We start from the raw sequence: 50701 nt of genomic DNA, 5'->3' as shown, positions 1-50701 counted from the left end.
CCAGCCCTGTGCGGCCAGCCCCGCGCGGCCAGCCCTGTGCGGCCAGCCCCGCGCGGCCAGCCCTGTGCGGCCAGCCCCGCGCGGCCAGCCCTGTGCGGCCAGCCCTGTGCGGCCAGCCTTCTGCCGCCGGCCTTGCGTAGCCGGCCCTGCGCAGCCGGCCTTCCGCTCTCAGCCCTCCGCTCTCAGCCCTCCGCTCAGCCCTCCGGCCCCAAGCCCTTTCGCCCGATCACCAGTCCGGCCGCAGGGGCATGTGCGCGTCCGTGCCGTCGAGCTTCACCCCCAGCACCTGGTGCAGCTGGATGTTGTTGCGGTCGAACCCCAGCCGGGACGCGGCCAGGTACAGCCGCCACACCCGGGCGCGGGCCAGGCCCACCTCGGCCACCGCCTCGTCCCAGTGCTCGTCCAGGTTCCGCGACCACGCCGCCAGGGTCAGGGCGTAGTGCTCGCGCAGGTTCTCCTCGTGCCGCACCTCCAGGCCGGTGTCGTGCATGAGCGACACGAGGTGGCCGGGACCGACCAGCTCGCCGTCCGGGAACACGTACCGGTTGATGAAGCCGCCGGTCCGGGCGGGCTGCCGGTTGTCCGGCCGGGTGATGCAGTGGTTCAGCAGCCGGCCGCCGGGGCGCAGCTTCCGGTTCAGGGACCGGAAGTACGCGGGCAGCTTGGCCTTGCCGATGTGCTCGGTGAGGCCGATGGAGCTGACCGCGTCGAACCCGTCCTCGCGCACGTCCCGGTAGTCCAGGTGCCGCACCTCGGCCAGGTCGGACAGGCCCGCCTCGGCGATGGCCTTGCGCGCCCACTCCGCCTGGTTGCGCGACAGCGTCACGCCCAGCGCCCGCACGCCGTACTCGCGGGCCGCGTGCAGGACCATCCCGCCCCAGCCGCAGCCCACGTCCAGCAGCCGCATCCCGGGCTCCAGGCCCAGCTTGCGCGCCACCAGGTCGTGCTTGGCGAACTGCGCCTGCTCCAAAGTGGACCCCGGGGTCGGGTACACCGCGCACGTGTAGGCCATGGAGGGCCCGAGCAGCCACTCGTAGAACTTGTTCGACACGTCGTAGTGGTGGGCGATCGCCTCGCGGTCCCGCGACCTGGAGTGCCGCAGCCCGTGCAGCCGCCGCTCCTGCGGCGGCGGCTCGACCCGCGTGCCCAGCCGGGCCCGCCCCAGGGTGGCCAGCAGCTCCACCCGCTGCCCCCACGGCACCTCCCGCAGCGACAGCTCCGACAGGCGCGTCAGCGCCCCGTACACGTCACCGATGATCTCCAGGTGCCCGGTCACGTACGCGCGGGCCAGGCCCAGCTCCCCGGGTGCCGATGCCAGGTAGGACAGCGCCTGCGGGGTGCGCACCTCGATGCGCACGCCCGCGTCCGCAGGTCCCGCCCGGCTGCCGTCGTACGCGCTGAAGCCGACGTCCCTCCCGCCGACCGCACGCTGGAACACCTCAGCCAACCGCACGACCACGCTCCTCTCATCCACGCAGAACGCACTTGGCGTACAGGTCCGGCAGCCGCCCGTCCGGGTCGTAGCGCTCCTTGAGCCGCCGGTACGCCGGCCCGTCGTAGAGGTCCCAGAACTCCCGCTCCCCGTAGTAGGAGTCGGAGTACAGCGACTTGTGCCCGCCCAACCGGGTGACCTCGGCCTCGATGAGCCGGTTGCGGCTGCCCAGCTCCTCGTCCGGGCGCAGCGGCACCGTCGACCAGAAGCCGACGTTGACGTAGAGCACGTCCGGGTCCATCGGGTACAGCGGCCAGCCGGTCCGGTCGCGGAGCCGGATCGGGCACAGCCACACGGGGCTGATGCCGATCTCGCGGTGGAAGAAGTCCAGGAACTCCGCCAGCCGGTCTACCGGGATCTCCACGTCCTGGATCACCGGCTCCTCCACCGCCTTGCCCAGCCGGGCGGAGAAGCTATGCCGCCGGTCCCACGCCACCACCCGGCGGTAGACGTCCGAGCGCAGGTAGCGCTTGGGCACCAACCGCCGGACCAGCGGGTGCTGCACGCCGAACGCCCGCGAGCACCAGAACCAGTCGGTGTCCCACCGCCACAGGTAGTCGCGCGCGGTCAGGTAGTCGGTGCGCCGGGCCTGGATCGACCGGTAGTAGATCCGGTTGCCGGTGTAGTCCGAGGTCCACGGCGCGGTGCCGGTCCAGTTGCCCAGGGTCAGGTACTGCTCCCCCGCCGAGAACACCGTGCCGTCCACGAAGTCGACCGGTTCGCCCAGGTAGGCGCCCTCCGCGCAGATCGCGGAGATCACCCGGGCGCACTCGGCGGCGTCCCCGAACGGCACGTGCCGCAGCCGCACGTACGGCGAGACCGGTTCCAGCTCGATGTCCAGCCGCAGCGCGTAGCCGAGGGTGCCGTAGGAGTTCGGGAACCCCCGGAACAGGTCGTCACCCGGTTTGACCACCTCGACGGCGCCCTCGCCGGTCATGACCTCCAGTTCGCGCACCGACTCGTGCGGCAGGCCGTTGCGGAACGAGCTCGACTCGATGCCGAGGCCCGCCACCGCCCCGCCCAGCGTGATGGTCTTGAGCTGCGGCACGACCAGCGGCATCAGGCCGTGCGGCAGGGTCGCGTCGACCAGGTCCTCGTAGGTCGTCATGCCCTGGACCCGCGCGGTGCGGGCCTCGCGGTCGACGGACAGCACCCGGTTGAACCGGTGCACGTCGAGCCCGCCGGGTTGGTCGGCGCGGAACCGGAACAGGTTCGACGTCGACTTGGCGAGGCGCACGGGTGCGCCCGCCGGGATCGCCGCGTACTGACCGCGCAGCGCGGCCACCGCCCCTTCGTGATCGCTCACCGGATCGACGGTAGGCCGGAACCGCAAGATCAGCACCCCCGACTTTCCAGGGTCCACGAAGTTACCCATCAGTAGTACCCTGACGGGCATGACGCGCGTCACGCACGAGGTGACCAACCAGGTCCCGCCGCTGGAGGGCCACGACGTCTCGGCCGACCCGGCGCTGCTGGACGGCCTGCACCGGGGCGGCGCGGGTTGGGCCGAGCCCGAGCTGCGCGAGCTGGGCCTGCTGGCGGGCACCGCAGAGGTCCAGGAGCTGGGCCGGCTGGCCAACACCCACTCGCCCGTGCTGCACACCCACGACCGGTACGGGCACCGGGTGGACGAGGTCGAGTTCCACCCGGCCTGGCACCGGTTGATGACCACCGCCGTGCGCCACGGCCTGCACGCCACGCCGTGGCGCGACGACCGACCCGGCGCGCACGTGGCGCGGGCCGCGAAGTTCTACGCGTGGAGCCAGGCCGAGGCCGGGCACGGGTGCCCCATCTCGATGACCTACGCCGCCGTGCCCGCGCTGCGCGCCGCCCCGGGGCTGGCGGCCCGGTTCGAGCCCCTGCTGGCCTCGCGCGAGTACGACTTCGGCCTGCGCGCCCCCGAGGGTAAGCGCGGCCTCATCGCGGGCATGTCGATGACCGAGAAGCAGGGCGGCTCGGACGTGCGCGCGAACACCACCCGCGCCGTGCCGAACGGCGACGGGTACCTGCTGACCGGGCACAAGTGGTTCACCTCGGCCCCGATGTCCGACGTGTTCCTGACGCTGGCGCAGGCGCCGGGCGGCCTGTCCTGCTTCCTGGTGCCGCGCGTGCTGCCGGACGGGACGCGCAACGCCGTGTTCCTCCAGCGCCTGAAGGACAAGCTGGGCAACAGGTCCAACGCCTCGGCCGAGATCGAGTACGACGAGGCGGTCGGTTGGCTGGTCGGTGAGGAGGGCAGGGGCGTGCGGACCATCATCGAGATGGTCAACAGCACCCGCCTGGACTGCGTCATCGGCACGGCCGCCGGGATGCGGGCGGGGCTGACCCGGGCCGCGCACCACGCGGCGCACCGCACCGCGTTCGGCGCCCCGCTGGTCGACCAGCCCGCGATGCGCAACGTGCTGGCCGACCTCGCCGTGGAGTCGGAGGCGGCGACCACGGCGGCGCTGTGGTTGGCGGGCAGCCGCAGCCGGCTCGGCCTGGCGGTGACCAAGTACTGGGTCTGCAAGCGCGGCCCGGCGCACGCGGCCGAGGCGCTGGAGTGCCTGGGCGGCAACGGGTACGTCGAGGACTCCGGGATGCCCCGGCTGTTCCGCGAGTCGCCGCTGATGTCCATCTGGGAGGGATCGGGCAACGTGGCGGCGCTGGACGTGCTGCGGGTGCTCGAGCGCTCCCCCGACGCGGTGGCCGAGTTCCTCGCCGAACTGGACGCCGCCCACGGCGCCGACCCCCGGCTGGACGGGGCTGTGGCGGAGCTCAAGGACGAGCTGGCCGACACCGGGGACCTGGAGGTCCGGGCGCGCAGGCTGGTGGAGCGGATGGCGTTGGCGTTGCAGGGTTCGCTGCTGGTGCGGTTCGGCCACCCGGCGGTGGCGGACGCGTTCTGCGCCTCCCGCCTGGCCGGGGATCGGGGCGCGGCGTTCGGCACGCTGCCGCGCGGGGTCGACTTCGGGGCGATCGTGGAGCGGGGGCTGCCCAAGCTGTGAGCGCCGTGCGCGTGGAGCGCTCGGGACCGGTGTTCACGGTCCTGCTGAACCGCCCGGCCGCCCGGAACGCGGTCGACGGGCCGACCGCGCACACCCTGACCGAGGTGTTCCGCGAGTTCGACGAGGACCCGTCCGCGTCGGTGGCCGTGCTGCACGGCGAAGGCGGCACGTTCTGCTCGGGGGCCGACCTCAAGGCGGTGGGCACCGATCGCGGCAACGACCCGATGTCGGACTCCGGACCGATGGGTCCCACCAGGTTGCGGTTGTCGAAGCCGGTGATCGCCGCCGTGGCGGGCCACGCCGTGGCGGGTGGCCTAGAACTGGCCCTGTGGTGCGACCTGCGGGTCGCGGACGAGGACGCGGTGTTCGGCGTGTTCTGCCGGCGCTGGGGCGTGCCCCTGATCGACGGCGGGACGGTGCGGCTGCCGAGGCTCATCGGGACCTCGCGGGCGCTGGACCTGGTCCTGACCGGCCGGCCGGTGCACTCCGGCGAGGCGTTGCGGATCGGGTTGGCGAACCGGGTCGTGCCCAACGGCACTTGCCGGGCGGCGGCCGAGGAGCTGGCCGCGCAGATCGCCGGGTTCCCCCAGGCGTGCCTGCGGCAGGACCGGTTGTCGGTGCTGGAGCAGGAGGGCCTGTCGGAGGAGGCCGCGCTGGCCAACGAACGGGACCACGGGGTGGTGTCGTTGCGGGAGGTCGAGGGTGGTCTGCGGCGGTTCCTGGCGGGCGAGGGCAGGCACGGGCGGTTCTAGGCGGTGCCCCGGGCGGCACCGCCTTCCTCCGCCCGTGTGACGGGATCTTCGGTCGTGGTGGGGGCTGCGGGTCGTGGCCGGGCGGCCGTTGGTCTTGCGGGGGCTTCGGGTCTTGCGGTGTGGGGTCATGTTTCAAAGTTATGGTCATAGTTATCATCACGCCAGGTATCTATCGGGTGACTTTTCGCTACGCTATGTCCCGTCGACCGACCAGCGCGGAACTCAGGGTGGGACATGGCCAGCGGACCGACCTCCAGCACGGTCCAGGCGTGGGAACTGGGCCTGCGCCTCCGCGAGCACCGCGAGCGGCTCGGCCTGACCGCCGCGTCCGTCGCCAGGACGACCGGGATCGGCAGCACGAACCTGTCGGTGATGGAGTCGGGCAAGCGCAGGCTGACCGCCGCCAAGCTGCGCGACCTGGTGGAGGTCTACCGCCTGGACGACGCGGAGCGCCGGGAGCTGGAGGAGCTGCGCGAGCAGGCCGACCAGCGGGAGTGGTGGTACGACTACGCGTACCTGTTCCCGGAGGACTTCGTCCGGCTGCTCGGCCTGGAGGCGGGGGCCGACCGGATCTCCGAGTTCGCCCCGGACATCGTCCCGGGCCTGTTGCAGACGGCCGACTACGCGCGGGCGGTCATGCGTGCCGGGACCCCCTACACGAGGCCGGTCGACATCGGCCCGCGCCTGGAGACGCGCCTCGCCCGGCAGGCCCGGCTGGTGGGCACCTACGCGCTGAAGCTCGACGTCCTGCTGGGTGAGGCCGCGCTGCGGCAGGTGGTCGGCGGGCCCGAGGTCATGCGCGGGCAGCTCGCGCACCTGCTGCACGTCATCGCCAAGCGACCGGACCACGTCCGCGTCCGCGTCATGCCCTTCAGCGCGGGCGCCCACCCGCTGCTGGGCGCGGCGCTGCGGATCATGTCGTTCCCGTCCGAACGCCTGCGCGACCTCGTGTACCAGGAGACGGCGATCAGCGGTGCCGTCATCGACAAGCGGCAGGTGATACTCGAATCGACCGCGAGCTTCGCCGAGGCGTTCGACCGGGCGCTGGACGAGGACGGGTCGCGCCGGTTCATCGGGGACGTCCGCGAGGAGGTGGAGCGGCTTTGACGCGGGAGTGGGTCAGGAGCAGCTACAGCACCGCGTCCGGCGAGTGCGTCGAGGTGTGGTTCGGGGGCGGGGTCGTGCGGGTCCGGGACAGCAAGGACGGGGAGCGCGGGCCGGTGATCAGCCTGGGTCCGGGGTGGGGTGCGTTCGTGCGCGGTGTGCGTGACGGGCGGTTCCGGGGGTAGCGGTCCAACCGCGGTCTTCCTGCCGGGTCACGCAACCGGGTCGCCGGCCGCCCGTGGTCAGCAGCTCCCACATGGCCTCGCGCACGGTGTCCAACGGCACCTCGGCGTCCGCCGGGAAGTCGTGCCTGACCCCGAGGTACGTGAAGACCACCTCTTCGGGGCCGGTCCGCTCACCTCGGCTGGACCAATCACCGTCACCGGCGCAGCGCAGCGCCCCCATGCCGGTCCGGGGGTCGGCACCGATGATCAGCTCGTGGTCCGGATCGGCCTCGCGAGCCCCTCCCCCGCCAACCGGTTCGCCACCGCCGTGGCGAGGTGCTGTATCCCGGTCAACACCCCCTGGAGGTCGGAGATGCCCTCGGCCGCCTCCCCGAACCGCCCCGCCACCTGCCGGAACCCGTCCCGGCCACTGCCGTCGCCCGCCCGCTCGACCAGCGACCGCGCTTCCTCGGCGGCCTCCAGGGCATCGGCCGACCGCGCGAACGGCAGCAGGTCGGGCACCTGTCTCAGCGCGGCCACCACCCGGCCGATGCCCGCCACCCGGACCCCCTGACCACGGCCACCCGAGCGTGGCACCGGCCGTGGCAGGTGGGTGGGGATCACCCGGTGGAACAACCCGGTGGAGTGACAACTCCACCGGGTGCGGACCGGTGGTACCGGGCCAACCCCAACCCGGGCCGACCCCAACCCGGGCTACCCCAGCCCCAGCTCCCGGGCGATCAGCATCTTCTGGACCTCGCTGGTCCCCTCACCGATCTCCAGGATCTTCGCGTCCCGGTAGAACCGCCCCACCGGGTACTCGTTCATGAACCCGTACCCGCCGAAGACCTGCGTCGCCTCGCGCGCGTTGTCCATCGCCGCCTCCGAGGACACCAGCTTCGCGATCGCCGCCTCCCGCTTGAACGGCTCGCCGCGCAGCATCTTCGACGCCGCGTGGTAGTACGCCAGCCTCGCGGTGTGGGTGCGCACCTCCATCTCCGCGATCTTGAACTGGATGGCCTGGTACTCCCCGATCTTGCGGCCGAACGCCTCCCGCTCCCCCACGTACCGCAGGCACTCGTCCACGCAGCCCTGCGCCAGCCCCACCCCGATCGCGGCGATGGCGATCCGGCCCTCGTCCAGGGTCTGGAGGAACTGCGCGTACCCGCGCCCGCGCTCGCCGACCAGGTTCGCCGCCGGCACGCGGCAGTCCTGGAACGCCAGCTCGCGCGTGTCCGAGGCGTTCCACCCGACCTTGGAGTACTTGCGCGACACGGTGAACCCGGGCGTGCCGGACGGCACCAGGATCGCCGAGATCTCCGGCTTGCCGTTCTCCCGCCGCCCGGTCACCGCCGCGACCGTGACCAGGCCGGTGATGTCCGTGCCCGAGTTGGTGATGAACGCCTTGGTGCCGTTGACCACCCACTCGTCGCCGTCGAGGCGGGCCGTGGTGCGCAGCGCGCCCGCGTCCGACCCGCCGCCCGGCTCGGTCAGCCCGAACGCGCCCAGCACCTCGCCGGCCGCCAGCCGGGGCAGCCAGGTGGCCTTCTGCTCGTCGGAGCCGAACCGGTGGATCGGCATCGCGCCCAGCGACACCCCGGCCTCCAGCGTGATCGCCACCGACGAGTCGACCCGCGCCAGCTCCTCCAGCGCCAGGCACAGCGCGAAGTAGTCCCCGCCCATGCCGCCGTGCTCCTCGGGGAGCGGCAGGCCGAACAGGCCCATCCGCCCCATCTTGGCGACGATCTCGTACGGGAACTCCTCGCGCTCGTAGAACCCGCCGATCACGGGCGCGACCTCGGCGCGCGCGAACTCCTCGACGGTCTTGCGCAGCGCCTCGTGGTCCTCGTCAAGACGGAAGTCCAACATCGTTCTCACTCCTGGTGGGGCACGACGACGGCAAGGGGTTGGTCCAGCGCGACCCGGTCGCCCGCCTGGACCCGAACTTCGGCGAGCACGCCGGCCACGGGTGCCGTGACGGTGTGCTCCATCTTCATCGCTTCGACCACGAACAGCGGTTGACCCGCGGCGACCTCGTCACCGGCGGACGCGCGCACCACCAGCACCGTGCCCGGCATGGGGCTGGTCACCGGCCCGCCGGCGCCTCCGGCGGCGGTCGCGGCGACCTCGGACGGCCGGGTCTCGGTCAGCGCCCACGAGCACCCGTCCGCGCCGAGCCACAGCACGTCCCCTGACCTGGCCACCGCGTACCGCCGACCGCCGACGACCAGGGCGCCGTCCTCGACGAAAGCCTTGAGCCGCACCGGTTCCGCGCCGTCCACCGACACCTCGTCGCCGCGCACGCGCACCGGCACGCCGTCGATCAGCCACGTGGTCCACGCGTGCTCACCGACCCGCCAGCCGTCGCCCCGCGCCCAGGGGTCGTCCCCGCCGCGCAGCGACAGCTGCCGCTCCAGCGCCGCCGCGGCCAGCACCTCGTCCGGCCGCCGGACCTCGACCAGCCGTTCCAGCTCGCGCTCGACCAGCCCGGTGTCCAGCGCGCCGGACCGCACGTCCGGGTGCCGCAGCAGGGCCCGCAGGAACGGGATGTTCGTCGTCACGCCCAGCAGCACCACCCGCCCGAGCGCGGCGTCCAGCCGGCGCAGCGCCTCCTCGCGGGTGTCGCCGGCCGCGATCACCTTGGCCAGCATGGGGTCGTAGTCGCTGCCGACGGTCAGCCCGACCCGCAGCGCCGAGTCGACCCGCACGTCCGCGGGCTCCTCCAGCGCCAGCACGGTGCCGCCGGTCGGCAGGAACCCGCGCGCCGGGTCCTCCGCGTAGACCCGCGCCTCCACCGCGTGCCGGGTGAAGGTCACCTCGCCGAGCCGGAGGTGCTCGCCCGCCGCGACGCGCAGCTGCTGCTCGACCAGGTCCACGCCGGTCGCCAGCTCGGTGACCGGGTGCTCGACCTGGAGCCGGGTGTTCATCTCCATGAAGAAGTAGTCGCCGGAGGCGCCGTCGACGATGAACTCCACGGTGCCCGCGCCGACGTACCCGACGGACCGGGCCGCCTCCACCGCCGCCCGGCCCATCGCCTCCCGCACGGGGGGCGTGAGCAGCGGTGACGGCGCCTCCTCGATGATCTTCTGGTGCCGCCGCTGGAGGCTGCACTCCCGCTCGCCGAGGTGGACGACCGCGCCGTGCGCGTCGGCCAGGACCTGGATCTCGATGTGCCGGGGGTTGCCGACGAACCGCTCGATGAGCAGCGCGTCGTCCCCGAACGACCCGCGCGCCTCGCGCCGCGCCGACTCGATCGCGTCCCGCAGCGCGCCCGGCTCGCGGACCAGCCGCATCCCCTTGCCGCCGCCGCCCGCGGAGGGCTTGAGCAGCACCGGGAACCCGATCTCGCCGGCCGCGTCGACCAGGTCGTCGTCGGTCATGCCGACCTCGGTGCGGCCGGGCACCACGGGCACGCCGGCCGCCGCGACGGTCAGCTTGGCGCGGATCTTGTCGCCCATCGCCTCGATCGCCTCGGCGGGCGGGCCGATGAACACCAGCCCGGCCTTGTCGCAGGCGCGCGCGAACTCGGCGTTCTCGGCCAGGAAGCCGTAGCCGGGGTGCACGGCCCGCGCGCCGGTCGACAGCGCGGCCTCCACGACCCGCTCGATCGACAGGTAGCTCTCCCGGGCCGACGCCGGGCCGAGCCGCACCGACTCGTCGGCCAGCCGCACGTGCAGGGCGTCGGCGTCGGCGTCGCTGTGGACCGCGACCGACCGGATGCCGAACCGGCGCAGCGCGCGGATCACCCGCACCGCGATCTCGCCTCGGTTGGCCACCAGAACGGACTCGAACATCGCCATCACATCCGGAAGACGCCGTAGGACACCGGCTCGATCGGGGCGTTGGCCGCCGTGGACAGGGCCAGCCCGAGCACGGTGCGCGTGTCGAGCGGGTCGATCACGCCGTCGTCCCACAGGCGCGCGGTGGAGTAGTACGGGTTGCCCTGGTCCTCGTACTGCCGCCGGATCGGGGCCTTGAAAGCCTCCTCGTCCTCCGCCGACCACGCGTCGCCGAGCTGGTCGCGCCGCACGGTGGCGAGCACGGACGCGGCCTGCTCGCCGCCCATGACGGAGATCCGGGCGTTCGGCCACATCCAGAGGAACCGGGGCGAGTAGGCCCGGCCGCACATCGAGTAGTTGCCCGCGCCGAACGAGCCGCCGATGACCACGGTGAACTTCGGCACCCGCGCGCACGCCACCGCGGTGACCATCTTCGCGCCGTGCTTGGCGATGCCGGCGGCCTCGTACTCGCGGCCGACCATGAACCCGCTGATGTTCTGGAGGAACACCAGCGGCACGGACCGCTGGTCGCACAGCTGGATGAAGTGCGCGCCCTTCTGGGCGGACTCGCCGAACAGCACGCCGTTGTTGGCGACGATGCCGACCGGGTGGCCGTGGATGCGGGCGAAGCCGGTGACGAGCGTCGTGCCGTACTGCTCCTTGAACTCCCGGAACCGGCTGCCGTCGACGATGCGGGCGATGACCTCGCGCACGTCGTAGGGGGTGCGGCTGTCGGTGGGCACGACGCCGTACAGCTCGCCCGGGTCGACCACCGGTTCCACGCTCGGCTCCACCCGCCACGGGCGCGGGGCGCGCGGTCCGAGGGTGGAGACGATGGAGCGGACGATGCGCAGCGCGTGCCCGTCGTCCTCGGCGAGGTGGTCGGTGACGCCGGAGGTGCGCGAGTGCAGCTCGCCGCCGCCCAGCTCCTCGGCGGTGACGACCTCGCCGGTCGCGGCCTTCACCAGGGGCGGGCCGCCGAGGAAGATCGTGCCCTGGCCGCGCACGATGACCGCCTCGTCGGACATCGCGGGCACGTACGCGCCGCCCGCCGTGCAGGAGCCGAGGACGGCCGCGACCTGCGGGATGCCGCGGGCGGACATGGTGGCCTGGTTGAAGAAGATGCGGCCGAAGTGCTCGCGGTCGGGGAACACCTCGTCCTGGCGCGGGAGGAACGCGCCGCCGGAGTCCACCAGGTACACGCAGGGCAGGTTGTTGTGCAGCGCCACCTCCTGGGCGCGGAGGTGCTTCTTGACCGTCATCGGGTAGTAGGTGCCGCCCTTGACGGTGGCGTCGTTGGCGACCACCACGACCTCCCGGCCCGAGACGCGCCCCACGCCGGTGATGACGCCCGCGGCGGGGGCCTCGTCGTCGTACATGCCGTCCGCGGCGAGCGGCGAGAGCTCCAGGAACGGCGAGCCGGGGTCGAGCAGGGCGTCCACGCGGTCGCGGGGCAGCAGCTTGCCGCGCTCCACGTGCCGCCTGCGGGCCTTCTCCGGGCCGCCGCTCGCGGCCGCGCGGAGCTTGGCGCGCAGCTCGCGCACCAGGCGCGCGTGCTCGTCGTGGTAGCGCCGGAAGGCGTCGGCCGACTTGTCGGCGACGCTGCGCAGCACCGGGGCGTCCATCGGGCTCCTCGCGGTTAGCCATCGTTAACCTACGAGGATGTTAGCGCCTGTTAACGGAACCGGACAAGCGGGAGGGGGCCGCCGGCTACGGCCCCCTCTTCGGTGCCCGGCGGTCAGGCCGCGATCAGGCCGCGGCGGTCAGGCCGCCGCGGTGAACTGCGGCAGGTAGCCGAGGCGCTGGCCGTTGCGGTTCGGGTGGTAGGACTCGTCGACCGGCCAGGACAGGCTGTTCAGCCACCAGTCCGACGAGCAGATCTCGTGCCCGGTGAACGCCCCGCGCAGGTCGCGGTAGGTGAACGACCGGGCACCCGCGCGGGCCGAGATGACCTGGTGGAGGGTGTCGGCGGCGGAGTTGATCGCGGCCCGCTTGGTGTCGCTCAGGCCGACCGAGCAGGTGCCGGGCACCTTGTAGAGGCGCGGGTAACCCAGCACGACGACCTTCGCGGACGGCGCGCGGTTGCGGATCTGGGTGTAGACGTTGTCCAGCTGGCCGGGCAGGGTCCCGGTGGCGTAAGCCTTGGCCTGGTTCACCCGGTTGGTGCAGGACGCGTCCGTGCCCAGGGTGCAGCTGGTGATCACGTCGGAGAAGCCGGCGTCGTTCCCGCCGATCGAGATGCTGACCAGCGAGGTGGTCGAGGCGAGCGCGCCGATCTGGTTGTTCAGCACGTCGCCGGTCCGGGCGCCGGAGCAGGCGACGAATTTGAAGGACGCGGGCGCGTTGGCCGCCGCCCAGAGCGCGGGATAGGCGTACTGGCTGCGCTTGCAGCTGCCGGAGTCGCTGTAGTACGAGCCGGTGCCGGTCCCGGAGGAGTAGGAGTCGCCGAGCGCGACGTAATTGGCTCCCGCGGCGTGGGCCGGGGTCACGAGCGCCAGCGACGCGGCGAACGCGACCGCGGCGCTGAGCAGGGTTTTGACAGGACGCATCGGAGCCTCCCGAAGGGAAACAGCGCAGGGTGTGATGCAGTGCACAACAACAGGTACCAGCAGGTAGACCCGCCCAAGAAGAGTGGGTCAAGAGTTAACGAAGTGCTACAGAAAGTAGTTAACGATCTCCGGGTGGCCCCGAAGTTAACGGCCGTTTACCCAGGGTGGGCGAGCCGCTTAAGATGGGCGCCGTGCCGGACGTACCCGTGAAGCAGAGCCGCCGCGACCAGATCCTGGCCGCCGCCGCCGAACTGTTCGCCCGGCACGGCTTCCACGGGGTCGGGATCGACGACATCGGCGCGGCCGTGGGTATTTCCGGACCCGCGCTCTACCGGCATTTCCGCAGCAAGGACGCGATGCTGGGAGAAATGCTGACGCAGATCAGCGAACGCCTGCTGGACGGCGGGCTCGCCCGCGTCGCGGTGTCCCGGGACCCGGGGCACGCGCTGCGGGAGCTGATCCGCTGGCACGTCGACTTCGCGCTGGACGACCCGGCGCTGATCACCGTGCAGATCCGGAACCTGGCCAACCTGACCGACCCCGACCGGCGGCGGGTGAGAGCGCTCCAGCGGCGCTACGTCGAGGTGTGGGTCGAGACGATCCGCAAGACCTCGCCGGAGGTGGACGAGCCGACCGCGCGGGCCGCCGCGCACGCGGTGTTCGGCCTGATCAACTCCACCCCGCACAGCGCCCACCTGGACCGGGAGCAGATGGCGAAGCTGCTCTCGCGGATGGCGCTGGCCTCGCTCTCGGGCGCGGTCGGCTGAGCGCCGACCCTCGGGAAAAGCGGCCCCGGGCCGTAAGACTGGGGGGCATGAGCATCAAGACGCTGTCGTCCAGGGTCGTGTACGAGAACCCGTGGCTGTCGCTGCGCGAGGACCGGATCGAGCTCGCCAACGGGTCGCGCGGCGTCTACTCGGTGATCGACAAACCCGACTTCGCGCTGGTGATCCCCCTGGAGGACGACGGGTACCACCTGGTGGAGCAGTACCGGTACCCGGTCGGGCACCGGTCCTGGGAGTTCCCGTCCGGCTCGTTCCCGCAGGGCGTGACCGGCACGCCGGAGGAGCTGGCCGCCGCCGAGCTGGCCGAGGAGACCGGGTTCACCGCGCGCCGGTTCGACCGGCTGGGCTACATCCACAGCTCGAACAGCATGACCGGCGCGGGCGGCCACGTGTTCCTCGCCTCCGGGCTCGTGCCCGGCGAGCCGAACCGGGAGGAGACCGAGCAGGACATGCGCCAGCGCTGGTTCCCGCGCCGGGAGGTGGAGCAGATGCTGCGCGACGGCGTGATCTCCGAGAGCACCTGCGTCGCCGCCTACCTGCTGCTGACCCTCTGGCGGCAGGACCACCCCGGGCTGCGCTGACCGGCGGTGGGGCAGGCCCCACCCCCTACCGGGGGGTCAAAGGGTTGGCGGGCCGTGACGCCGGTCCGTAGCCTGGGTGGCCGATGGGTGACGACAGGGTGAGGACCGCCGGGGGGTGGCCGGGCTTCCGGTTGCTCGCCCGCTTACCGGCCTGGTGCCGCTTCACCCTGATCACCCTGGCCGTGTTCGCGTGCGGCGTGATCGCCTCCCGCCCCGCGGGCGCCACCGACCCGCCCCCGCTCACCGGGGACGTCGCCGTCGCCGCCCGCGCCGTGGCGGCGATGGCCAACCCCACCTCCGCCGACCCCCTGCCCGGGTTCCCCGACGACTTCACCGAGGTCGTCCACCGCACGCCGCAGGTCGTCACCGCCCCGGACGGCACCACCCGCGCCATCGACCCCGACGGGGGCTGCTCCGGCCCCGCCGGCGACACCGAGTGGGACTTCGGCACCGGCTGCCGGGCCCACGACCTCGGCTACGACCTGCTCCGCTACGCCGAGAGCAAGGGCCGCCCCCTCGACCGGCAGGCGCGCGAGTCGCTGGACACCCGCCTCGTCGTGGACATGAACGCCCAGTGCGACCGCAACCCGCGCGGCAGCGCCGACCGGTGCCGCGCCACCGCCCAGCTCTACACCGCGGGCCTGGAGTTCAACTCGTGGCGGCAGCGCTGGGGGCCGCCGGGCCACGAGCCGGTGCTGGCCTGGGGCTTCGGCAGCGCCGTCGTCGTCTTCCTGCTCGTCGCCCGCCTGCCGCACCGCCGCGAGCCGCCCGGACCGCCGCCGCCGACGCGGCACCCCGACCGCTACGCCACCTTCCTCCGACTGGCCGCCCTGGGCCTGGTCGTCATCGGACAGTCGGTGCTGACCGTGCTGCACTGGGCGGGCACCGGCGCCACCTGGCTGTGGCTGCTCACCTGGCTCCTCCAGGCCACCCCGGTCTTCTACTTCGCGGGCGGCCACGCCAACCTGGTCAGCTGGCACGCCGTCCAGGCCGAGCACGGCGGCTACGGGCGCTACCTGGCCGCCCGCACCTCGTGGCTGCTGCGCCCGGTGCTGGCCTTCGTGCTGGCCTGGCTGGTCCTGCCGCTGCCGCTGGAGCTGCTCGACGTGGACAAGTCGCGGGTCGAGCTGTTCGGCCGGCTCATCGCCCACCCGCTGTGGTTCCTCGGCCTCTACCTGGTCGCGGTGGCCGCCACCCCGGTGATGGCCCGGCTGCACCGCGACGCCCGCCTGGTCACCCCGGTCGCGCTGGTCGCCCTGATGATCCTGGTCGACGCGCTGCGCATCGGCTTCGACTGGCGCACCGGCGGCCACGTCAACCTGCTCCTGGGCGCGCTGCTGCTCCAGCAGCTCGGGTTCCACTACGCCGACGGCAGCCTGCTCCGGCTCTCCCGACGCGTGCTCGCCCTGCTCGCGGTGGCCGCCGTGCCCGTGCTGCTGGCGCTGATCACCCTCGGCGGCTACCCGCGCACCATGATGGCGCTGCCCGGCGAGCGGACCTCCAACCTCAGCCCGCCCACCGTCTGCCTGCTGGTGCTCGGCCTGGCCCAGATCTGCGTGGTGCTGCTGCTGCGACCCCGCGCGTCGGCGTGGCTGGAGGGGCACCGCCAGTGGCGGGTGGTCGAGTTCGCCCGCACCGCCCCGATGACGGTCTACCTCGGCTACCTCACCGCGCTCGCCGCCGTGGTCGGGCTGCTCGGGGTGCTCGACGGGCCCACCGCGTTCGGCTGGGTCGTGCACCGGCCCCGCTGGCTGGCCGTGCTCGTGCTGCTGCTCCTGCCGGTGCTGCTGCTGTTCCACCGCTTCGAGCGCGGCGCCACCCAGCTGCCGTGCCGGACCCGGGAGACCCACCGCACCCGGCTGGCGGTCACCCTCGGCGTCGGCTACGGCGTGCTGGGCGTGCTCGGGTTCTTCGTCACCGGGTTCGCGGGCGCGGCGGGCACGCTGGTGGTGTTCCGGGTCGACCCGCTCCAGAACCTGATCCACCTGCTGCTCGGCTGGTACCTGCTGCACACCGCGCACGCGGGCAACTGCCACTCCCGCCGGCCCTGGCTGCTGACCGCGCTGGCCTGCGTGCCCGCCCTGCTGGTGCTCCGGCCGACCGCCGCGGAGATCACCCTGCACGGCGCGACGATCCTGGTCGCGCTGCTGGCGGCGGTGCCGAAGCAGGACCCGGCGCAGCACGAGGAGCACGAGCAGCCGCGCGAGGCGCTCCGACAGCCGTAGGCCGGCCGGGGCGCCGGGCCCGGACCGACCGCGCGGGGACAGTCCGAACAGGACCGGGCGGCGCGCGTCCACCACCCGTCCGGGGGGTGGCGGACGCCGCCGGGACCCGCGCGGTCGCGCGGCGGGGCCACCCGGAGGAAAGTGCGGATCATGAGCCTGACGCCGGCCGGCCGGGGGTACCCCGGCACGTGCGCCCGGACGCGACATACCCGAGCGGCACCCCGGCGGACAAGGCGTTGCTTCAGCCGAACACCACCGGGTAGGCAATAGGCAAGAGCTGTGCACACCTACTCCCTCGGAAGATGGCCGCATGCACCCGCAGCAAGATCCGGACCGCCGCGCACGGCTCCAGGCCGTGGCCGCCGAGGCCCTGGCCGCCGCCAAGGTCGGTGAGGACGCGGTCGCGGTCGACCTGGTCACCGGCTACCTCAGCGGCTCGCCCGAGGGCAACGAGGAGATCCGGGAGCTGGTCCTGCTGCTGTTCTCCGAGTGCAGCGAGATGGTCGCCGCGCTCGGCTCGGGTGGCGCGACCCCGGTGAAGATGCAGGTCTTCGACGAGGACGGGCAGGAGGTGCCGATCGACGACGCCGACCCGCCGGTGCGCACCGCGATCCGCACGCTGCTCGCCGAGGTGCACGGCGACGAGGAGGCGGCGGCCGAGCAGATCGAGATCGCGCTGGCCAACGGGCAGCCGCAGGAGCTGGCCACCGTGGTGCTCCAGGCACTGCGCTGGACGGTGAAGCTGGCCGCCGAGTGCCAGGCCCGCGACCTGCCCGTGGCGCCCTGGATCGCCACCGCGCTGGAGGAGTGACCGGCCCGCGCAAGCGCTTGCGGACGCGGGCCGGCCCGCGTCACCGGGGGTCCCGGACCCCCTCCAGCAGCTCGTCCACCAGCTTGGCCACCTGGTCGACCTCGATCAGGAACGCGTCGTGGCCGTAGGGCGAGGTCACCACGCGCAGGTCGCCCGCGCCGGGCACGGCCTCGGCGATCTCCGCCTGGAGGTGCGGCGGGTAGAGCCGGTCCGAGTCGATGCCCGCCACGATCGTGCGCGCGGTGACCCGGCCCAGCGCCGCCCGCACGCCGCCCCGGTCCCGGCCCACGTCGTGGCCGTTCATGGCCTCGGTCAGCACCGCGTAGCTCTCCGGGTCGAACCGGCGGGCGAGCTTGTCGGCGTGGTGGTCCAGGTAGGACTCGACGGCGAACCGCCCGTCCGGCTGCACCGCGCGCCCGAACCGGGCCGCCAGCTCCGGCTCGCTGCGGTAGCTGACGTGGGCGATCCGCCGGGCCACGCCCATGCCCCGGACCGGGTCCAGCGCGATCGCGTGCAGCTGGGCCGAGGCCAGCGCGATGTTCTCCGCGGTCGACGCCGCGGGCGAGGCCAGCACCAGCAGCGACCGCACCCGGTCGGGCTCGGACACCGCCCACTCCAGCGCGCGCATCCCGCCCATCGACCCGCCCAGCACCGCGGCCCACGCGCCGATGCCCAGGTGGTCGGCCAGCAGCACCTCGGCCGCCACCTGGTCCCGCACGGACACGCGCGGGAACCGCGGGCCCCACGGGGCCCCGTCCGGCGCGGGGGCCCACGGCCCGGTGGTGCCCTGGCAGCCGCCCAGCACGTTCGGCGCGACCACGAACCACTCGGCCGGGTCCAGCGCCCGGCCGGGCCCGACCAGGCCGTCCCACCAGCCCGGCGTCGGGTGGCCCGGCTCGACCCCGCCCGCCACGTGGCTGTCGCCGGTCAGCGCGTGCAGCACCAGCACCGCGTTCGAGCGGTCCTCGTTCGGCTCGCCCCACGTCTCGTAGGCGATCGACAGGGGCAGGCCGGGCAGGGCGCCGCGGAACCAGCGGCGCCGCCCGACGGGGTCCCCCTCCCGCCACCCACCGGTGGCGGGAGGGGTCTCCCCGACGGTGGTCGTGGAAACTCCGGGGTTCCTGGAAACTCCGGGGTTCCTGGGAACTCCCGGGTTCCCGGGGGTCACAGCACCGACTTCGCGGCGCGGAACCCCGCCTCCAGGTCGGCCTTGAGGTCCTCCACGCCCTCGATGCCGACCGACAGCCGGATCAGGCCCGGCGTGACGCCCGCGACGAGCTGCTCCTCCGGGGTGAGCTGGCTGTGCGTGGTGCTGGCCGGGTGGATGATCAGGCTGCGCACGTCGCCGATGTTGGCCAGCTGGCTGAACAGCTCGACCCCGTCCGCGAACGCCCGCCCCGCCTCGACGCCGCCGTGCAGCTCGAACGACACGATGCCGCCCTGCCCGTTCGGCAGGTACTTCAGGGCGAGGGCGTGCCACGGGCTGGACTCCAGGCCCGCGTAGTGCACCTTCGCCACCTCGTCGCGCGCCTCCAGCCAGCGGGCCAGCTCCAGCGCGTTGGCCGAGTGCCGCTCCAGCCGCAGCGACAGCGTCTCGATGCCCTGGACGACCAGGAAGCTGTTCAGCGGGGCGATGGCCGCGCCGGTGTCGCGCAGGCCCTGCACGCGCAGCTTCGCGGCGAACGCGCCGTGGCCGAGCGCGGGCCAGTACTGGAGACCGTGGTAGCTGGGGTCGGGCTCGGTGAAGTCGGGGAACCGCTCGGCGTCGGAGAACTCGAACTTCCCGCCGTCGACCACCACGCCCGCGATGGCGGTGCCGTGGCCGCCGAGGTACTTGGTGGCGGAGTGGATCACGATGTCCGCGCCGTGCTCCAGGGGCCGCAGCAGGTAGGGCGTCGGCACCGTGTTGTCCACGACCAGCGGCACGCCCGCCGCGTGCGCCACCTCCGCCACGCCCTCGATGTCGAGCACGTTGCTGCGCGGGTTGGCCAGCGACTCGGCGAAGAACGCCTTGGTGTTGGGCCGCACGGCCGCGCGCCACGCGTCGAGGTCGTCGGGGTCGTCCACGAAGGACACCTCGATGCCGAGCTTGGGCAGCGTGTAGTGGAACAGGTTGTAGGTGCCGCCGTAGAGGGAGGCGCTGGAGACGAGGTGGTCGCCCGCGCGGGCGAGGTTGAGGATCGTGGCGGTCTCGGCGGCCTGGCCGGAGGCGAACGCCACCGCCGCGATGCCGCCCTCCAGCGCCGCGACCCGCTGTTCGAGCACGTCCTGGGTGGGGTTGTTGATGCGGGTGTAGATGTTGCCGGGCTCCGCGAGGCTGAACAGCGCCGCGCCGTGCGCGGTGTCGCGGAACACGAACGAGGTGGTCTGGTAGATCGGCGTGGCCCGGGCGCCGGTGGCGGGGTCGGGCGCGGCGCCGGAGTGGACCTGCTTCGTGTCGAACGACCAGGACATGCGGGGTGCTCCTGTCGGGCTGGGGGGTGGTGAGGGCACGCCGAAGGGGGAGACGGCGGTGCTGGAACGAGGTGGATCAGCCGGGGTGACAGGCCGTGCTGGTGACACGCGCGTAGTCCACGTGCCGTCGGGTCACCAGCAGACTCATGGGGCTGAAGGTAGCGCTGCGTGACAACCCACGACAGGGCGTCCACGTCGTGGGACGCCTAGGGTTCCCGGTATGCGCACCGCACTGATCGGCTACGGGCTCGGGGGAGCCGCGTTCCACGCCCCGTTCATCGCCACCGCGCCCGGTCTGGAGCTGGCCGCCGTGGTCACCGGCAACGCCGAGCGCCGGGCCGAGGTGGGGGCCCGCTACCCCGGGGCGGAGCTGATCGCGTCCCCCGACGAGCTGTGGGCGCGCGCCGACGAGTTCGACCTGGCCGTGGTGACCACGCCGAACCGCTTCCACGCCCCGCACGCCCGCGCCGCGCTGGAGCACGGCCTGAACGCGGTGGTGGACAAGCCGTTCGCGGCGACCGCGGCGCAGGCGCGCGAACTGGTGGACCTGGCGGCGTCCCGGGGGCTGGTGCTCGCGCCGTTCCACAACCGGCGCTGGGACGGCGACTTCCGCACGGTGGCGCGGCTGGTCGGGGACGGCGAGCTGGGCCGGGTGCACCGGTTCGAGTCGCGGTTCGAGCGGTGGCGGCCGGAGGTCAAGGACTCCTGGAAGGAGTCCGGCGACCCGGCGGACCTGGGCAGCATCGTGTACGACCTGGGGACGCACCTGGTCGACCAGGCCATCGCGCTGTTCGGGCGGCCCACCGCCGTGTACGCGGAGGTGCGCGCGCTGCGCCCCGGCGCGGTGGCGCACGACGACGCGTTCCTGGCGCTGACCCACACCACCGGCGCGGTGTCGCACCTGTGGGCTTCGGCGCTGGCGGCCGCGCTCGGGCCCCGGTTCCGGGTGCTGGGCGACCGGACGGCGTTCGTGAAGTTCGGCATGGACCCGCAGGAGGAGGCGCTGAAGGCGGGTGCGACGCCCGGCGGGCCCGGGTGGGGGGAGGACGGCGAGGAGCACCGGGGGTTGCTGGGCGGGGTGCCGGTGCGCACCTCACCGGGGGCCTACCAGGACTTCTACGCGGCTGTCGCGGCCGGTCAGGCCCCGGTGCCGGCGGCCGACGCGGTGGCGGGGCTGGAGGTCGTGGAGGCGGCGTTCGAGTCGGCGAGGACGGGGAGCGTGGTCCCGCTCGCCCGCTGATGGGTGCGGGCACCCCGCCTGCCCAGCACCCCGCCTGCCCAGCACCCCGCCTGCCCAGCACCCCGCCTGCCCAGCACCCCGCCTGCCCAGCTCGCGCGGGCAGCCCCCGCGCGGGCGGGGGCTGCCCCCACGCGAGCCGGGCGCCCAGGCGACGCCGGACCTTGACAGTGAGCCGGGTCATAGCCACGATCCACCCATCTCCACCTACTCGCGAGTAGTGAGGTGCCTGATGACCCTCCGCCTCCCCGCGGCGCTGGCCCTGGTCGCGGCGCTGGTGGCGCCCGCGACCGCGTCCGCCGCCCCCACCTACACCGCCTACGTCGCGCTCGGCGACTCCTACGCCTCCGGCCCGTTCATCCCCCACCAGCGCACCGACCCGCTGGGCTGCTTCCGCTCCACCCGCAACTACGCCGCCCTGGTCGCCGCCCGGCTCGGCGCGCGGCTCACCGACGTCACCTGCGGCGGCGCGACCACCGCGCACATGACCGCGCCCCAGGACGTGCTGCTCGGCCGGAACCCACCGCAGCTCGACGCGCTCCGCGAGGACACCGACCTGGTCACGCTCACCATCGGCGGCAACGACATCGGGTTCGGCGACATCACCCTGACCTGCGCCGCGGACAGCGTGCTCGACCCGCTGGGCGCGCCCTGCACCCGCCGGTACACCGCGGGCGGCGGGGACGAGCTGGCCGCGCGCGTCCAGGCACTGGGGCCCCGGCTCACCGCCGTGCTCCAGGACATCGCGCAGCGCGCGCCCCGGGCGCACGTGGTCGTGGTGGGATACCCGCGCATCCTGCCGCCCGCGCGCGGCTGCTGGCCGCTGGTGCCCATCTCGGTGGGCGACGTGCCGTACCTGGACGCCACCGAGCGCCGGCTCAACGCCGAGCTGGGCGCGCGGGCCTCGGCGGCGGGCGCGGCGTTCGTCGACCCCTACCCGGCGAGCCTCGGGCGGGACGTGTGCCAACCGCCCGGGGTCAAGTGGGTCGAGGGCCTGCTGCCGACCTCGCCCGCGTTCCCGGTCCACCCGAACGCCGCCGGGATGCGCGCGATATCCGACCTGATCGTGGCGGAACTTTAGCGGAACCACACTTTCCGGTGAGATAACTGGAGGAGGCGGTGCCGTGGGCCCATGGTGGGCACATGGCACCACTCCCCGTCCTCGCGGCGATCGCCGCACTGATTCCCAGCTTCGCCGCCCCGGAGTCGAGCTTCGTGCTCAGCACGACGCGCGACGGAGCGCTCCAGGTCGTCAACCTCATCTGCGAACCGAACGGAGGTCTGCACCCCCGGGCGGACGAGACCTGCGCCGCGCTGTCCGAGGTGGACGGTCAGGTCGGCAGCATGAACCCCGGTCAGGGCGCTTGCACGATGGAGTATGCCCCCGTGCGGGTGAAGGCCACCGGCAAGTGGCGCGGTGAGAAGCGCTCGTTCCAGGCGGAGTTCTCGAACGCCTGCCTGATGCGCGCGCACACGGGCCCCGTCTTCGACTTCTGACGACCACCGACCCGAGGGCCCGGGAAGGGGGCCACGACACCGCCGCCGAAGTCGCGGTCCCCTCCCCGGGTTGAAGAGGTCCTCGGACCTCTCGCCGTTGACGTTAGGGGTGGTTCACACCAGCGTCAACGAAGTTCACATCGGTGAAACCACGCGGGTCCGTCCCGTCCCCCCAGGGGTCACGGAGCGCCCGTTCGCCTGCTCCACCCGAGTGATCGGACCTCTTCCGCACACGCCCCGTCTCAGCAGGCCCGATCCATCCTCCGCCGGAAATTCCCCGGGGGGATGACGATGGGTGACTTCCGGCTGTGCGCGATCGGCGTTCCGGTGACGTTCCGGCCGCTGGACCACCGGGCGCGCGCGGGCTGCCCGGCCCGCGCGGGCGGGAGCGCGCCGACATCCGACCGGGACGCGGTGTTCCCGGGCCACGCGGTTGACGCCCACCGGGGCCCGCTGCCAGCCTGGCCGGATGGGGGAGACGAGCGTGACCGGGCACCGCACGGCGGTGGCGCGGCGGGCCTGGGCGGTGCCGCTGCTGTTCTTCGGGACGGCGTCGCTGCTGGCCGTGCCGCTGTACCAACCGGGCGGGTCGGGGCAGCGCGCGGGCCACGTGCTCGCGCTGCTGGTGGACCTGCCGGACCTGCGCCACCCGACCGCCGTCGGCCTGTACTGGACGGCCGTGCTGCTGGGCGGGACGTGGGTGGTCGCGCGGAGCCTCGGGTACGCGGCGCCCGCGGGGGCTTACGCGACGGCCGCCGCGGTCGGCTGGGCGGCCCTGCCGACGAGCACCGCCCTGCACGACCTGCCGCGCTGGTGGGTGGGCACCGGCACGGGCGTGGTCCTGCTGGCCCTCGCCGCGGTCCTGTGGCGGCGCCACGTGCTGTACCCGACGCTGGTGGCGGCGCTGCTCGGCACGGCCGTGCTGGTGTGGTCGCACCCGGCGGTCGGCCCGCTGATCGCCCTCGGCGTCGGCCTGTTCGCGCTGGCGGACGCGGTGCCCGACAACGCGCTCCAGACCACCGCGGCGGCGTTCGCGGTGGCGGTCTGCCTGTCGGCGGCGGTGGCACCCGTCGAGGCCGGTTCGGTGTGGGCGCTGGGCGGGCCGCTGGTGCCGCCGGCGCTGGTGCTGGTCCTGGGCGGGCTCGTCGGACTGCGGCGATCTAGCCTTCGGGCATGAGCATCCACGACATCCCGGTGCACACCCTGTCCGGTGAGCCGTCCAGCCTGGGCGCGCTGGCCGGCCGGGCGCTGCTGGTGGTCAACGTCGCGTCCCGGTGCGGCCTGACGCCGCAGTACAAGGGCCTGGAGCAGCTGCACGAGCGGTACGCGGAGCGCGGTTTCTCGGTGGTCGGCTTCCCCTGCAACCAGTTCATGGGCCAGGAGCCGGGCACCGCGGAGGAGATCGCGACGTTCTGCTCCACCACGTACGGGGTGACGTTCCCGCTGTTCGAGAAGATCGAGGTGAACGGCCCCGACCGGCACCCGGTGTACCGGGAGCTGACCGCCGTCCCGGACGCCTCGGGCGAGGCCGGCGACGTGCAGTGGAACTTCGAGAAGTTCCTGCTGTCCCCGACCGGCGAGGTAGTCGCCCGCTTCCGCCCGGCGACCGACCCGGAGGCGGACGAGGTGGTGGCGGCGGTCGAGTCCGTGCTGCCGCGCTAGGACCCGGGCGGTTCCGCCCGATCGGACCCGAGGGCCCGGTCGGGCGGAGCTCACCGGATCAGCACTCGATGACGTTCACGGCCAGCCCGCCGCGCGCCGTCTCCAGACCGGGGATGATTTTGCGATGACTGCCGAAGACCGTCAAACAAACTCACCCGAGTGATTCTCTATCAAAAGCTCCTTCAACCTCATCTTGCCGAATAGTTGACGGCACATGAGCGCCCCCATGGAGAATAATCGCCACGACCATGCCGAACAAGCAGACTGAACGATAACCACCCGTTTTCCGCAGGCGCACCTCCCACTACCGCACCGGCTAGTCGCCCTTCACTTCGAATCAATACCCGACTCCTCACCGGCACGGATCTCCGTGGACCCGGTCAGGAGCTCGGCCGAGATACCCACGTAGAGAGCCAGGCCATGCAGTGAACGCACGTGTGCCGGCAATTGGACGCGGAGCGCCGGGTCGAAGGGGTCGAGCGATTCCCGGTACCGATCCACCACGTTCGCCAGCAGGTCCAACAGCGGAACCTGCAACACCTCGGAGTACACCGCCAGGGTGGCAGGACTCGGTCCACGGGTGCCGTTCTCCACTTTGGACAGCCGGGCGACCGAGACGTTGAACCGCTTTGCGATCACGACCAACTTGACCTTGCGCTCCCGACGCAGATCCCGCAGGTGCGTTCCCAGCACTTCGTGGTAGACAGTTCGCCTCCCAGCCCTGCCCCGCTCGACCGATTTCACCTCCGCCACTTCCACAACCGTGCCGGCTTTGCCTGGCATGTCCAACCGGATCACCAACTCCCGAATCGATCCGCACATCCTGCGGACGTGACGACGACCATCGACGAGATGTCGTCTTCAGCGAATATTTGAACAATTTCGAACAGATCGTTGAACTCCATCGGCCTCAACGCGATCAATGCGCCGCCGATGAACGACGGACCGGGCTGGAGAGAGCCGCTCATCACCCGAGTCACGGTCGAGCGATTCACGCCCATCGCACGTGCAAGCCCGTAGTCCGACGGGTACCCCGCCAGGCGGACCGCTTTCAGGAACGCCTCACTCCGCAGTCTGATGGTGTACGACTTCGACTGGATCGAGGCCACAGTGCCCGAAACCCGCTCAGGACCGTGCGAGCCACTCATCCCGGCAACTTCCCGGGCTCCGAGCCACCTGCCGGGCCCGCCCAGTCCGACACCGGACGCCCCTCCGGCTTTCGGCTCAACGCGTGACGACCGACCCCCGGCGACAACACCGACGCCAACAACAACGCCTGATCGCCCAGGTTCAACAGGAACTCCGCGAACCGATCGGCCGCACCGTCCCCCGCCCCCGGTCCCACCGCGACCATCCCGGGAGCCAACGACAACCGCAGGCCGTGAAGATCGTTGTCAGGCCAGTGAACGATCTCCACCGTCGCATCCGGGCCCGGCTCGAACACCCCTCCGGAAGCCATCGACGCCCCTATGCCGCAGCCGACGGAGCACCCGCCGACCCATCCACCTTGCCGCCACCCCGACGCACCTTCGCCACGTCCTGCGGCGACAACATCTCCTCCGCCCAGATCGTGTGGTTCACCCAGCCGTCCCGCACGTACGGCGACACCTTCAACCCCACGAACACCGCCGGTCGGAACGGCGTGCCCGACAGCTTGTCCACCGCCGGACGCGGCGACTTCCCCTCGCTGAACTCCTGCGCCCGCTCCACCTTCAGCACGAAGAACCCTTGCGGGAACAACTCGTCGAAGTTGATCGGGAACCTGTGACCCGCAGCAATAGCCATGATTCGAGCACCTCATCCATCGGGGTCGCCCATGTGCGACTCGTGCCAATGTTCAGCGTCGTCCGCGCTCTTGTTCATGGAGTCCGCGACTTCGCGCGCGTCGTTGAACGAAAACTCCAGATCACGCACACCCGGCACCGACAGGACCACTGACTCCCTTTTGGCGTAAACCCAGATGTAGCGTTCAGCTCCGATGGCCGCCTTGTCCGAGACCGCTGGTGGTTCCGCTGCCCCTTCCGTCTCGTCGGACTCATCGGCTCCCATGCCGTGCCTTTCGATAGCGGGACGTGTTGCCACATACAGGATCGACCGGAAGACCATCGGACTGTTGGAACCGAACGCATACGTGGACCCGTTCCAGCAGCGCATATGTATCGGACGCATACGCGCTGGTCAGCGTCTGACAGCACGGCTACACTCGTATGCGTAGCCAAGCTAAGCGGGGGAACGCCCATGTCGGAGGCTCCACTCCACGACGAGGAATTCTGGTTGCGGCCCGAGATCCTTCGGGCACTGCAAGATCGCCACATCGGCCGGGTGATGCGGGCATACCGCAGAGCGCACACACCCGAGATCAAGCAGGTGGACCTGTCCCGATGGATCGGGCGCACCCAGGGGCAACTCAGCCGCATCGAGCGTTCCGCCACGGCCGTCACGGACTTGAACAAACTTCAGGAATGGGCCGCAGTACTCAAGCTCCCAGAACGACTGTTGTGGTTCAGCATGGCTGGCGGATCAACAGATCACGCACACCAGGATGAAGCAGAGCCGTCGCTCAGGAACATCGAGGAAGGACACGACGTGCGACGCCGAGACCTGCTCAAGGCGGCAGGTATCACCGCAGCAGCGGCGAGCGCCGACCTTGCGATCAACACCCCTTGGCAGCGCCTCACGGACTCCGTTGAGCGCGGCCGACCGGTTGACGATGCCACGGTCCGCCTCATGCAGGACCGCACCGCAGACCTGTTCCAAACCGAGGAAACCGTTCCGGCGAGGCAACTCCTCAGCTCGCTCTCGTCCCACGAGGAGGTTCTACAGGCCCTGCTGAAGAACGTCCGGTCGGAGCAGGTCCGGCGTTCACTGGCCGTGTCCCTGGGTGAGACCAAGGTTCTCACCGGTTGGGTGCTCTTCGACGTCGGCAAGGACAATGAAGCGGCGAACGTCTGGCGGGAAACGTTGAAGATCGCCAAGGCCGTGGACGACGGCGCGCTGGCAGCATGTGCACTGGGGTACTGGAGCTACCTGGCGTCTTCTCGCAACGACACCGGCCCCGCCGCGAAGCTGCTACAACAAGCGCACGAACTCGTGCCTGGTTCTTCCGCACCGGCTACGCGGTCCTGGATCGCGGCCCGCCAGTCCGAAGAGCTTGCGCGGCTGGGGGACGACACAGGAGCGTTGCGAGCGGTTGAACGCGCGATGACCGCATTCGACTTCGCCCGACCCCGCACGGAGCGCCCCTGGACCGCCTTCTTCTCAGCGAGTCGTCTTGGCGGCATGACCGTATCGGCGTACACCACGCTTCGGCACTCAGACGCCGAGAGCGCAGCCGATTCGCTGTTGCGTTCGTTGTCCCCCAGGGACAACAAGGTTCGAGCCATCATCCTCGCGGACTTGGCGACCACCGCAGTGACCAACAAGGACTACGACCGGGCCGGGGAGCTCGCCACCCTTTCCGGCAGGCTGACGGTGCAGACCGAGACCACACTGGCCAAGAGCCGCCTGCTGGCCCTCGCGTCCACACTGCCAGCCGCCAGGAACGGCGCGGAAAGCGCACTCCGCGAAAAAATCGTCAGCGCGTTGCACTAACTTTCAACAGCGGAACGCGTCTCATCGGTCATCCACTGGAGATAGGCCGGGTTGCCACCGAGGATGGGCAGGGCCACGATCTCCGGGGTGTCGTAGGAGTGGTTCTGGTTGATGAACTCCGTCAGTTCGGCCAACCGATCGCCCGTGGTCTTGATCCACAGTTGCCACTCTTGACCGTCCTGAACAGCGCCCTCCCAGCGGTAGATGCTTCGGATAGGGCTGCTGATCTGCACGCAAGCGGCCAAGCGCGCAGCTACGATCAGTTTACTCAGCGATTCGGCTTCTTCGGCACTGTCGGTCGTCGAGATAACGACCAGGTGGTCACCGGTCACGTCTTCTCCTTCGACATGGATATATCGGGACGATCGCGCAGCCCCGCGGCTGGATCGGGCCGGTCCCGGCGATCGACTGCCGCAGCGGCTCCGCCACCTTGCCACCGGAAGTGGTTGCGCTGCAACGAAATCCAGACCCCCGACGCGCGGCGGGCCCCACCCCTCAACACCAGGGTGGGGCCCGTCGCACCTGGGTCAAGACCAGGCCGTGGGACGTCGGGCAGCGTCGGGGACCACCGAGCAACAACGCAAGGCATCCGCGCTGTTCAGACGCCGTTCCTCAGCACTCGATGACGTTCACGGCCAGCCCGCCGCGCGCCGTCTCCTTGTATTTGTCCTTCATGTCCCGGCCGGTCTCCCGCATGGTCTTGATGACCTTGTCCAGCGACACGAAGTGCGACCCGTCCCCCCGCAGCGCCATCCGCGCCGCCGTGATCGCCTTGATCGACGCCAGCGCGTTGCGCTCGATGCACGGGATCTGCACCAGGCCGCCGATCGGGTCGCAGGTCAGCCCGAGGTTGTGCTCCATGGCGATCTCGGCCGCGTTCTCCACCTGCTCCGGCGTCCCGCCCAGCACCTCGGCCAGCCCGCCGGCCGCCATCGAGCAGGCCGAGCCGACCTCGCCCTGGCAGCCCACCTCGGCCCCCGAGATCGACGCGTTCTCCTTGAACAGCACGCCGACGGCACCCGCGGTCAGCAGGAAGCGCACCACGCCGTCGTCCGACGCGCCCGGCACGAACCGCCTGTAGTAGTGCAGCACCGCGGGCACGATGCCGGCCGCGCCGTTGGTCGGGGCCGTCACCACCCGGCCGCCCGCGGCGTTCTCCTCGTTCACCGCCAGCGCGAACAGCGTCACCCAGTCCATCACCCGCAGCGGGTCGGTGGCGTAGTGCTCGGCCGCCAGCAGCTGCCGCATCTCCGCGGCCCGCCGCCGGACCTTGAGCCCGCCGGGCAGCACGCCGGACTCCGTGCAGCCCCGCTCGACGCAGTCCTGCATCACCTGCCAGATGTGCAGCAGGCCGCCCCGGATGTCGGCCTCGTCCCGCCACGACCGCTCGTTGGCGAGCATCACCTCGCTGATCGACAGCCCGGACTCGCGGGTGCGGGCCAGCAGCTCGTCACCGGTCTTGAACGGGTGCGCCACCGGCGTCTGGTCCGGCTTGATCCGGTCGGTCCCGGTGGCCGTCTCGTCGACCACGAACCCACCGCCGACCGAGTAGTACACCGCCGAGTCCACCACCGCCGAACCCGCGTAGGCCGTGAAGCTCATCCCGTTGGGGTGCAGCGGCAGGGACTTGCGCCGGTGCATGACCAGGTCGCCGTCCTCGGCGAAGGCGATCTCCCGCTCACCGCCCAGCCGGAGCCGCCCGGTCGCGCGGATCTCGGCCACCCGGACCTCGGCCGCCGAGGGGTCGACCTCCTCCGGGCGGTGCCCCTCCAGCCCGAGCAGCACCGCCTTCGGGCTGCCGTGGCCGTGGCCGGTCGCCCCGAGCGACCCGAACAGCTCCACCCGCACCCGGTCCACGGACGCGAGCGCGGGGCGCAGCCTGGCGGCGAACATCGTCGCCGCCCGCATCGGGCCGACCGTGTGCGAGCTGGACGGCCCGATGCCCACGGAGAACAGGTCGAACACGCTGATCGTCACGATCAGCCCTCGGTCAGTTCCGCGTACTTCGCCGCGGTCAGCAGGCCGGTGGCCTCCTCGACCGCCACCTTGAACAGCCAGCCGCGCCCGTACGGGTCGTTGTTGACCAGCGACGGGTCGGCGACCACGGCCGGGTTGACCTCGACGACCTCGCCGGTGACCGGCGCGTACAGCTCGCTGACCGACTTGGTGGACTCCAGCTCACCGCACACCTCGCCGGAGGTCACCCTGGTGCCCGCCGCCGGCAGGTCGACGAACACGATGTCGCCCATCGACCCGGCCGCGTACGAGGTGATGCCGACCGCCACCGGGTCCGGGGTGCCCGGCACCCAGTCGACCCACTCGTGCTCGGGGGTGTACAGCAGCTTCTCCGGAAAGGTCACGACAGCGCTCCCTGGGTGGTGGTCCTGGTTCCCCCACTCTGTCCTGGGACCTGAGAGCTTCGCCGCACGAAGCTGCGGCTTGCACCGTTGGTGCGCGCCGTGGGGCACGCTTTCCAGAGTCGCCTCACCCGAGCGGTTCTCGCTGCCTGAGAGTGTGCGGGGTGCTTGCTCCTTCGGCGCCCCAGGCGACACACCTGGGGTCTCTCCCGCGCGGGTTCCGGCGCCTCACGCGACGCCGCGGCCGATGTTCAGTTGGCTGTCCGCACGCTAGGTGGCGGGCGGGAGGGTGTCAACGCGCCGCACGACTTGTCCTCCCGGCACAACCGACCCCCCGGCCGTTGGTGCCGCGGGCACGATGACACCGCGTTCCGGGTACCCGACCTTTGGTGCAACGACGGCCGAAGGAGCCCACCGTGCGGATCGCAGTCCCCCGCGAGATCAAGAACCACGAGTACCGCGTCGCGCTGACCCCGGCGGGCGCCCACGAGCTGACCACCCGCGGCCACGAGGTCTACGTGGAGGCGGGCGCCGGGCTCGGTTCGGCCATCCCCGACGAGGAGTACCTCGCCGCGGGCGCGAAGGTGCTCGCGGGCGTGGACGACGTGTGGTCCGAGGGCGAGCTGGTGCTCAAGGTCAAGGAGCCGATCGCCGAGGAGTACCCCCGGCTGCGCGAGGGCCAGGTCCTGTTCACCTACCTGCACCTGGCCGCCGACCGGCCGCTGACCGAGGCGCTGCTGGCGTCCCGCACCACGGCCATCGCCTACGAGACCGTGCAGACCCCGAACGGCGCGCTGCCGCTGCTCGCGCCCATGTCCGAGGTCGCGGGCAGGCTGGCGCCGCAGGTGGGCGCGTTCGCGCTGATGAAGCCCTCCGGGGGCCGCGGGATGCTGCCCGGCGGCGTGCCCGGCGTGCACCCGGCGCGCGTGGTCGTCATCGGCGGCGGCGTGGCGGGCCTGAACGCGGCCACCATCGCCGCGGGCATGGGCGCGGACGTCGAGATCCTGGACACCAACATCGACCGGCTGCGGCACGTCGACGCCCTGTTCCAGGGCCGGTTGCGCACCGTCACGTCCAGCCGCTACGCGGTCGAGCAGGCCGTGCGCGAGGCCGACCTGGTGATCGGGGCGGTGCTGGTGCCCGGCGCCAAGGCCCCGAAGCTGGTGTCCAACGAGCTGGTGGCGCAGATGAAGCCCGGCTCGGTGCTGGTGGACATCGCGATCGACCAGGGCGGTTGCTTCGCCGACTCGCGGCCCACCACGCACGCCGACCCGACCTACCCGGTGCACGAGTCGGTCTTCTACTGCGTGGCCAACATGCCCGGCGCGGTGCCGCGCACCTCGACCTACGCGCTGACCAACGCGACCCTGCCGCACGCCGTGGCGCTGGCCGACCGGGGCTGGCGGGAGGCGCTGCGCGCGGACGCGTCGCTGGCGCTGGGCCTGAACGCGCACGAGGGCGCGCTGACCAACCTGCCGGTGGCGCAGGCCCACGACCTGGAGCACACCGCGCTCGCGATCTGATCCCGGGAAGGAGAGGGCCCCGCTCACCGAACGTGAGCGGGGCCCTCGACGTGAAAGGCGGCCCGCTCAACCAGCCTGGGGGTCACTGGGAGCGGGCCGCGCTGCCAATCCTAGCCGGAGTCGGGGGTCCGTGCCCAGCGGGCCCACCGGTCCGGCCGACAGCACCCGCCCGGTGAACCACGGTGCGTGCGCATCGCTCAAGCGAAAGGGTGAACATGGCGGGTAACGGGTAAGTCACGGCGCCTCGTCGGCCGATGGACAGGACTGGGAACCCCCGCGGCTACGCAGCGGGGTCGTCCGCTCGCGCGGCGAGGCGCCGCGCCAATCCCGATCGGAGTCCCGATGGCCGAACCCCAGGGCTGGATCGACTGCCACGACCCGTTCGGGCGCGACCGGTCCATGACCGTGATCGTCGAGGACGACCGGGTGCTCCTGGTCGCCCCGCCCGGAGAGTCCGCTGTGATGTCCGTCACCCAGACCCGACGACTGCACCGCCTGCTCGACCAGGCCGCGGACAGGATGTGAGCGGCGTGGACGAAGCGCTGCGGGCCGCCGTGCTGCGCCGGCTGGCCCTGCTCGACGAGGTCGCCGAGCGCGGCGTGGACGAAGCGCTGGTGCCGCTCGCGCGCGCCGAGATCCACCGCCTGGCCGACGGCTGGCGGCTGCTGCTGACCGTGCACCAACCGGATCCGGACAGCCGCTGCCGGGTGTGCCCCGGCGTGCTGCGGAACAAGAAGTGGCCGTGCCAGGTGTGGGCGATGGCGCACCAGCACCTCATCGGCGAGGGCGCCTCGCACCGCGAGCGCCGCCGCGAGCGCCGGGGGTTGCGCACGCCACCGCGCCGCTCGCCGCCGCGGGCGCCGCGCCGCTCGGGCGACCCGGAGGCGACCACCGAGCTCCCCGCGGTGGTGTCGAAACCGCGACACGCCCTCCCCGAGTGATCCCGCTAAGGCAGGATGACCCCCGGTAGGAGCAATCCGGGAGGACGCGTGCACGACGGCAGTGGCCGCATCGTGGTGCAGGGCTTGACCAAGCAGTTCGGTCCGGTCGCGGCGGTGCAGAACCTGAGCTTCACGGTGGAACCCGGTTCGGTGACGGGCTTCCTCGGACCCAACGGCGCGGGCAAGACGACGACCCTGCGCATGCTGCTCGGCCTGGTGACCCCGACCGCGGGCACCGCCCTGATCAACGGCAGCCCGTTCGACCGGCTCGGCAACCCCGGTCGCGTGGTCGGCGCGGTGCTGGAGGCGCAGGGCTTCCACCCCAAGCGCACCGCGCGCAACCACCTGCGGGTCTACGCCGCCGCGATCGGCGTGCCGGACTCGCGGGCGGACCAGGTGCTCCAGCTGGTCGGTCTGGGCGCGGCGGGCGACCGCAAGGCGGGCGGCTTCTCGCTCGGCATGAAGCAGCGGCTGGCGCTGGCCACCGCGCTGCTGGGCGACCCGCAGATCCTCGTGCTCGACGAGCCGGCCAACGGCCTGGACCCCGAGGGCATCGCCTGGCTGCGGTCGTTCCTCCAGTCGTTCGCGCGGAGCGGGCGGACCGTGCTGATCTCCAGCCACCTGCTGGCCGAGGTCGAGCAGACGGTGGACCAGGTGGTCATCATCAGCCGCGGCCAGACCATGTTCTACGGGCCGCTGGACCACCTGCGCGACCGGCAGCAGGCGCGGGTGCTGGTGCAGCCGTCCGACGCGGGCGCGCTGGTCACCGCCCTGCGCGAGGAGGGCGTGGCGGGCATCGAGCAGCTGCCGGACGGCCGGATCGCGGTCACCGGCGTGGAGCCGCGGCAGGTCGCGGACACCGCGCTGAAGGCGGGCGTGTCGGTCTACGGGATCGAGGAGGAGAAGGCCGACCTCGAACGGCTGTTCTTCCAGCTCACCAGCGGCCAGTACGCGGCGCCGGGGCAGCTCCCGCCCCAGCAGCCGGGCACCGGCTACTACGCGCCGCCGCCCGGCTACCCGCCGACCGGGTACCCGCAGCCCGACCAGCAGCAGGGCTACCAGCAGGGTTACCCGCAGGCGGGTTACCAGCAGGGCTACCAGCAGCAGGGTTACCAGCAGCCCGGCACGCCGCCGCCCGGGTACCCGGGGTACCAGCAGCAGCCGAGCCCGTACGCCCCGCAGCAGCCGCCGTCCGGCTACCACCAGCCGGTGCAGCCCGGCACGCCGCCGCAGGGCCAAGCGCAGGGTCAGCAGCAAGCCGACAACCCGCACGGGCAGCAACAGCCGCCGGACAACCCGTACGGGCAGCAGCAGGGACAGGGCGGCCTGGGGGGCGGTGCGTGATGGGCAACCTGATCAAGTCGGAGTTCCGCAAGACCACCACCACGGGCCTGTGGTGGGGCCTGATGATCCCGACCGTGCTGCTCGCGCTGGGCTGGGCGCTCGGCACGGGCGCCATCGGCAAGAGCATCATGGACGTGGTCAGCAGCTCGGAGGCCGAGGAGCTGACCCGGCTGCTCGGGGTGGACCCGTCGCAGTGGCAGGTGTCGGTGTTCGGCATCGCGCGCAGCATCAACGTGGCCACCATCTTCCCGATGATCTTCGGCGGCCTGGCGATCTCGAACGAGATCCACCGCAAGACCATCACCACCACGTTCCTGACCGCGCCCAACCGGGTCGCGGCGATGACCGCGAAGATGCTCGTCTACATCGCGTGGGGCGCGATCTACGGCGTGGCGATCGTGGCCGCGGTGAGCATCGGCATCGCGCTGACCTCGGACGCGGGCGCGCTGCCGAGCGCGGGCGGCTGGCTCGCGCTGGCCGGCGTCGGCATCCTGTCGTCGATCCTGATGACGATGTTCGGCGTGGGCGTGGGCGCGCTGATGACCAGCACGGTGGCCACCACCGTGGTGCTGATCCTCTACATGCTGATCATCGAGAACGGCATCCAGCTGGTGCTGGCCGCGCAGGAGCTGCCGGACGTCATCGGCTTCCTGCCCAACGGCGCGGTGAACGGCCTGACCGGCTCGGTGGCCTCGTCGCTGTTCCTGGCCAACGCGGGCGTGGTGCCCGACGAGCTGGTGGAGGTGCTGCGGGCGGTCGCGGGCGCGCTCGGGGCGTTCGACTGGTGGTTGAGCGGGCTCATCTTCCTGGTGTGGTCGGGGCTGTTCTTCCTGGCCAGCTGGGCGGCTACGCAGCGCAAGGACATCACCTGATCAGGTGATCTTGAAAGGACCAAGGGCCGCCCCGGGATTCCCGGGGCGGCCCTCGTCGGTTTCCCGCGTCCGGACAGCGTCGGTGACCGGACCTAATGTGGGGGCGTGGACAACCCCGATGGCTGGATCAAGCGACTCGCCCAGGCGTGCTGGCAGCACCGCGGTCTCGTGGTGTGGTCGGTGCTGGCCGCCGTCGTGGGCGTGGGGCTCCAGGCCGTCGGGCCGCTGCTGATCAAGGCCGCCGTGGACGACGCGGTGGCCGGCCGGACGGACCGCCTGGCGGGGCTCGCGGTCGTGCTGGTCGGGCTGGAGCTGCTGACCTTCGGCTCCGCCTTCGTGCGCCGCTACCTGGGCGGGCGGCTGGCCGTGGACGTGCAGCACGACCTGCGCCGGGCCGTGTTCGGCGCGGTGCAGCGGCTGGACGGGCCGAAGCAGGACGCGCTGCGCACCGGCCAGGTGGTGTCCCGCTCGATCACCGACCTCCAGCTGGTCAACAGCCTGCTGTCGATGACCCCGCTGGCGTTCGGCACGGTCGTGTTCGCGGTGGCCGCGCTGGTGGCGATGTTCTGGCTGTCGCCGGTGCTCACCCTGGTCGCGCTGGTGATCGTGCCCGCGGTGGGCGTCGTCGCGGCCCGCAGCAGGCTGACGCTGTTCCCGGCCACCTGGTCGGCCCAGCAGCGCGCGGCGGACGTGGCGCAGCACGTGGAGGAGACCGTCACCGGCGTGCGCGTGGTGAAGGGCTTCGGGCAGGAGGCGCGCGAGGTCTCCCGGCTGGAGCAGCGGGCCCGGGTGCTGTTCGCCGAGCGGATGCGGGCGGCCCGGCTGACCGCCCGGCCGGCCGCCACCCTCTCCGGGCTGCCCTACCTGGGCCAGGTGGCGGTGCTGGCGCTGGGCGGCTGGCTCGCGCTGCGCGGGGAGGTGACGCTGGGGACGTTCGTGGCGTTCGCGACCTACGTGGCGAACCTGGTCGGCCCGACCCGGCTGCTGTCGAGCCTGATGGTGACCGCCCAGCTGGCGCGGGCGGGCGTGGAGCGGGTCTACGAGCTGATCGACTCGCAGCCGGACGTGGTGGACGGCGCGCGCGACGTGCCGCCCGGTCCGGTGGCGGTGGAGCTGCGGGACGCGTCGTTCGGGTACACGCGCAGCGAGCCGGTGCTGTCCGGGGTGTCGCTGCGGGTCGAGCCGGGCGAGACGCTGGCGGTCGTCGGCACGGCCGGGTCGGGCAAGTCGACGATCTCCCTGCTGCTGCCGCGCTTCTACGACGTGCAGTCCGGCGCCGTGTCCGTGGGCGGGGTCGACGTGCGGGAGCTGCGCCTGGAATCGCTGCGCCGGACCGTGGGCGTGGTGTTCGAGGAGGCGTTCCTGTTCTCCGACACGGTGCGCGCGAACATCGCCTACGGCCTGCCGGACGCCTCCGACGAGCAGGTCCGCGCGGCGGCCCGCGCCGCCGAGGCGCACGGGTTCGTCGAGGACCTGCCCCGGGGCTACGACACGGTCGTCGGCGAGCGCGGCCTGACCCTGTCCGGCGGCCAGCGCCAGCGCGTCGCCCTGGCCAGGGCGCTGCTGTCGGACCCGCGCGTGCTGGTGCTCGACGACGCCACCTCGGCCGTCGACAACGCCACCGAGGCCGCCATCCACCGCACGCTGGCCGCGGTCACCGCCGAGCGGACGACGATCCTGGTCGCGCACCGGCGCTCCTCGCTGGCGCTGGCGGACCGGATCGCGGTGCTGGACGCGGGCCGCGTGGTCGACGTGGGGACGCACGAGGAGCTGCACGGGCGCTGCCGCCTGTACCGGGAGCTGCTGGCCGGGCCCGGCGAGGCGATCGAGCACGTCGACCCGCGGGCCGACCGCCGGCTGGAACCCGGTCCCGGCGGCTTCACCCCGGAGCTGTGGCCGGGCTCGGACGAGGACGAGCTGGCCGTCCGCGCGGCGAACCGGTCGGTTCCCGCCGCCGCGCCGCGGGCCAGGGGCGGCGGGGGCACCTCGGCGCTGGTGGGCGGCACCCCGCCGACGCCGGAGCTGATGGCCCGTGTGCAGGCCCTGCCGCCCGCGACCGACGAACCCGACCTGCGGGGCGAGGACCCCGGCCGGCCCGACCCCGGTTTCCGGCTGCGCACCCTGCTGCGCCCGGTGCGCTGGGCCATGCTCGGCGTCGGCGGGCTGCTGCTGGTCGACACGGCGCTGGCGGTGGCCCTGCCCGGCCTGGTCCGGCTCGGCATCGACCGGGGCGTGGTGGGCGGCGCGGCCGGCTGGCTGGTCGCGGTGGCCGTGATCGGCTTCGGCCTGGTGGCGGCGGGCTGGGTGTCGACGGCGGCGGGGGTCGTGGTGACCTCCCGGTTGGGCGAGCGCCTGCTGTACCTGCTGCGCGTGCGCAGCTACGCCCACCTGCAACGGCTCGGCCTGGACTACTACGAGCGCGAGATGGCCGGCCGGATCATGACCCGGATGACCACGGACGTGGACGCGCTGTCGAGCTTCCTCCAGACGGGGCTGACCACGTTCGCGATCAGCGTGCTGACCGTGGTCGGCATCGCCGCGGCGCTGGTCGTGACCGACCCGGGGCTGTCGCTGGTGGCGCTCGCGGTGCTGCCGGTGCTGGTGATCGCGACGGTGATCTTCCAGCGCCTGTCGTCGGCGGCCTACGCGGAGGCGCGGGAGCGGGTCAGCGCGGTCAACGCGGACCTCCAGGAGAACGTCTCGGGCCTGCGCGTCTCGCAGGCTTACACGAGGGAGGGGCGCTCGGCGCAGGCGTTCGCCGAGCGCAGCGACGCCTACCGGCGGTCCCGCATCCGGGCGCAGCGCTACATCGCGACGTACTTCCCGTTCCTGTCGCTGCTGTCGGGGGTGGCGCAGGCGGCGATCCTGGTGGTCGGCGCGTACCGGGTGGCGGAGGGGACGCTGTCGCCCGGCGTGCTGCTGGCGTTCGTGCTGTACCTGGGGTTGTTCTTCGCGCCGCTCTACCAGCTGTCCGGCGTGTTCGACGGGTACCAGCAGGCCCGGGTGGGGTTGAGCCGGATCGGTGAACTGCTGCGCACGCCCACCACGGTGCCGGAGGCCGCCGACCCGGTGCCGGTGACCGAGCTGCGCGGCGAGGTGGAGCTGCGGGACGTCACCTTCGCCTACCAGGGGGCCGAGCGGCCGGCGCTGGACCGCGTGTCCCTGCGGGTCGAGCCCGGCGAGACGGTGGCGCTGGTGGGCGCCACGGGCGCCGGGAAGTCGACGCTGGTGAAGCTGGTGGCGCGGTTCTACGACGCGACCGGCGGGCAGGTGCTGGTCGACGGGGTCGACGTGCGGGACTACGACCTGTCGGCGCTGCGGCAGCGGTTGGGCGTGGTGCCGCAGGAGGCGCACCTGTTCGGCGGGGACGTCGCGGAGAACGTGGCCTACGCCCGGCCGGAGGCCACGCGGGCGGAGATCGAGGCGGCGGTGCGGGCGGTGGGCGCGCTGCCGGTGGTCGCCTCGCTGCCGGCGGCGTTCCACCAGCAGGTCGGTGAGCGGGGGCAGGGGTTGTCGGCCGGGCAGCGGCAGCTGGTGGCGCTGGCGCGGGCCGAGCTGGTGCGGCCCTCGCTGCTGCTGCTGGACGAGGCCACGGCGGCGCTGGACCCGGCCACCGAGTCGGCGGTGCTGGAGGCGTCCGACCACCTGGCGGGTGCCCGGACGACCTTCGTCGTGGCGCACCGGCTGGCCACGGCGGCTCGGGCGGACCGGATCGTGGTGCTGGCGGACGGGCGGGTGGTGGAGGTCGGGACGCACGCCGAGCTGCTGGCCGCCGGGGGGCACTACGCGCGGTTGTGGGCGCACGGGATCGGGGAGGGCGTGCCGGAAGACGAGAGCGCGGCCGGCGGCGCGGCCGGCGGCGCGGCCGGCGGTGACCTGGCCGACGCCCAGGCCGGCTGACCGCGCCCTGCGGTCGGGCGGTGCTCTGTCGGGCGGCTCCCGCCCGCTGGTGCCCCCCACGGCCGGCCGGCACCCTGCCGGCCAGCGGTCGCCCAGCCCCACCCAGCCCCACCCGACCACCCCCAACGCCTGACGGCCCCGCTCGTCACGCGAGAGGGGCCGAAAGGGCGGCGCTCAGGAGGCCAGCAGTTCGTCCAGCTGCTCGTAGCCCTCGACCACACCGGTCTCCATGCCGCTGGACAGCACCACGTCCCGCACCTCGACCGACTCGTACACGCTCAGCACGTGCAGGCGGGTGCGCCCGTCCCCCAGGTCCTCCAGGGTCAGCGTCTCCAGGCAGACCCCGTCCGGGAAACCCTCGAAGGTGAACGTCTGCACGATCCGCTCCGCCGGGCGCACCTCGTGGAACGAGCCGAAGAACCCGTACTCCTCGTCGTCGCGCCGGTGCAGGTAGCGGTAGGCGCCGCCGGTGGTGGCGTCCCAGCGGACGACCTCCATGGTCACCGAGCGCGGGCCCAGCCACCTGACCACCAGGTCGCGCTCGGTGTGCGCGCGGAACACCGCCTCGGGCGGCGCGTCGAACTCCCGGGTGATGCGGATGAGCGGGAGCGCCGGGTCGGCGCTGATCGTGGTTCCCGCTCGCTCGGTCGTGGTCATGACGCTTCTCCTTCGGCACGGGTCTGCTCGGGCTCGGCCAACTCGGCGAGCACGGCGTCCAGTCGCTGGTAGCGCTGCTCGGCTTCACGCCGGTAGCGCTCGATCCACTTCGTCATCAGGTCGAACACCTCCGCCTCCAGGTGGACGGGCCGCCGCTGCGCCTGCCTGCCGCGCGTGACGAGCCCCGCCTCCTCCAGCACCCGCAGGTGCTTCGAGACGGCCTGCACGGTCACCGGGTAGGGCTCGGCCAGCTCGTTCACGGTGGCGTCCCCCGAGGCCAGCCGCGCCACCATGTCGCGCCGGATCGGGTCGGCCAGGGCCGAGAACACCCGCGACAACCGGTCGTCCACCACCGCCTCCTTGCTCAACCGTTCGGTTGAACACAACCATACGGCGGCCCGCGCAGTTGGTCAACCAGAAGGTTGAACACGCAGGTGGCATCGGTTCCGTTCAGGTGGCTGAACACCTCACCGCCGGGGTGCGGGCGGGGTGCGCGCGACAACGTCAGGTCGAAGCCCGGGAAGTACGCGACGGGCTTGACCTCAAGTGATGCTCAAGCACCCGTTACGGGACCGATGCCCTGATCGATCCTGTGAGGGAACACTCGACGCCCGGCCCCTCCTGTGTGTGAACTGCACCAGACGGGGGACTAGCCTGACGATGAGTGAGTCATTGCCAAGAGCGAGATGGATAGAGGCGAGCGCCAGCCGTGTCCAGCAGCAGCCCTGCTTCGCAGTTCGGCCCCAACGAGTGGTTGGTCGAGGAGATGTACGAGCAGTTCCTCGCCGACCCGTCGTCGGTAGACCCGGCGTGGCACGACTTCTTCGCCGACTACAAGTCGACGCAGCGGTCCGCCAACGGGGCCGCGACGTCCGCGGAGAACGGCACGAGCACGTCGACCACCACGACGGCCACCAAGGCCGCCGCGGCGCCGGCCACCAAGCCCGCCGCAAAGCCCGCTGACGAGCCGGCCGCGAAGCCCACCGGCCGGACCGACGACAAGCCCGCCGACAAGCCGGCCGACCGGTCCGCGCCGGCCGCGCAGCCGAAGCAGGCGCAGGCACAACCGAAGCAGGCGCCGGCCAAGCCCGCTCCCGCGCAGGCCGCCAAGGCCGCGCCGGTGCAGCAGGGCAGGGGCGAGGAGCGCAAGCCGCTGCGCGGCGCGGCCGCCGCCATCGCGAAGAACATGGAGCTGTCGCTCACCGTCCCGACGGCGACGAGCGTGCGCGCGGTGCCGGCCAAGCTGCTGGCCGACAACCGCATCGTGATCAACAACCACCTCAAGCGCACCCGCGGCGGCAAGGTCTCCTTCACCCACCTGATCGGCTACGCGGTGGTCCGGGCGCTCCAGGCGTACCCGAACATGAACCGCCACTACGCCGAGATCGACGGCAAGCCGAACGCGATCACGCCCGAGCACGTCAACTTCGGCCTGGCCATCGACCTGCCCGGCAAGGACGGCTCCCGCTCGCTGGTCGTGGCCTCGATCAAGGGCTGCGAGAACATGACGTTCACGCAGTTCTGGCAGGCGTACGAGGACCTGATCCGCAAAGCGCGCGGCGGCGCGCTGACCGCCGAGGACTTCTCCGGCACCACGATCTCGCTGACCAACCCCGGCACGATCGGCACCAACCACTCGGTGCCGCGGCTGACCGCGGGCCAGGGCGCGATCATCGGCGTGGGCGCGATGGAGTACCCGGCGCACTTCCAGGGCACCAGCGAGCAGGCCCTGACCGACATGGGCGTCAGCAAGATCATCACGCTGACCTCCACCTACGACCACCGGATCATCCAGGGCGCGGAGTCCGGCGAGTTCCTCAAGCGGATCCACCAGCTGCTGCTGGGCGAGGACGGCTTCTACGACGACGTCTTCACCTCGCTGCGCCTGCCGTACGAGCCGATCCGCTGGGTCGCCGACATCCCCGAGGGCGCGGTCGACAAGACCGCCCGCGTCATCGAGCTGATCGACGCCTTCCGCACCCGCGGCCACCTGATGGCCGACACGGACCCGCTGAACTACCGCCAGCGCAGCCACCGCGACCTGGACGTGCTGTCGCACGGCCTGACCCTGTGGGACCTGGACCGGGAGTTCCCGGTGGGCGGGTTCGCGGGCCAGGAGCGGATGAAGCTGCGCGACATCCTGGGGGTGCTGCGCAACTCGTACTGCCGCACGGTCGGCGTCGAGTACATGCACATCCTCGACCCGGAGGAGCGCCTCTGGATCCAGGAGCGCGTCGAGGTGCCGCACGAGAAGCCGCCGGCCACCGTGCAGAAGTACATCCTGTCGAAGCTCAACGCCGCCGAGGCGTTCGAGACCTTCCTCCAGACCAAGTACGTCGGCCAGAAGCGGTTCTCGCTGGAGGGCGGCGAGACCGTCATCCCGCTGCTCGACGCGGTGCTGGACAAGGCCGCCGAGCACGAGATCGACGAGGTCGTCATCGGCATGCCGCACCGCGGCAGGCTGAACGTGCTGGCCAACATCGTCGGCAAGCCGATCTCGCAGATCTTCCGCGAGTTCGAGGGCAACCTCGACCCGGGCCAGGCGCACGGCTCCGGCGACGTGAAGTACCACCTGGGCGCGGAGGGCAAGTACTTCCGCATGTTCGGCGACGGCGAGACCAAGGTGTCGCTGACCGCGAACCCGTCGCACCTGGAGGCCGTGGACCCGGTGCTGGAGGGCATCGTCCGGGCCAAGCAGGACATGCTCGACAAGGGCGGCGAGGGCTTCACCGTGCTGCCGGTCGCGCTGCACGGCGACGCCGCGTTCGCGGGCCAGGGCGTGGTCGCCGAGACGCTGAACCTGGCGCTCGTGCGCGGCTACCGCACCGGCGGCACCGTGCACGTCATCGTCAACAACCAGGTCGGCTTCACCACCGCGCCGGAGAACTCGCGCTCGTCGAAGTACTCGACCGACGTGGCGAAGATGATCGGCTCGCCGGTGTTCCACGTCAACGGCGACGACCCCGAGGCGTGCTACTGGGTCGCGAAGCTGGCCGTGGAGTACCGGCAGCGGTTCCACAAGGACGTCGTCATCGACATGGTCTGCTACCGGCGGCGCGGCCACAACGAGGGCGACGACCCGTCGATGACGCAGCCCTCGATGTACGACGTGATCGACACCAAGCGCTCGGTCCGCAAGACCTACACCGAGGCGCTGATCGGTCGCGGCGACATCTCCGTGGAGGAGGCCGAGAAGGCGCTCCAGGACTTCTCCTCGCAGCTGGAGCACGTGTTCAACGAGGTCCGGGAGCTGGAGAAGCACCCGATCAAGACCTCGCCGTCGATCGAGGCCGAGCAGCAGATCCCGGCCAAGCTGCCCACCGGCATCGAGCGGTCGACGATCGAGCGGATCGCCGACGCGCACGTGGACCTGCCCGAGGGCTTCACCCCGCACCCGCGGGTGAAGCCGGTGCTGGAGCGGCGCGCCAAGATGGCCCGCGAGGGCGGCATCGACTGGGCGTTCGCCGAGCTGCTGGCGTTCGGGTCGCTGGTGATGGAGGGCCGCACGGTCCGCCTGGCCGGCCAGGACTCGCGGCGCGGCACGTTCGTGCAGCGGCACGCCACGCTGGTGGACCGCAAGCGGTCCGAGGAGTACACCCCGCTCCAGAACCTGGCCGAGACCCAGGGCAAGTTCATGGTCTACGACTCGGTGCTGTCGGAGTTCGCGGCGCTCGGCTTCGAGTACGGCTACTCGGTGGCCAACCCGGACGCGCTGGTGCTGTGGGAGGCGCAGTTCGGCGACTTCGTCAACGGCGCGCAGCCGATCATCGACGAGTTCATCTCGTCCGGTGAGGCGAAGTGGGGCCAGCTGTCCGACGTGGTGCTGCTGCTGCCGCACGGTCACGAGGGCCAGGGCCCGGACCACACCTCCGGCCGCATCGAGCGGTTCCTCCAGCTGTGCGCGGAGGGCTCGATGACGATCGCGGTGCCGTCGACCCCGGCGAACTACTTCCACCTGCTGCGCCGGCACGCGCTGGACGGCGTGAACCGCCCGCTGGTGGTGTTCACCCCCAAGTCGATGCTGCGCCTCAAGGCCGCGGTCAGCCCGGTGGAGCACTTCGTCGAGAACCGCTTCCAGTCGGTCATCGACGACCGGAACGTGGTGAAGTCCGAGGTCACCAAGGTCATCCTGTGCTACGGCAAGATCTACTACGAGCTGCTGGCCGAGCAGGAGAAGCACGGCGTCAAGGACGTGGCGGTGGTGCGGGTCGAGCAGCTGTACCCGGTGCCGGCGCGCAAGCTGACCGAGGCGCTGGAGAGCTACCCGAACGCCGCCGAGGTCCGCTGGGTCCAGGAGGAGCCGGCGAACCAGGGCGCGTGGCCGTTCTTCGGGCTGGCGCTGCCGGAGCTGCTGCCGGACCGCTTCCGGGTCAAGCGCGTGTCCCGGCGCCCGATGGCCGCGCCGTCGGCCGGGTCGTCCAAGGTCCACGAGGTCGAGCAGCGCGAGCTGATCACCAAGGCGTTCGAGTAGGGGTCGTGTACTTCACCGACCGGGGTATCGAGGAGCTGGAGAGCCGGCGCGGCGAGGAGGAGGTCAGCCTCGCCTGGCTGGCCGACAAGCTGCGCCGGTTCGTCGACGCGAACCCGGAGTTCGAGACGGCGGTCGAGCGCCTGGCCACGTACCTGGCGCGCGACGACGAGGACGACTTCGAGGACTGAGCCGACGACGAGCCGACGAGGCCCCCGCCCGTTCCCGGGCGGGGGCCTCGTCCGTGCTCACCAGGCGTCCGCGCTCACCAGGCGTACGCGCTCACCAGGCGTACGCGCTCACCAGGCGTACGCCTCCGGCGCGGGCTTGCTGCCGTTCGGCCCGGGGGCCGGGAACAGCTCGTCCAAGCGGTCCAGCACCTCCCGGTCCAGCTTGATCTCCACCGCCCGCAGCGAGCCGTCCAGCTGGTCCCGCGTGCGCGGGCCGATGATCGGCGCCGTCACGCCCTCCTGGTGCAGCAGCCACGCCAGGCCCAGGTGGGCGGGGTCCTCACCGAGGTCGGCGGCCAGCTTCTCGTACGCCTCGATGGCCGAGCGGGACCTCTCCAGCGCCTCGGCGCTGCGCCCGCTGTTGCCGCGCGAGCCCCCACCCTCGCGCTGCTTGCGCAGCACGCCGCCGAGCAGGCCGCCGTTGAGCGGGGACCACGGGATGACGCCGATGCCGTAGTGGCGGGCCGACGGCAGCACCTCCAGCTCCACGTACCGGTTGAGCAGGTTGTAGATCGACTGCTCGCTGACCAGCCCGAGGAAGTTCCTGTTCCGGGCCGCCTCCTGGGCCTGGGCGAGGTGCCACCCGGCGAAGTTCGACGACCCGAAGTAGATCACCTTGCCCTGCTGCCGCAGGACCGAGAACGCCTCCCAGACCTCGTCCCACGGCGCGTTCCGGTCCACGTGGTGCATCTGGTACAGGTCGATGTAGTCGGTCTGGAGCCGCTTGAGGGAGGCGTCCGCGGCCCGCCGGATGTGCAGCGCGGACAGCCGCTTCTCGTTGGGCCAGTCCCCCATGTCGCCGTACAGCTTGGTGGCCAGCACGGTGCGCTCGCGCCGCCCGCCGCCCTGGGCGAACCACCGGCCGATGATCTGCTCGGTGACGCCCTCGCCCTTCTGCCAACCGTAGACGTCGGCGGTGTCGAAGAAGTTCAGGCCGTGCTCGTGGGCGCGGTCCATGATCTGGTGGCTGTCGGCCTCCGGGGTCTCCGGCCCGAAGTTCATCGTCCCGACGCACAGGCGGGACACGGACAGGCCGGAACGGCCGAGCTGGGTGTACTCCATACCGCCAAGCCTGCCCGCACCGCGCGGATCCGGCCACGTGGAGCCGCTCCAGCTCTCCCGAGGGGCCGGCACGTCGAGGGGGAGGTCCCGGCCCGACGAGGTGGCGCGCGGGTCCCGCGCCCGCCCGGCGAGCGAAATCGTGAAGAACCCTTCCTTGAAGGCGGGTCCCGCCGATGGCATCGGCGCATCGGGGGCTCAACGGCACAACCCGGGGGGAAGTCGTGCCGGTCCAGCGCGAGCGCACGTCCACCGCGGCACCCCACCAGGCGGTGCCGCACCACGTCCTGGCCCTGCTCGCCGCCACCGCGGCGGCGGTGGTCGCGCAGGGCGGCTACCACCTGCCCGGACGCGTCCTGTCCACGGTGCTCGTCGGCCTCGCGCTCCTGCTCGAGGTGCACCGGCGAGGAGCAGCGGGTCACCCTCGGGGTGGCCGCCCAGGAGCACCCGTTCCGCGCCCGGGTCGGCGTACTACCGGGCCTCGATCGTGCTCAGCCCCCACTACCTCCGGGCCGACCTGGAGGGCGAGCTGGAGGTCGTGAACGGCTGACCCCCGCCCGTGGTCCCGGGAGCACCGGGACCACGGGCCGGTCCTTCACCGCAGCCGCACGCCCGCCCGCCAGACCGCCCACGTCAGCGGCACGCCGGGCCGGTACGCCAGGTGCGTGGCCGACGGCGCGTCGAGCACGTGCAGGTCGGCCCGCGCGCCCACGCCGAGGTGGCCCACGTCGTCGCGGCGCAGCGCCCGCGCGCCGCCCAGGGTGGCGGCGGCGACGGCCTCCCGCACCGTCAGCCCCATCTGGAGCACGGCCGTGGCCACGCAGAACGCCATCGAGCTGGTGTAGGAGCTGCCCGGGTTGCAGTTGCTGGCCAGCGCGACGGTCGCGCCCGCGTCGAGCAGGCGCCGGGCCGGGGCCAGGGGCTGGCGGGTCGACAGGTCGCACGCGGGCAGCAGGGTGGCCACCGTCGACGACCCGGCCAGCGCGTCCACGTCGGCCGCCGACAGGTGCGCGCAGTGGTCCACGCTCGCCGCGCCCAGCTCCACCGCCAGCCGCACGCCCGGCCCCTCGCCCAGCTGGTTGCCGTGCACGCGCAGCCCCAGCCCCCGCGCGGCGGCGGCCCGCAGCACGGTCCGGGACTGGTCCTCGTCGAACGCCCCGACCTCGCAGAACACGTCCGCCCACCGCACGTGCGGGGCGACCGCGTCCAGCATCTCCCCGGTCACCAGGTCCAGGTAGCCGGCGGCGTCCGCGCCCGGCGGCACCAGGTGCGCCCCGAGGAACGTCACCTCGTCCACCTCCGCCGCGGCGATCCGCGCGGACCGCACCTCGTCGGCGACGGTCAGCCCGTAGCCGGTCTTGGTCTCGACGGTCGTGGTGCCCTGCGCGGCGGCCTCGGCCACGTGCCGCCGCAGGTTCGCGGCCAGCTCCTCGTCCGACGCCGCCCGGGTGGCGGACACGGTCACCGCGATCCCGCCGGCGGTGTACGGCCGGCCGGCCACCCGCGCCTCGAACTCGGCGGTCCGGTCCCCCGCGAACACCAGGTGCGTGTGGCTGTCCACCCACCCCGGCAGCACGGCCCGCCCGCCGACGTCCACGGCCTCGTCGGCGGCCGGCGCGGACGAGGCGGGCCCGACCCACGCCACCACCCCGTCCTCGACCACCAGCGCCGCGTCGGCGAGCCGCCCCAGCCCCGGGTCGTTCGTGGTCAGCTCACCGATGCCGGTGACCACCGCGCTGCTCACAGGACCTCCCCCAGCAACCGCCCGACCTCGCCCAACGACTCGTGCACCCCGTCACGCGCCACCACCCGGCCGCCGGAGACGACCGCCGCCACGTCCGACGCGGTGGCCGCCAGGACCACCTGGTCGGGCGACGCGCCGGCCGTGCGTGCCGAGTCCAGCCGCACCGCCACCAGGTCGCACGGCGAGCCCACCGCGATCCGCCCCGCCCCGGGCCACCCGATCGCCGCGTGGTTGGTCAGCGCCGCGACCAGCTCGGCGGGCGCGAACCGCCCCCGGTGGCCGGTCCGCAGCCGCTCGCCGTGCTCCAGGGCGCGCGCCTCCAGCAGCGGGTCGACCACCGCGTGCTGGTCGCTGCCCAGCGACAGCGGCGACCCGGCGTCGGCCAGCTCCCGCGCCGGTCCGATCCCGTCGGCCAGGTCCGCCTCCGTGGTCGGGCAGAAGCACACGCCGGTCCCGGACGCGCCCAGCAGCCCGACGTCCTCGGCGGACAGGTGGGTGCCGTGCACGGCGGTGGTGCGCGGCGTCAGCGCGCCCGCCTCGGCCAGCAGCCGCGTCGGCGTCATCCCGTACGCGTCCAGGCAGGCCCGGTTCTCGGCCGGCTGCTCCGACAGGTGCACGTGCAGCGGCCGGTCCGGGAACGCGCCCGCCACCAGGGCCAACTCCTCGCGGGGCACGGCGCGCACGGAGTGGATCGCCGCTCCGACCCGGGTGTTGCCGTCCTCCCGCAGCTCCGCGACGCGGGCCGCCCACCGCTCGCCGGTGCCGTCGGAGAACCGCTCCTGCACCCCGCGCACCGGTTCGCCGATGCCCCCGGCGAGGTAGCAGGCGTCCAGCAGGGTGAGCCGGACACCGGCCTCGGCGGCGGCGGTCCGCAGCGCCTCGCCCATCTCGTTGCCGCCCGCGTGCAGGTAGTGGAACTCACCCACCGCCGTCACACCGGCCACGGCCATCTCCGCGTAGACCGCCCGCGCGAGCCGCAGGTACGACTCGGGCGTCAACCGCCCGGCCAGCGCGTACATCCGCTCGCGCCACGTCCAGAACGTGCCGCCGTCGCCGTGCGTGCGCCCGCGCAACGCCCGGTGGAACGCGTGCGAGTGGGCGTTCGCGAAACCCGGGAACACCATGCCGCGCAGGCGTTCCACGCCCAGCGGGATGGTGTCCACCGTGGACACGGAGGTGATCAGCCCCCGGTCCACCCGCACCAGCACCCGCGCGGCCGGCCCGTCCGGCAGCCACGCCCGCTCCAGCCAGAAGCCCGTCACCGGGCCAGGTGCTCCAGCGTCGTCGCCAGGGCCACCACGCCCGCCGCGCAGTCGTCCGGCTCGGCGTGCTCCCCCGGCGCGTGGCTCACCCCGGTGGGGTTGCGCACGAACAGCATCGCGGTGGGCACGTGCGCGGCCAGCACGCCCGCGTCGTGCCCGGCCCCGGTGGGCAGCGCGGGCGTGTCGGCCCCGATCGCCGCGCGCACCTCCGCCATCAGCCCGGCGTCGAAGGTCACCGTCCCGCCCCAGCTCTCCTCGCGCACGACCACCTCGCAGCCCTCGTCCCGCGCGGCCTCCCGGGCGGCCGCGGTGACCGCCTCGACCACCTCGCGGGTGCGCGGCTCGTCGTCGGCGCGGGCGTCCAGCCACACGTCCACGGACGAGGCGATCACGTTGGTGCCGCCGGGGTTCGGCACGACCCGGCCCACGGTCGCCCGCGCGCCGCCCGTCGCGGCCCGCCGGGCGGCCAGCACCGCCGCGGCGGCCGGCAGCATCGGATCGCGGCGGTCCTCGACCAGCGTCGCCCCGGCGTGGTTGCCCTCGCCGGTGAAGGTGAGGCGCCACCGGCCGTGCGCCAGGATCGACGACGCCAACCCGACCGGCACCTCCAGCCCGCGCCCCTGCTCCACGTGCAGCTCGACGAACGCGCCGATGGACGACAGCGCCCGGCGGTCGCGGCCCATGCGCAGCGGGTCGAAGCCCGCCGCGTGGGCCGCCTCGCCGAAGGTGACGCCGTCGGCGTCGGTCAGCGCGCACGCGGCCTCGGCCGAGATCGCGCCGGTCATCAGCCGCGAGCCCAGGCAGGCCACGCCGAAGCGCCCGCCCTCCTCCTCCACGAACACCACGACCGCCAGCGGCCTGGCCGGCGTGAAGCCGCGGGCGCGCAGCAGGTCCACCGCCTGGAGCGCGGACACCACGCCCAGCGGGCCGTCGAACGCGCCGCCGCCGGGCACCGAGTCCAGGTGGCTCCCGGTGACCACGGCGCCCGGACCCGGCTCGCCCCACCAGGCCCACAGGTTGCCGTTGCGGTCGGGCCGCACGTCCAGGCCCCGCCTCCGCGCCTGCTCGGTGAACCAGGCGCGCAGCTCCAGCTCGGCGCGGTCGAAGCCGTGCCGCGAGTACCCGCCGCGCCGCGGGTCGCGGCCGACGTCGGCGAGGTCCGCGAGGTCGATCACCGCGCACCCGCCATGGGGATCACGACGTCCTTCGCGGCGGCCACGTCGGCGGCGCGCTGGTAGCCCGCGTCGACGTGCCGGATCACGCCCATGGCCGGGTCGTTGGTCAGCACCCGCTCGATCTTGCGCGCGGCCAGCTCGGTGCCGTCCGCGACGGTCACCTGGCCGGCGTGGATCGAGCGGCCGATGCCCACGCCGCCGCCGTGGTGCAGCGACACCCAGGTGGCGCCCGAGGCGGTGTTGACCAGGGCGTTGAGCAGCGGCCAGTCCGCGATGGCGTCCGAGCCGTCGGCCATGGCCTCGGTCTCCCGGTAGGGGGAGGCCACCGAGCCGCAGTCCAGGTGGTCGCGGCCGATCACGATCGGCGCGGACAGCTCGCCGGAGGCCACCATCTCGTTGAACCGCAGGCCCGCGAGGTGCCGCTCGCCGTAGCCGAGCCAGCAGATGCGGGCCGGCAGGCCCTGGAACTCCACCCGCTCGCCGGCCAGCCGGATCCAGCGGGCCAGCTTCTCGTCCCCGGGGAACAGCTCCAGGATCGCCCGGTCGGTCTTGGCGATGTCGGCCGGGTCGCCGGACAGCGCGGCCCACCGGAACGGGCCCCGGCCCTCGCAGAACAGCGGCCGGACGTAGGCGGGCACGAAGCCGGGGAAGTCGAACGCCCGCTCGCAGCCGCCGAGCCGGGCCTCACCGCGCAGCGAGTTGCCGTAGTCGAACACCTCGGCCCCGCGGTCCAGGAAGCCGACCATGGCGCCCACGTGCTCGGCCATCGACTCGCGGGCCCGGTCGGTGAACTCGTCGGGCTTCCCCGCCGCGTAGTCGGCCCAGTCCTCCACGGCCACGCCCTTCGGCAGGTACGCCAGCGGGTCGTGGGCGGAGGTCTGGTCGGTGACCACGTCCACCGGCACGTCGCGGCGCAGCAGCTCGGGCAGCACCTCGGCGGCGTTGCCGATCAGGCCCACCGACAGCGCGCGGCCCTCGGCCTTGGCCCTGAGCACGCGGGTCACGGCGTCGTCCAGGTCGTCGGCGACCTCGTCGAGGTAGCGGGTCTCCACGCGGCGGCGCGCGCGGGCCGGGTCGACCTCGACGCACAGGGCGACGCCCTCGTTCATGGTGACCGCGAGCGGTTGCGCGCCGCCCATGCCGCCGAGGCCGGCGGTGACGGTGAGGGTGCCCCTGAGGGTGCCGCCGAACCGCTTGTCCGCGACCGCGGCGAACGTCTCGTAGGTGCCCTGGAGGATGCCCTGGGTGCCGATGTAGATCCACGAGCCGGCGGTCATCTGGCCGTACATGGTCAGGCCCTCGGCCTCCAGCCGGCGGAACTCGGGCCAGTTCGCCCAGTCCGGCACCAGGTTGGAGTTCGCGATCAGCACGCGCGGCGCCCACTCGTGGGTGCGCAGCACGCCCACCGGGCGGCCGGACTGCACCAGCAGCGTCTCGTCGTCGGCCAGGTCGGTCAGCTCGCGCGTGATGGCGTGGAAGCTCGGCCAGTCGCGGGCGGC

At 72.6% G+C, this 50701-nt stretch carries 46 protein-coding genes and 1 riboswitch (1 of these 47 only partly in view); of the genes, 22 read left to right on the top strand and 24 right to left on the bottom strand.

Features of this window, described 5'->3' with window-relative positions:
* Positions 1 to 226: 226 nt before the first annotated feature.
* Positions 227 to 1453, bottom strand: a complete 1227-nt coding sequence (locus tag Q5530_RS35105) for a class I SAM-dependent methyltransferase (RefSeq protein ID WP_415367137.1) — start codon at positions 1451 to 1453, stop codon at positions 227 to 229.
* 13 nt (positions 1454 to 1466) lie between these two features.
* Positions 1467 to 2867 carry an FAD-binding oxidoreductase gene (locus tag Q5530_RS35100; RefSeq protein ID WP_415367136.1) on the bottom strand — a complete coding sequence of 467 codons (1401 nt, stop codon included), beginning with the start codon at positions 2865 to 2867 and terminating at the stop codon, positions 1467 to 1469.
* Positions 2868 to 2886: 19 nt separating this feature from the next.
* On the opposite strand from Q5530_RS35100, the gene Q5530_RS35095 reads away from it, so the two are divergent.
* The 4 genes from Q5530_RS35095 to Q5530_RS35080 all read left to right on the top strand — a co-directional run bounded on the left by Q5530_RS35095 (position 2887) and on the right by Q5530_RS35080 (position 6520).
* Positions 2887 to 4479: an acyl-CoA dehydrogenase family protein gene (locus tag Q5530_RS35095; protein WP_415367134.1), complete on the top strand. Its 1593-nt coding sequence runs from the start codon at positions 2887 to 2889 to the stop codon at positions 4477 to 4479.
* Positions 4476 to 5231 (top strand): crotonase/enoyl-CoA hydratase family protein, encoded by a 756-nt coding sequence (locus tag Q5530_RS35090; RefSeq protein WP_415367133.1) that lies wholly within the window; start codon positions 4476 to 4478, stop codon positions 5229 to 5231. The genes Q5530_RS35095 and Q5530_RS35090 overlap by 4 nt, the downstream gene beginning before the upstream one ends.
* Positions 5232 to 5465: 234 nt before the next feature.
* Positions 5466 to 6338, top strand: a complete 873-nt coding sequence (locus Q5530_RS35085) for a helix-turn-helix domain-containing protein (protein ID WP_380635977.1) — start codon at positions 5466 to 5468, stop codon at positions 6336 to 6338.
* Positions 6335 to 6520: a DUF397 domain-containing protein gene (locus Q5530_RS35080; RefSeq protein WP_415367132.1), complete on the top strand. Its 186-nt coding sequence runs from the start codon at positions 6335 to 6337 to the stop codon at positions 6518 to 6520. The genes Q5530_RS35085 and Q5530_RS35080 overlap by 4 nt, the downstream gene beginning before the upstream one ends.
* Here Q5530_RS35080 and Q5530_RS35075 read toward each other — a convergent pair.
* From Q5530_RS35075 to Q5530_RS35050, 6 genes are all read right to left on the bottom strand, one after another.
* A complete protein-coding gene (locus Q5530_RS35075) occupies positions 6456 to 6740 on the bottom strand; it encodes an Imm1 family immunity protein (RefSeq protein ID WP_415367130.1) in 285 nt (94 codons plus the stop codon). The genes Q5530_RS35080 and Q5530_RS35075 overlap by 65 nt on opposite strands.
* A gap of 26 nt (positions 6741 to 6766) precedes the next feature.
* Positions 6767 to 7060, bottom strand: a complete 294-nt coding sequence (locus Q5530_RS35070; RefSeq protein WP_415367129.1) for a hypothetical protein — start codon at positions 7058 to 7060, stop codon at positions 6767 to 6769.
* Between the two features lie 153 nt (positions 7061 to 7213).
* On the bottom strand, positions 7214 to 8368 hold the full coding sequence (locus tag Q5530_RS35065; protein ID WP_380635971.1) for an acyl-CoA dehydrogenase family protein: 1155 nt from the start codon (positions 8366 to 8368) through the stop codon (positions 7214 to 7216).
* A gap of 5 nt (positions 8369 to 8373) precedes the next feature.
* Positions 8374 to 10293 (bottom strand): acetyl/propionyl/methylcrotonyl-CoA carboxylase subunit alpha, encoded by a 1920-nt coding sequence (locus tag Q5530_RS35060; protein ID WP_415367128.1) that lies wholly within the window; start codon positions 10291 to 10293, stop codon positions 8374 to 8376.
* A 5-nt stretch (positions 10294 to 10298) separates the two neighbouring features.
* Positions 10299 to 11903 (bottom strand): carboxyl transferase domain-containing protein, encoded by a 1605-nt coding sequence (locus Q5530_RS35055; protein WP_415367127.1) that lies wholly within the window; start codon positions 11901 to 11903, stop codon positions 10299 to 10301.
* A gap of 138 nt (positions 11904 to 12041) precedes the next feature.
* Positions 12042 to 12827, bottom strand: coding sequence for an SGNH/GDSL hydrolase family protein (locus tag Q5530_RS35050; RefSeq protein ID WP_415367126.1), 786 nt, complete (start codon positions 12825 to 12827; stop codon positions 12042 to 12044).
* 182 nt (positions 12828 to 13009) lie between these two features.
* On the opposite strand from Q5530_RS35050, the gene Q5530_RS35045 reads away from it, so the two are divergent.
* The 4 genes from Q5530_RS35045 to Q5530_RS35030 all read left to right on the top strand — a co-directional run bounded on the left by Q5530_RS35045 (position 13010) and on the right by Q5530_RS35030 (position 17229).
* Positions 13010 to 13594 (top strand): TetR/AcrR family transcriptional regulator, encoded by a 585-nt coding sequence (locus Q5530_RS35045; protein ID WP_380636137.1) that lies wholly within the window; start codon positions 13010 to 13012, stop codon positions 13592 to 13594.
* Positions 13595 to 13641: 47 nt separating this feature from the next.
* Positions 13642 to 14193 carry an NUDIX domain-containing protein gene (locus tag Q5530_RS35040; RefSeq protein ID WP_415367125.1) on the top strand — a complete coding sequence of 184 codons (552 nt, stop codon included), beginning with the start codon at positions 13642 to 13644 and terminating at the stop codon, positions 14191 to 14193.
* Positions 14194 to 14276: 83 nt separating this feature from the next.
* Positions 14277 to 16418 carry a phospholipase A2 gene (locus Q5530_RS35035; RefSeq protein ID WP_415367123.1) on the top strand — a complete coding sequence of 714 codons (2142 nt, stop codon included), beginning with the start codon at positions 14277 to 14279 and terminating at the stop codon, positions 16416 to 16418.
* Positions 16419 to 16728: 310 nt separating this feature from the next.
* The gene (locus Q5530_RS35030; protein WP_380635961.1) at positions 16729 to 17229 is read left to right on the top strand and encodes a hypothetical protein; all 501 of its coding nucleotides are present in this window, start codon (positions 16729 to 16731) and stop codon (positions 17227 to 17229) included.
* Between the two features lie 40 nt (positions 17230 to 17269).
* Here Q5530_RS35030 and metX read toward each other — a convergent pair whose 3' ends face one another.
* Both metX and Q5530_RS35020 read right to left on the bottom strand, forming a co-directional pair.
* Complete coding sequence (gene metX / locus Q5530_RS35025) at positions 17270 to 18397, bottom strand: homoserine O-acetyltransferase MetX (protein WP_415367122.1); 1128 nt, start codon at positions 18395 to 18397, stop codon at positions 17270 to 17272.
* Entirely contained in the window at positions 18394 to 19683 is a 1290-nt protein-coding gene (locus tag Q5530_RS35020; protein WP_415367121.1) for a bifunctional o-acetylhomoserine/o-acetylserine sulfhydrylase, read from the bottom strand. Before Q5530_RS35020 ends, metX begins: the two co-directional genes overlap by 4 nt.
* 220 nt (positions 19684 to 19903) lie before the next feature.
* Here Q5530_RS35020 and Q5530_RS35015 point away from each other — a divergent pair, with 220 nt between their 5' ends.
* The 5 genes from Q5530_RS35015 to Q5530_RS34995 all read left to right on the top strand — a co-directional run bounded on the left by Q5530_RS35015 (position 19904) and on the right by Q5530_RS34995 (position 24079).
* Positions 19904 to 20923, top strand: a complete 1020-nt coding sequence (locus Q5530_RS35015; protein WP_415367120.1) for a Gfo/Idh/MocA family oxidoreductase — start codon at positions 19904 to 19906, stop codon at positions 20921 to 20923.
* A 229-nt stretch (positions 20924 to 21152) separates the two neighbouring features.
* Complete coding sequence (locus Q5530_RS35010) at positions 21153 to 22001, top strand: SGNH/GDSL hydrolase family protein (protein WP_415367119.1); 849 nt, start codon at positions 21153 to 21155, stop codon at positions 21999 to 22001.
* A 62-nt stretch (positions 22002 to 22063) separates the two neighbouring features.
* Complete coding sequence (locus tag Q5530_RS35005) at positions 22064 to 22417, top strand: SSI family serine proteinase inhibitor (protein ID WP_415367117.1); 354 nt, start codon at positions 22064 to 22066, stop codon at positions 22415 to 22417.
* A gap of 469 nt (positions 22418 to 22886) precedes the next feature.
* Entirely contained in the window at positions 22887 to 23594 is a 708-nt protein-coding gene (locus Q5530_RS35000) for a hypothetical protein (RefSeq protein ID WP_415367116.1), read from the top strand.
* Positions 23591 to 24079, top strand: coding sequence for a glutathione peroxidase (locus Q5530_RS34995; RefSeq protein WP_415367115.1), 489 nt, complete (start codon positions 23591 to 23593; stop codon positions 24077 to 24079). Before Q5530_RS35000 ends, Q5530_RS34995 begins: the two co-directional genes overlap by 4 nt.
* A 327-nt stretch (positions 24080 to 24406) precedes the next feature.
* On the opposite strand, the gene Q5530_RS34990 is transcribed toward Q5530_RS34995, so the two are convergent.
* The 4 genes from Q5530_RS34990 to Q5530_RS34975 form a co-directional block, all read right to left on the bottom strand.
* The gene (locus tag Q5530_RS34990; RefSeq protein ID WP_415367113.1) at positions 24407 to 24877 is read right to left on the bottom strand and encodes a helix-turn-helix domain-containing protein; all 471 of its coding nucleotides are present in this window, start codon (positions 24875 to 24877) and stop codon (positions 24407 to 24409) included.
* Complete coding sequence (locus tag Q5530_RS34985) at positions 24874 to 25188, bottom strand: transcriptional regulator (RefSeq protein ID WP_415367111.1); 315 nt, start codon at positions 25186 to 25188, stop codon at positions 24874 to 24876. The genes Q5530_RS34990 and Q5530_RS34985 overlap by 4 nt, the downstream gene beginning before the upstream one ends.
* Positions 25189 to 25546: 358 nt before the next feature.
* Positions 25547 to 25864, bottom strand: a complete 318-nt coding sequence (locus Q5530_RS34980) for a hypothetical protein (RefSeq protein WP_415367109.1) — start codon at positions 25862 to 25864, stop codon at positions 25547 to 25549.
* Positions 25865 to 25876: 12 nt separating this feature from the next.
* On the bottom strand, positions 25877 to 26185 hold the full coding sequence (locus tag Q5530_RS34975; protein WP_415367108.1) for a hypothetical protein: 309 nt from the start codon (positions 26183 to 26185) through the stop codon (positions 25877 to 25879).
* 132 nt (positions 26186 to 26317) lie between these two features.
* Here Q5530_RS34975 and Q5530_RS34970 point away from each other — a divergent pair, with 132 nt between their 5' ends.
* Complete coding sequence (locus tag Q5530_RS34970) at positions 26318 to 27670, top strand: hypothetical protein (protein ID WP_415367107.1); 1353 nt, start codon at positions 26318 to 26320, stop codon at positions 27668 to 27670.
* Here the strand turns inward: Q5530_RS34970 and cutA are convergent.
* The 3 genes from cutA to gcvH all read right to left on the bottom strand — a co-directional run bounded on the left by cutA (position 27667) and on the right by gcvH (position 30030).
* On the bottom strand, positions 27667 to 28002 hold the full coding sequence (gene cutA / locus Q5530_RS34965) for a divalent-cation tolerance protein CutA (RefSeq protein ID WP_415367106.1): 336 nt from the start codon (positions 28000 to 28002) through the stop codon (positions 27667 to 27669). The genes Q5530_RS34970 and cutA overlap by 4 nt on opposite strands.
* 280 nt (positions 28003 to 28282) lie before the next feature.
* Positions 28283 to 29647, bottom strand: a complete 1365-nt coding sequence (locus Q5530_RS34960) for an L-serine ammonia-lyase (protein WP_415367104.1) — start codon at positions 29645 to 29647, stop codon at positions 28283 to 28285.
* A 2-nt stretch (positions 29648 to 29649) separates the two neighbouring features.
* Complete coding sequence (gene gcvH, locus Q5530_RS34955) at positions 29650 to 30030, bottom strand: glycine cleavage system protein GcvH (RefSeq protein ID WP_380635950.1); 381 nt, start codon at positions 30028 to 30030, stop codon at positions 29650 to 29652.
* A gap of 123 nt (positions 30031 to 30153) precedes the next feature.
* A riboswitch (glycine riboswitch) is annotated at positions 30154 to 30249 on the bottom strand.
* Positions 30250 to 30443: 194 nt separating this feature from the next.
* Between gcvH and ald the strand changes: the two genes are divergently transcribed.
* The 6 genes from ald to Q5530_RS34925 all read left to right on the top strand — a co-directional run bounded on the left by ald (position 30444) and on the right by Q5530_RS34925 (position 38607).
* A complete protein-coding gene (gene ald / locus Q5530_RS34950; RefSeq protein WP_415367102.1) occupies positions 30444 to 31550 on the top strand; it encodes an alanine dehydrogenase in 1107 nt (368 codons plus the stop codon).
* Between the two features lie 342 nt (positions 31551 to 31892).
* A complete protein-coding gene (locus Q5530_RS34945; RefSeq protein WP_380635947.1) occupies positions 31893 to 32075 on the top strand; it encodes a hypothetical protein in 183 nt (60 codons plus the stop codon).
* Between the two features lie 5 nt (positions 32076 to 32080).
* Positions 32081 to 32491: a hypothetical protein gene (locus Q5530_RS34940; RefSeq protein WP_415367101.1), complete on the top strand. Its 411-nt coding sequence runs from the start codon at positions 32081 to 32083 to the stop codon at positions 32489 to 32491.
* Between the two features lie 48 nt (positions 32492 to 32539).
* Positions 32540 to 33835 carry an ABC transporter ATP-binding protein gene (locus tag Q5530_RS34935; protein WP_415367100.1) on the top strand — a complete coding sequence of 432 codons (1296 nt, stop codon included), beginning with the start codon at positions 32540 to 32542 and terminating at the stop codon, positions 33833 to 33835.
* Positions 33835 to 34707, top strand: a complete 873-nt coding sequence (locus Q5530_RS34930; RefSeq protein ID WP_415367099.1) for a hypothetical protein — start codon at positions 33835 to 33837, stop codon at positions 34705 to 34707. The genes Q5530_RS34935 and Q5530_RS34930 overlap by 1 nt, the downstream gene beginning before the upstream one ends.
* A 105-nt stretch (positions 34708 to 34812) precedes the next feature.
* Entirely contained in the window at positions 34813 to 38607 is a 3795-nt protein-coding gene (locus Q5530_RS34925) for an ABC transporter ATP-binding protein (protein WP_415367098.1), read from the top strand.
* Between the two features lie 174 nt (positions 38608 to 38781).
* On the opposite strand, the gene Q5530_RS34920 is transcribed toward Q5530_RS34925, so the two are convergent.
* Together Q5530_RS34920 and Q5530_RS34915 are read right to left on the bottom strand one after the other, a co-directional pair.
* The gene (locus tag Q5530_RS34920) at positions 38782 to 39264 is read right to left on the bottom strand and encodes an SRPBCC family protein (RefSeq protein WP_415367096.1); all 483 of its coding nucleotides are present in this window, start codon (positions 39262 to 39264) and stop codon (positions 38782 to 38784) included.
* The gene (locus Q5530_RS34915; protein ID WP_415367142.1) at positions 39261 to 39617 is read right to left on the bottom strand and encodes an ArsR/SmtB family transcription factor; all 357 of its coding nucleotides are present in this window, start codon (positions 39615 to 39617) and stop codon (positions 39261 to 39263) included. Before Q5530_RS34915 ends, Q5530_RS34920 begins: the two co-directional genes overlap by 4 nt.
* A gap of 356 nt (positions 39618 to 39973) precedes the next feature.
* Between Q5530_RS34915 and Q5530_RS34910 the strand changes: the two genes are divergently transcribed.
* Positions 39974 to 43735, top strand: coding sequence for a multifunctional oxoglutarate decarboxylase/oxoglutarate dehydrogenase thiamine pyrophosphate-binding subunit/dihydrolipoyllysine-residue succinyltransferase subunit (locus Q5530_RS34910; protein ID WP_415367095.1), 3762 nt, complete (start codon positions 39974 to 39976; stop codon positions 43733 to 43735).
* Between the two features lie 5 nt (positions 43736 to 43740).
* Positions 43741 to 43923 carry a DUF6104 family protein gene (locus tag Q5530_RS34905; protein WP_380635935.1) on the top strand — a complete coding sequence of 61 codons (183 nt, stop codon included), beginning with the start codon at positions 43741 to 43743 and terminating at the stop codon, positions 43921 to 43923.
* Between the two features lie 108 nt (positions 43924 to 44031).
* Here the strand turns inward: Q5530_RS34905 and Q5530_RS34900 are convergent, their stop codons facing one another.
* The 5 genes from Q5530_RS34900 to hutU all read right to left on the bottom strand — a co-directional run.
* On the bottom strand, positions 44032 to 45024 hold the full coding sequence (locus Q5530_RS34900; protein WP_415367094.1) for an aldo/keto reductase: 993 nt from the start codon (positions 45022 to 45024) through the stop codon (positions 44032 to 44034).
* Positions 45025 to 45616: 592 nt separating this feature from the next.
* Positions 45617 to 46765: an imidazolonepropionase gene (gene hutI / locus Q5530_RS34895; protein WP_415367092.1), complete on the bottom strand. Its 1149-nt coding sequence runs from the start codon at positions 46763 to 46765 to the stop codon at positions 45617 to 45619.
* Positions 46762 to 48027, bottom strand: coding sequence for a formimidoylglutamate deiminase (locus tag Q5530_RS34890; RefSeq protein WP_415367090.1), 1266 nt, complete (start codon positions 48025 to 48027; stop codon positions 46762 to 46764). The genes hutI and Q5530_RS34890 overlap by 4 nt, the downstream gene beginning before the upstream one ends.
* Positions 48024 to 49202: an allantoate amidohydrolase gene (locus tag Q5530_RS34885; protein WP_415367089.1), complete on the bottom strand. Its 1179-nt coding sequence runs from the start codon at positions 49200 to 49202 to the stop codon at positions 48024 to 48026. The genes Q5530_RS34890 and Q5530_RS34885 overlap by 4 nt, the downstream gene beginning before the upstream one ends.
* On the bottom strand, positions 49199 to 50701 hold the 3' portion of the coding sequence (gene hutU, locus Q5530_RS34880; protein WP_415367088.1) for a urocanate hydratase. It continues 141 nt past the right edge of the window; 1503 of the gene's 1644 nt are visible here — the last part of the coding sequence; its start codon lies off the right edge, out of view; the stop codon is at positions 49199 to 49201. Before hutU ends, Q5530_RS34885 begins: the two co-directional genes overlap by 4 nt.

The sequence above is a fragment of the Saccharothrix sp. BKS2 genome (assembly GCF_047689505.1).
In the GTDB taxonomy this organism is placed as follows: domain Bacteria; phylum Actinomycetota; class Actinomycetes; order Mycobacteriales; family Pseudonocardiaceae; genus Actinosynnema; species Actinosynnema lopnurensis.
The sequence above is the reverse complement of the archived record's forward strand: the minus strand, read 5'-3'. Positions and strand labels throughout refer to the sequence as shown.

What these genes read in the sequence shown, in the direction of transcription:
- Q5530_RS35100 (WP_415367136.1), bottom strand. Translation starts at nt 2,867, where the DNA reads ATGGGTAACTTCGTGGACCCTGGAAAGTCGGGGGTGCTGATCTTGCGG.
- Q5530_RS35095 (WP_415367134.1), top strand. Translation starts at nt 2,887, where the DNA reads ATGACGCGCGTCACGCACGAGGTGACCAACCAGGTCCCGCCGCTGGAG.
- Q5530_RS35085 (WP_380635977.1), top strand. Translation starts at nt 5,466, where the DNA reads ATGGCCAGCGGACCGACCTCCAGCACGGTCCAGGCGTGGGAACTGGGC.
- Q5530_RS35075 (WP_415367130.1), bottom strand. Translation starts at nt 6,740, where the DNA reads ATGGGGGCGCTGCGCTGCGCCGGTGACGGTGATTGGTCCAGCCGAGGT.
- Q5530_RS35065 (WP_380635971.1), bottom strand. Translation starts at nt 8,368, where the DNA reads ATGTTGGACTTCCGTCTTGACGAGGACCACGAGGCGCTGCGCAAGACC.
- Q5530_RS35060 (WP_415367128.1), bottom strand. Translation starts at nt 10,293, where the DNA reads ATGTTCGAGTCCGTTCTGGTGGCCAACCGAGGCGAGATCGCGGTGCGG.
- Q5530_RS35055 (WP_415367127.1), bottom strand. Translation starts at nt 11,903, where the DNA reads ATGGACGCCCCGGTGCTGCGCAGCGTCGCCGACAAGTCGGCCGACGCC.
- Q5530_RS35050 (WP_415367126.1), bottom strand. Translation starts at nt 12,827, where the DNA reads ATGCGTCCTGTCAAAACCCTGCTCAGCGCCGCGGTCGCGTTCGCCGCG.
- Q5530_RS35045 (WP_380636137.1), top strand. Translation starts at nt 13,010, where the DNA reads ATGGGCGCCGTGCCGGACGTACCCGTGAAGCAGAGCCGCCGCGACCAG.
- Q5530_RS35040 (WP_415367125.1), top strand. Translation starts at nt 13,642, where the DNA reads ATGAGCATCAAGACGCTGTCGTCCAGGGTCGTGTACGAGAACCCGTGG.
- Q5530_RS35035 (WP_415367123.1), top strand. Translation starts at nt 14,277, where the DNA reads ATGGGTGACGACAGGGTGAGGACCGCCGGGGGGTGGCCGGGCTTCCGG.
- Q5530_RS35030 (WP_380635961.1), top strand. Translation starts at nt 16,729, where the DNA reads ATGCACCCGCAGCAAGATCCGGACCGCCGCGCACGGCTCCAGGCCGTG.
- Q5530_RS35020 (WP_415367121.1), bottom strand. Translation starts at nt 19,683, where the DNA reads ATGTCCTGGTCGTTCGACACGAAGCAGGTCCACTCCGGCGCCGCGCCC.
- Q5530_RS35015 (WP_415367120.1), top strand. Translation starts at nt 19,904, where the DNA reads ATGCGCACCGCACTGATCGGCTACGGGCTCGGGGGAGCCGCGTTCCAC.
- Q5530_RS35010 (WP_415367119.1), top strand. Translation starts at nt 21,153, where the DNA reads ATGACCCTCCGCCTCCCCGCGGCGCTGGCCCTGGTCGCGGCGCTGGTG.
- Q5530_RS35005 (WP_415367117.1), top strand. Translation starts at nt 22,064, where the DNA reads ATGGCACCACTCCCCGTCCTCGCGGCGATCGCCGCACTGATTCCCAGC.
- Q5530_RS35000 (WP_415367116.1), top strand. Translation starts at nt 22,887, where the DNA reads ATGGGGGAGACGAGCGTGACCGGGCACCGCACGGCGGTGGCGCGGCGG.
- Q5530_RS34995 (WP_415367115.1), top strand. Translation starts at nt 23,591, where the DNA reads ATGAGCATCCACGACATCCCGGTGCACACCCTGTCCGGTGAGCCGTCC.
- Q5530_RS34980 (WP_415367109.1), bottom strand. Translation starts at nt 25,864, where the DNA reads ATGGCTATTGCTGCGGGTCACAGGTTCCCGATCAACTTCGACGAGTTG.
- Q5530_RS34975 (WP_415367108.1), bottom strand. Translation starts at nt 26,185, where the DNA reads ATGGTCTTCCGGTCGATCCTGTATGTGGCAACACGTCCCGCTATCGAA.
- Q5530_RS34970 (WP_415367107.1), top strand. Translation starts at nt 26,318, where the DNA reads ATGTCGGAGGCTCCACTCCACGACGAGGAATTCTGGTTGCGGCCCGAG.
- Q5530_RS34945 (WP_380635947.1), top strand. Translation starts at nt 31,893, where the DNA reads ATGGCCGAACCCCAGGGCTGGATCGACTGCCACGACCCGTTCGGGCGC.
- Q5530_RS34930 (WP_415367099.1), top strand. Translation starts at nt 33,835, where the DNA reads ATGGGCAACCTGATCAAGTCGGAGTTCCGCAAGACCACCACCACGGGC.
- Q5530_RS34920 (WP_415367096.1), bottom strand. Translation starts at nt 39,264, where the DNA reads ATGACCACGACCGAGCGAGCGGGAACCACGATCAGCGCCGACCCGGCG.
- Q5530_RS34900 (WP_415367094.1), bottom strand. Translation starts at nt 45,024, where the DNA reads ATGGAGTACACCCAGCTCGGCCGTTCCGGCCTGTCCGTGTCCCGCCTG.